Below are 57671 nucleotides of genomic sequence, written 5' to 3' on the forward strand. Positions count from 1 at the left end.
GGTGAGCACGGGGTTGCGCTTGTGCGGCATCGCCGACGAGCCCTTCTGGCCGGGCGAGAAGTATTCCTCGGCCTCCAGGACTTCGGTGCGCTGCAGGTGGCGCACTTCGACGGCAAGGCGCTCGATCGAGCTGGCGATGACGCCCAGCACCGCGAAGAACATCGCGTGGCGGTCACGCGGGATGACCTGCGTGGAAACCGGCTCGATCCCAAGGCCCAGCTGGTCGGCGACGTACTGTTCCACCGCCGGATCGGTGTTGGCGAAAGTGCCGACCGCGCCGGAGATCGCGCAAGTGGCGATTTCCTCACGCGCGAAGACCAGGCGCGTGCGGCAGCGGCTGAACTCGGCATAGGCTTCGGCGAGCTTGAGGCCGAAGGTGACCGGTTCGGCGTGGATGCCGTGGCTGCGGCCGATGGTCGGCGTGTACTTGTGCTCCTCGGCGCGGCGCTTGATCGCGGCGAGCAGGGCGTCGAGGTCTTCCAGCAGGATGTCGGCGGCCTTGACCAGCTGCACGTTCAGCGTGGTGTCGAGCACGTCGGAGCTGGTCATGCCCTGGTGCATGAAGCGCGCCTCGGGGCCGACCTGCTGGGCCACCCAGTCGAGGAAGGCGATGACGTCGTGCTTGGTCACGGCTTCGATCGCGTCGATCGCGGCGACGTCGATCTTGGGGTTGGTCGCCCACCAGTCCCACAGAGCCTTGCCGGCGGAGGCGGGGACGGTGCCCATCTCGCCCATCTTGACCGCGGCGTGCGCCTCGATCTCGAACCAGATGCGGTAGCGGGCTTCGGGTTCCCAGATCGCGGTCATCGCGGGGCGGGCGTAGCGGGGGACCATGTTCGACTCCTTGCAGCTGACGCGGGTAGCGGCCAATTCGTGCCGGTGCCGCTAGGCGGGGCGGGCGCGAAAGGCAAGGGGCGGCGCGGCAAAGGCAGCAACCATGCCCGAGCAAGTAAACTGCGCGGTAACCCCTAACTCAAGGCGGAATCTTAACCATTGCGGTGGCAAACGTTTGCACGAGAAGTTCGCACAGAGCCGTGCGCACGAGCGCCAGAGTATCGACGAGAGATGCCGCAGGTCCGTATCGCCATCGCGCCCTTGATGACGGGGCTCTTGTGCTTCGTCCTTTCGGCCGCGATGATCCGATACCTGAGCTTCGAGGGCAACCTTGCATCGGTCTGGCCGGCCAACGCAGTGGTGCTGGCGCAATTGCTGGGCCGCCCGCCGCGCGACTGGCCGCGGTTCCTGGTCGCCGGCTTCGTCGCGGTCGCGGCCGCCGGTTTCGCGACGCGGGGGGTTCTTTCCGGCCCTCTGGCCTTCGGTGTGTCCAACACGCTGGAGATCGGGCTGGCTGCCTGGCTGCTGCGAGCGACGACGACCGATACCGACGGACGGTTGCTGCATCACCATGCCTCGGTCGGGCGCTTCGTAGTCTGCGCGGGGCTGGTCGCTCCCGCCTGCGGGGCGCTGCTTGGCGCGGTGATCGCCTGGCTGGCGTTCGACCTGCCGATCGGCGTCTCGCTCGCGACCAAGTTCAGCGCCGACGCGCTGGGCCTGCTGATCTTCACGCCGTTCTTCTTCGGCCTGTTCCATGGCGACTACATCGCGGCCCTGCGGTCGGCATCCTGGGCCGAGCGCAGGCGGCAGCTGCTGCTTTATGCCACCGTGCTCCTCGTCAGCCTGGGCGTGTTCGTTCAGGATCGCTTTCCGCTGCTGTTCCTGCCGATGGTGCCGCTGATGCTGGTCTCGTTCCGGCTCGGCTGGCAGGGGACGAGCCTGGGCGTGCTGCTGGTCGCGGTCATCGGCGGCGTAGCGACGTTCCACGCGCATGGTCCGGTCCATCTCTCGGGCGGGGACATGGCGGTGCAGATGGCGTTCCTGCAGTTCTACCTTGCCGTGGTGCTGGTGCTGATGCTGCCGGTCGCCGCCGCGCTCGCCGCGCGCCGCGATCTGATCGAGCGGCTGAGCGAGAGCGAGCATGCGCTCAAGCTGCTGGCCGACCGTTCCGCGATCGTGCTGCTGCGCTTCGGCGTGGACGGCGCCTGCACCCGCGCGGTCGGCGATGCGGCGGCGCTGGTGGGGCAGGATGCGCAGGCGCTGCCGGGCTCGCATGTCGCCGAGCTTGGGCCCCTGCTGGGCGAGGCGATGTTCGCCGCGCATCTGCGGGCCATCGCTCCGGGGGAAACCGGCGTCACGGTGGAGATCGAGCGCCCCGGCGGCTTGTGGATCGAGGCGACCTTCCGGGCCGAGCGGGACGATCAGGGCGTCGTCTCGGGAACGGTGGCCACGCTGGTGGACGTGACCGCCCGCAAGGCCCGCGAAGGCGAACTGACGCGCAAGGTCGAAACCGACGAACTGACCGGCCTCGCCAACCGCGCCGGATTCCTGCGCCGGTTCGAAAATGCCTTGGCTGGCGGGGATACGCTGAGCATCGCGCTGATCGACGTCGATCGCTTCAAGACGCTCAACGACGAACTGGGCCATGTCGCGGGAGACGCCGTGCTGGCCGAGATCGCCCGGCGGCTGTCGCAGGCGGTGCGCGCCACCGACCTCGTCGCGCGGCTGGGCGGGGATGAATTCGTGGTGCTGCTCGGCCATGCCGAGCCCGAGGTCGCGCGTGAGATCTGCCGCCGCATCGTCGATGGCGTATCGGCCGTGCCGATCGAGTTGCCGCTGGGCGGGCAGACCGAGGCGCGGATCAGTTGCGGGCTCGTCCACCGCGCGCCGGGGCAGGGCGGCATCGACTTGCTCAACCGGGCCGACATGGCCCTTTACGAAGCCAAGCGCGGCGGTCGCAACCGGCTCATCGCGGCGTGAGCTGCCGTCAGTTCCACGCGAATGGAATGCGCACTTCCCCGGTGACGGTGCCGGCCGCGTCGAAGCTGCGCTCGGCGATCAGGCCGCGTCCTTCGCGGTCCACCGCCAATACGGTGCTGCACCGCGTTCCATAGACCGCATCATGGATGAAGACGGGGGCGAAGCGGGGCTCCGGCCCCAGTTCGGGCCGCTCCGGCGCTTCGGCGGGCGCCTGGTCGCGCAGCGCGGCGAGCAGCGGTTCGAAATCCGTCTTACCGGTCTGGAGCCAGGTTGCGATCGCGCGTTCCGTCCGCACGGTCTTGGGCCACGGCACGTCGAAGCCGCCGTTCGAAAGACCGTGGATGCCGCATGCCAGCGGGCGGATCTCGACCTCGGGATGGTTGGTCACGAACACCGCCCGTGCCTTGTCGGCAAGGATGAGGTTGAACGGGTTCATCCCCGCCATCGCCCCGTCGAGGCTCTGCGGCGGCGTTCCCCTGAGCAGGTCGGTGACCAGCTTCCCGCGCGAGGGTCGCCCCGGCTGCGGCCCTTCGGGTACGCGGTAATTGGTGACGAGGGCGAACCGCCCCGGCTCCTGCACACCGACCTTTTCCGTCACGCCCAGCCATGTCCCGCCCTCGGTCAGGTCGGTGCCGGCGATCACGCCGTCGGCGCGCCGTGCCAGCGGGGCGGCGGGACGGGCGTGATATTCGTCGCGGTTGCCGGCGACGACGAGCAGCCAGTCGGGATGCACGTCCCAGGCGATCGCGGCGACGCACATGGTCTCAGATCAGTCCCTTGGCGCGCAGCGAGACGTGGCCCTCGCGTCCGATCACGACATGGTCGTGGACGGTGACGCCGAGCAGGCGGCCCGCTTCGGCGATGCGGTTGGTGATCTCGATGTCGGCGCGGCTGGGCTGGGGGGAGCCGCTGGGGTGGTTGTGGACCAGGATCAGCGCCGTCGCGCCGAGGTCCAGCGCCCGGCGGATCACCTCGCGCGGGTGGATCGCGGCCTCGTCGATCGAGCCTTCGCCGACCAGTTCGTCGAGGATCAGCATGTTGCGGGCATTGAGGTAGAGCACGCGCACGCGCTCTACCGTCAGGTGCGCCATGTCGATCGTCAGGTAGTCGATCAGCGCGTGCCATGACGAGAGCACGGGGGCCTCGCGCACTTTCTGGCGGGCCATGCGGGTGGCGGCGACGGTGACCACGCGCAGCGCGGCGGCGGTCGCCTCGCCCATGCCGGGGTGGCCGGCGAGCGCCCGCGGCTCGGCCTGCAGCACGGCGGCGAGCGAGCCGAAGCGCTGGATCAGGCTGCGTGCCAGCGGCTTCATGTCGCGGCGCGGAACGGCCTGCATCAACAGGAGTTCAATCACCTCATGATCGGCCAGAGCTTCCGCCCCGCCATCAAGCAACCGCTTGCGCAAGCGCCCCCGGTGGCCGCTCGAATCGGTCCCGAAGTCGGCTCGGGCATCGGCGACACCGCTGCGGCCCGCAGGCGCGCGTTCTTCGAAGAGGGGTGGTTGTTCTGGCATGGTACGTACAAACAATTGCCTTTCCCGCCCGCCCGGCGCAAGTGAACGATCGGATGTCGCAAGATCAGGACCAGCCCCCCATTCCCGACCAGCCTGACATCGATGAGGATGCCGCCGTTCGCCCGCGTCGTCGTCGCTGGTCCCGGATCGGCAGGGGCCCCGTGCTCGTCGTCGGCGGCCTTCTGGTCGCCGCGCTGGGCGCGACCTGGCTGGCGCGCGAGGAGATCGCCGACGACATCATCGAGGGCCAGCTCGAATCGCTCGGCCTGCCCGCCCGTTACGAGATCGTCAGCATCGGCCCCTCCGAGCAGGTGATCCGCAACCTGGTGATCGGCGATCCGCGCCGTCCCGACCTGACCGTGGCCGAACTGCGCATCGCCACGCGATTGTCCTGGGGCTTGCCCGGCATCGGCCGAATCACCGTCGTCAGGCCCAGGCTCTACGGCAGCTATCGCGGCGGCAAGGTCAGTTTCGGCAGTCTCGACAAGGCGCTGTTCACCGGCAAGCCCGGCCCCTTCGAGATGCCCGACCTCGACGTCGCCGTCGTCGATGGGCGCGCGCTGATCGACAGCGACCATGGCCGCCTCGGCGTCAAGCTGGCGGGCGCGGGCGCCTTGCGCGGGGGCTTTTCCGGCGAACTGGCGGCGGTCTCGCCGGGGCTGGAACTCGATGGCTGCCGCACCGGACGCGGCACGCTCTACGGCAAGCTGACCACGTCCGCCGCCAGGCCGCGATTCGTCGGGCCGGTGCGGGTGGACGCGCTGTCCTGCAAGGCCCGCGACCTGACCCTCGCGCAGGCGGGGCTGCAACTCGACGTCACGCTCGACGAGGCGCTCGACGGGGCCGAAGGCAAGCTGGGCCTTGCCGCCCGAAGCCTGCGGCAAGGCGTGCAGAAGCTGGCGACGCTGAGCGCGGGCGGGCGCTTCAGCTATCGCGACCGGGCGCTCAGCGGGACGTACCGCGTCACCGGGCGCGGGCTGGAGACGCCGCAGGCCCGGCTGGGAGAAGTGGTCTTCGAAGGCCGCGCCCGTTCGACCGGCGGCCTCGCGCGGTTCGACCTCGACGGCGACCTGACCGGCAAGGCGCTGGCGATCGGCGATAGCCTCGACCGGTCGCTGCAATCGGCGCAAGCGGCGGCGCAAGGCACGCTGGGGGCGCCGATCGCGGCGCAAGTACGCCGGGCACTGGCACGCGAGATGCGCGGCAGTTCGCTGGGCGGCAGCCTCGTCGTGCGCAATTCCGAAGACGGGCTGAGTCTCGTCGTCACGCGCGGTTCGCTGCGCGGGGGCAGCGGTGCGTCGCTGTTGGCGCTGTCGCGCGTACAGGCGCTGTTCGGCAAGGGCGCGCCGCGTGTCAGCGGCAATTTCAACACCGGCGGGCAAGGGCTGCCGCAAGTCTGGGGCCGGATGGAGACGGACGAGCACGGGCACCTCGCCATGCGCGTCTCGATGCCGGACTACCGCGCCGGTTCGGCGATGGTCGGGGTGCCGCGCCTCGCGCTCGAACAGGCCTCCGACGGAGCGCTCTCGTTCACCGGGCAAGTGCTCATGAGCGGCGATCTGCCGGGGGGAAGCACCCGCAACCTGCAATTGCCGCTGGATGGCCGCTGGGGCGCCGACGGCAGGCTCGCGGTGTGGCGCGGCTGCACCGACCTGGCCTTCGATGCGCTGAGCTTCTCCAGTCTCGCCATCGACAAGCGCAAGCTGACGCTGTGTCCCGCACGCGGCGGCGCCATCGTCGAGGGGCGGCCCGAAGACCTGCATATCGCCGCTGGCGCGACCTCGCTCGACGTATCGGGGCGGCTGGGCGAGACGCCGATCCGCATCGCCAGTGGCCCGCTCGGTTTCGCCATGGGCGGCGGAAGACCCGGCGTGCTCAAGGCGAGCGCGATCAAGGTCGCGCTGGGGGCTGCGGACACCGCCTCGCAATTCACCGTCAGCCGCCTCGACGCCGAGATCGGCAAGGATATCGCCGGTACGTTCGACGAGGCCGACATCCGCCTCGCCGCGGTTCCGCTCGACATGAAGCAGGCTTCGGGCCGCTGGCGCTATGCGGGCGGGGTGGCCTCTATCGAGGATGCGCATTTCACGCTGGTGGACCGCCAGCCGGTGGCGCGGTTCCAGCCGATGACGGCGCGCGGCGCGACGCTTCGGCTGGTCGACAACCGCATCACCGCGCAGGCCTTGCTGCGCGAACCGGTGAGCGACCGCGAGGTGGTCCGCGCCGATATCGTCCACGACCTGTCGAGCGCGCGCGGCCGGGCGGACCTGAGCGTCGGCGGCCTCGTCTTCGACGACAAGCTGCAGCCCGACGCGCTTTCGCGGCTGGTGCTGGGCGTGGTCTCCGACCTCAAGGGCCTCGTGCGCGGGACCGGGCGCATCGACTGGAACGAGAAGGGCGTCACCAGCCACGGCCGTTTCGCCACCGACGGCGTGGACTTCGCCGCCGCCTTCGGCCCGGTCCATGGCCTTTCGGGCGAGGTGGTCTTCACCGACCTGCTCGGCATGGTCACCGCGCCCAACCAGAGCGTGCGCATCGCCTCGATGAACCCCGGCATCGAAGTGACCGACGGCACGCTCTCCTACGAATTGCGGCCCGGCTACAACCTCATCGTCCATGGCGGGCAATGGCCGTTCATGAGCGGCACGCTGACGCTCGATCCGGCGAAGATGCAGATCGGCGCGGCGGAGACGCGGTACTACACGCTGCGGGTGAAGGGGCTCGACGCCGCTGACTTCGTGCAGCACCTCGAACTCACCAACATGAACGCGAGCGGCGTGTTCGACGGCGAGATGCCGTTGGTGTTCGACGAGAACGGCGGGCGCATCGAGAACGGCTTCCTGCGCTCGCGCGAGCCGGGCGGCAACGTCTCCTATGTCGGGGCGCTGACGTACAAGGACTTGTCGGCGATGGGCAACTTCGCCTTCTCGGCGCTCAAGTCGGTGAACTACAAGCAGATGGAGATCGGGCTGGGCGGCTCGCTCTCGGGCGAGATCCTGACGCGGATCAGCTTCGACGGCCTCAGCCAGGGGCAGGGGGCAAGCCGGAACTTCCTGACCAAGCAGGTCGCCAAGCTGCCGATCCGCTTCATCGTCAACGTCAAGGCGCCGTTCTTCAGCCTGTTCGGCTCGATGCGCTCGCTCTACGATCCGGCCTATGTCACCGATCCGCGCGTGCTGGGCCTGGTCAACGGCGACGGCAGCCGTTCGAATGTCGATGCGACGCTCAATCCGGCGCCTCCCGCCGCTTCCCCGCCGGGTAAAACTCCATCCGGCGCTATTCAGCCTCCAGTCAGCGAGAAAAAGCCATGATGCCCTCGGAATTGACCGGAAGCCCTCCGGCTGCGACAAGCCCGGCGATGATCGACGGGTATTCGACAGAGCAGATGGGCACACGGTCCGGCAGGCGCGCCGTTCGCGCCGCAATGATGGCCGCGACGGTGATGGCGGTCGCGCTCGGCCTCGGAGGCTGCATTCAGGTTGCAGCGCCCGACAAGCCGATCGTGATCGAACTCAACATCAACATCCGGCAGGAAGTGGTCTACCGCCTCGCGGCCGACGCGGCCAAGACGGTGGAACAGAACGAGGGCATTTTCTGATGACGGGCATTCGTTTCATCGCCGCCGCAGCCGCCACGGTTCTTGGCGCCACGGTTCTCGCCGTCGCCGGTGCGTCCACGGCTTATGCGCAGCGCTCGCCGGAATACGTCGCGGCGCGCAGCGCCGGCCAGGTCGGCGAACAGCGCGACGGCTATCTCGGTGTTATCAGCGGCGGTGGGGACATCTCCGCCATGGTCCGCGACATCAACAACAAGCGTCGCTCGGTCTACACCACTGCCGCCCAGGGCAAGAGCACGATCGAGGAATACGCCTTCACCACCGGCTGCAAGCTCATCCGCGACACCAAGCCCGGCGAGAAGTACCAGGGCCTGGACGGCTCGTGGAAGACGCGCGGCTCGGGCGCGCCGGAACTCGATCCGCGCTGCCCCTGATGCGGTGAAATGGCGCGATGGCCAAAAGTACTAGGCGGGCGGCGCCAAAAAATTCCGCACCCTATTGACGAATCAAGAAAAGGCCGGAAGCGGGGACGCTTTTCCGGCCTTTTTCGTCGGCGCCACGGGCCTATCGCCGTTGCGGTATTGGCTGCGTTGCCGCAGTTGTTCTTCGAACCGCGCGCCTGTTGGGATCGTTCGCTGTCAACAACGCGCCCGATGCGGCCGCTGCCCCGGTTGACTCGGGATAAGCCCCACCCTAAGGGGGCGGCGCTCTTGGCGGGTTACCGTCGTTTGTGTGTAACGTTCCTGTCATCGTGAGGAGGACGTGACATGACCGACGAACAACCCGCACGAGACCCTGTTGGCGAGGATGCGCGCATCGATTCGCTCGACGAAAGGCTCAAGGCCCTTCGCGAGCGGGAAGAGGAACGTAACCGACCGAAAGCCGGCGCGGAAACCGATGCGAGCTATCGCATGGGCAACCGGGTGCTTTCGGAACTGCTCGGCGGGGTTGCGGGCGGTCTGTTCCTGGGGTGGCTCATCGGCCATTTCAGCGGATATATGGCCTTGAGTCTGATGGTGATGCTGTTCGTGGGAATAGGTATTGCCTTCAGGAACATATTAAGGATTACGAACCAGCGTTCCGACTGACCCGAGATTTGGGGAAGGGGGCGTTGCAGTTCAATAGGCGACAGGGGTAACGCGTGGCAGCCGAAGCGAAGCTCGATCCGATGCACCAGTTCCAGCTCGAGAAGCTGGCGGGCGCGGACTGGAACATTGCCGGTTACAACATCGCCTTCACCAACAGTGCGCTGTGGATGGCCATCGCCACCCTCGCGCTGATCGTGTTCGTGGCGGGCGGCATGAAGCGCCAGCTGGTGCCCGGTCGCTGGCAGATGGCGGTGGAGACCTTCACCGGTTTCATCGACGGGATGCTCGCCGCCAACGTCGGCAAGAACGGCAAGAAGTATGTTCCGTACATCTTCTCGCTGTTCATGTTCATCCTCTTCGCGAACTTCCTCGGCCTGATGCCGCTGGGCGTGCTGGGCGTTCACGCCTTCACCTTCACCAGCCACTTCTCGGCCACGGGCGTTCTTGCGGTGCTGTCGTTCTCGATCGTGCTGATCGTCGGCTTCGCCAAGCACAAGCTGCACTTCTTCTCGCTTTTCGTGCCGCACGGTACGCCGGCGCTGATGATCCCGATCATCTTCGTGGTCGAGCTGATCTCGTTCCTGGTGCGTCCGTTCAGCCTCGGTCTGCGACTGTTCGTCGCGATGATGGCCGGCCACGTCCTGCTCGAAGTGCTTTCCAGCTTCGTGATCTCGGGCGGCAACAATGGTCCGATCATGTTCGCGATCGCCGGCATTCCCAGCTTCGTGCTGATGGTCGGCATCTGCGCGCTGGAACTGCTGGTCGCCGGCATCCAGGCTTACGTCTTCGCTCTTCTCACCTGCGTCTATCTCAACGACGCCGAGAATCTTCACTGAGATCTCACCTTCACTGATCTTTTTTCGCCTCACTTGCGGGCACACCAAAGGGAGTTTTTGATATGGACGCAGAAGCTGCAAAGCTGCTCGGAGCCGGTTTCGCTGCAATCGGCGCCGGCCTCGCCTCGATCGGCGTGGGCAACGTTTTCGCCAAGTTCCTCGAAGGCGCGCTGCGCAACCCGGGCGCCGCTGACGCCCAGCAGGGTCGTCTGTTCATCGGCTTCGCCGGTGCAGAGCTTCTCGGCCTGCTTTCGTTCGTCATTGCCGCGCTGCTGATCTTCGCCTGATCGCTCGCGTTTGACCGGATTTCCGGCCGCCCTGACCCTTTGGTGAGGCGGCCGGGATTTCCGGCAAGATTTTTTCCGGCTTCCTTCGAGACAGGGCTGAACCCATGCCTCAGATCGCTCAGCTAGGCGAGTTCTACTCCAGCCAGATCTTCTGGCTGTTGATCTTCTTCGGTGTCACCTTCTTCGTCGTTGGACGGGGCATGGTGCCGAAGGTGATGGACACCGTCGCCAGCCGTGACAACCAGATCGCCGCAGACCTCAAGGCAGCCGAAGCCGCTCGTGCCCAGGCCGATGCCGAAGAGGCTTCCTGGCGCACCCGCGAGAACGCCGCCCGCGCCGAAGCGCAGGGCTCGATCGCCGAAGCCCGTGCCAAGGCCGCAGCCGCTGCCGAGCAGCGCCTCGCCGTCGCCCAGGCTTCGATCGACGCCACCCTGGCCGGTGCGGAAACCCGCATCGCCGATGCGCGCCGTGCCGCCGCCGACGATATCGAGACCGTTGCCGCCGAGGCGACCCGCGATATCCTCAGCCGCATCGCCGGCCTGTCGCTCGACGACACCGCCGTGCGCGGCGCCGTGAAGGAGAACCTGGTCCATGGCTGACGCTACCGCTGCAGTCGAGCACGGTCTCGACCATGAAGCCGCCGAAGTGACGGGCGCGGAAGCGACCCACGCTTCGACCGAGCATCACGCCGAACCTCTGTTCCTCGGCTTCGCGCCGCCGGTCGCGGTCGTCAGCAGCTCGATGATCGTGCTGCTCGCGATCCTGGCCTGGAAGGGCGTGCCGAAGATGATCGGCAAGGGCCTCGACTCCAAGATCGCCGAGATCAAGTCGCAGCTGGCCGAAGCCAAGTCCCTGCGCGCCGAGGCGGAAGCCCTTCGCAAGGAGTACGCGGACAAGATCGCGAACGCCGAGAAGGACGCCGCCGCGATGCTCGACCATGCCCGTCACGAAGCCGAGGCGATCGTCGCCAAGGCCGAGGCGGACACTACCGAGACCATCGCCCGCCGCGAGAAGATGGCGCAGGACAAGATCACCGCAGCCGAATTCTCGGCCGTGACGCAGCTGCGCAACCAGGCGGCCGCCGCCGCTGCCGCCGCCGCGAAGGGCCTGATCGCCGCCAACCACTCGGCCTCGGCCGACAAGGCGCTGGTCGACCAGGCGATCGCCGGGATCTGACACTCTCTCCTTTGTGGACGAGTTCAAGAAGCCTCCGTCCTTGGACGGGGGCTTTTTTGTTGCGCAAGGTGATAGGGTTTACACAGGTTACACGGTCCAGGGGGAAATGGTGTCACCTTGGCCCGGGAAGTGTCACCTTGGGGCTGTAAGGTGACACATTTTGCGGGCGATGTGTCACCTTGTGAGGCCGATGTGTCACCTTGTGGTGTAACCTTGGGGAGTGGAAGAGAAGGGCGCCGGGCATGGGAGCAGGGTACCGGCCGGCGTGTGCTGTAGGAAAGCGGACTTTCTGCGGTTTCGCTCGCGAAGCGGACTTTGCGCGAACTGCTTTGAAGAACGAAGAAATGGTTCACGCGAAGGCGCGAAGGCGCAAAGGTGTCGCTTTGAGCCGCAGGCTCATTCCCTGTTCGACCTTGCGTAAACCACACCCCCGAAAGCAAGAGCGGCTTCGCCGCAGGCGCTGATCTTCCGCGTCTCCGCACCTCTGCACGCCGACGGGAACTGGTGCGCCAGATCATTCTTGCAAGACAACGCCCGTCACGCGCGGGCCATCGACGTTGTACGGGGTGCAGGGGTGGTAAAACCCCTGCATGTTCCTTTGAACCTGAAACAGGGATTTCCGGAATTCCAAACGACAAACGCCGCGCGTGATCCGAAGATCGCGCGCGGCGCCTGTCATTGCGTCCGGCTGGAGCGCCGGGTTCGGCGGTTACTCGCCGAAGGTGCGCTGCCACCAGCCACGGCGCGGGCCCGACGTGGTTTCCGCTTCCGCCGGAGCGGCTTCAGCGGGAGCTTCGGGCGCGGCTGCGGGAGCCTCGACGACAGCTTCGACCTCGACGTCAGCCTTCTTGCGACGGGTGCGCTTGGGCTTTGCGGGTGCTTCCTCGGCCACCGGTTCGGAGGCCACGGGCGCTTCGACGACGGCTTCGGCCTCGACGTCAGCCTTCTTGCGGCGGGTGCGCTTGGGCTTTGCCGGGGCTTCCTCGGCCACCGGTTCAGGAGCCACGGGCGCCTCGACGACGGCTTCGGCCTCGACGTCAGCCTTCTTGCGACGGGTGCGCTTGGGCTTTGCGGGCGCTTCCTCGGCCACCGGTTCGGCGTCGGCGGGGACGACCGGTTCGGCACCGATGCCGCCATCGGCGACCGGCAGCGCAGCGTCTTCGGCGGCGAGTTCGAGGCCTTCGGCACCGATCACGGCGTCATCGCCCTCGGCACCGTTTTCCGCCTCGCCTTCACCACGGCGACCACCGCGACGGCGACGGCCACCGCGACGACGACGCTTCTTGGGCGCATTGGTGTCGTCACCCTCGGCTTCGGCGACGGTCTCGCCTTCGTCTTCGGCTTCTTCGGCTTCGTCCGAAGTATCGGCAGCTTCGACCGCGCCTTCGACTTCCGCCGTCTCGGCAGTGTCCTCGCGGCGATCGCGGTTGCGGCCACGGCGGCGCTTGCGGCGCTTGCTGCGGCGGCCTTCACCGTCCTCGGACGCTTCGGTGCGCTCGGCAGCCTCTTCGGCTTCCAGCTCTTCGTCCTCGTACTCTTCCTCGACGAAGTCGTCCTCGACGTCCTCGGCGATGGGCTCGAAGCGGGGCACGAACTCGTTGCGCGGACCCGACGACATGACGCGCATCTTGGCGCCTTCGTTCTCACCCTCGGGGATGACTTCGACGGTGACGCCGTAGCGCTCCTCGATGTCGGCGAGGTCGGTGCGCTTGGCGTTGAGCATGTAGACCGCCGCCTCGGTGGAGGCGAACAGCGAGACCACGATGCCCTTGCCCTTGGCCGCTTCGTCCTCGATCAGACGCAGCGCCGAGAGGCCCGCCGAGCTGGCGGTACGCACGAGGCCGGTACCGTCGCAGTGCGGGCACGAACGCGTGGTCGCTTCCAGAACGCCGGTGCGCAGGCGCTGGCGGCTCATTTCCATCAGCCCGAAGCTGGAGATGCGACCGACCTGGATGCGCGCACGGTCGTTCTTGAGCGCTTCCTTCATCGCCTTCTCGACCTTGCGGACGTTGGAGCCGTACTCCATGTCGATGAAGTCGATCACGACGAGGCCGGCCATGTCGCGCAGGCGCAGCTGGCGGGCGATTTCGGCAGCGGCTTCGAGGTTGGTGGCAACCGCCGTCTGCTCGATCCCGTGCTCCTTGGTGGCGCGGCCCGAATTGATGTCGATCGAAACCAGTGCTTCGGTCGGGTTGATGACGATGTAGCCGCCCGAACGCAGCTGCACGACGGGGTCGTACATCGCGGTCAGCTGGTCCTCGGCGCCGAAGCGCTGGAACAGCGGGACGGGATCGGCGTAAGGCTTAACCTTGCGGCCGTGGCTGGGCATCAGGAGCTTCATGAAGTCCTTGGCGGCGTGGTAGCCGGCCTCGCCCTCGACGATCACTTCCTCGATGTCGCGGTTGTAGATGTCGCGGATGGCGCGCTTGATGAGGTCGCTGTCCGAGTGGATCAGCGCCGGAGCGGCCGAGCGCATGGTCTGTTCGCGCAGCTCGTCCCACAGGCGGGCGAGGTAGTCGAAGTCGCGCTTGATCTCGGTCTTGGTGCGCTGGAGGCCCGCCGTGCGGACGATGCAGCCCATCGAGCGGGGCAGGTCCATCTCGGCGATGATCGACTTCAGGCGCTTGCGGTCCGAGGCCGAGCTGATCTTGCGGCTGATGCCGCCGCCGTGGCTCGAATTCGGCATGAGCACGCAGTAGCGGCCCGCGAGGCTGAGGTAGGTGGTGAGAGCCGCGCCCTTGTTGCCGCGCTCTTCCTTGACGACCTGGACGAGCAGCACCTGGCGGCGCTGGATGACGTCCTGGATCTTGTAGCGGCGGCGCAGCGCCATGCGCTTGGCGCGCAAGTCGTCGGCTTCCTTCGAGCGGCCCGAGGGACGGCCACCCTGGCGGCGACGGCCACGGCCGCGACGGTTATTGCCTTCGGACTCTTCGTCGCCGTGCTCGCCTTCGTCGTCGGCGTGGAACGGGTTCTCGACCGCGCCGTCCTCGATCGTGGCGACGTGGTCCTTCTCGGAGGTGTCGACCTCGGTGAGGCCGCCATCGTCGTTGTAGTCGCCGTCTTCGTCCTCGTCGTCACCTTCGGTGGCGCGCAGGGCGGCTTCTTCCTCGGCATGGGCGGCTTCTTCCGCCAGCAGGGCCTCGCGGTCCTCCTTGGGGATCTGGTAATAGTCCGGGTGGATTTCGCTGAAGGCGAGGAAGCCGTGGCGGTTGCCGCCGAAGTCCACGAACGCGGCCTGGAGCGAAGGCTCCACGCGCGTCACCTTCGCGAGGTAGATGTTACCCTTGATCTGCTTGCGTTCGGTCGACTCGAAGTCGAACTCTTCAATGCGGTTTCCCTTGACGACCGCCACCCGCGTTTCTTCCGGGTGGCGCGCATCGATCAGCATGCGGGTTGCCATTTGGTATTCTCCGTGCGCGTCGACGCCGGGCCGGATCAGCCTGGCGGATGCGCGTATGTTCACTGTAGGCGAATGCGCCCCGCAGAATCACGACGCGGCCACTTGGGGCGGCGTTCCAAACTGAGGGGGCGAGTTTTGGCGCAATGGTGGAGCAATCCAGCGCTCCATGCGCGGCGAAAGTAGTGGCTGCCCCAGTAGCATGTGCGGCAGCATGTGCGTCTGCGAGCGAAGACACGCGCGGCGTATTAGAACGCGCGGAAAGTTGCGACCACGCCGCCCGCGCCCTTTCGGGCGTCGAATGGCAAGGCGGCAACTGGCTTCTCATGGCTCACTTCAACCTGATAAGGCACTCCGGAAAAAGGATTATTTCCGGCTCCCTGGACCGAGGCTTGCGTCTGGCTCTGCCGGTCCTGTCCGGCGCCATATGGTTATGGTATTGCCGGATTGCGAGGACCGACGCGCATTCCTCGCCTCGGTTCTGCTGGCGTAGCATTCATGACGCAAGACGGCAAGTTGCTTGGACCGTTGGAATTTAGGGGCGATCAGGCTGTGGGAAAGCCCGCATGGCGAGGATTGCGGGGCGGGCGATGCCGCCTTAGTCCTTGCCCTCGATGTCGCGCACCTTGCAGTTGATCCTGGTCTTCGCCGTACCGCTGGCGCTGCTTGCCGCAGCGTTCGCGGCGAGCGGGGCATTTCCGGCACGGGCAGGGGGCTACGACTATGTCGTGCGCTTCGACCTGCCGGGGGTCGATGCGCCAGTGGACTTGCCGCGCGTGGACGGCCCCCCCGATGCCAGTCGGCCGCTGGTGGTGATCGATGCCGGGCACGGTGGCTTCGATCCCGGCGCCGGGCAGGGCGAACTCAGGGAGAAGGCCGTGGCGCTGCGCATCGCGCTGGCGCTGCGTGACAAGCTGCTGGAAGACGGCGGCCTGCGCGTGGCGCTCACGCGGGACACCGACCGCTTCATCGCGCTGGCCGATCGGCCCGACATCGCGCGGCGGCTGAACGCGGACCTGTTCGTCTCGGTCCATGCCGACAGTGCCGAAGCCGACTCGGCACGCGGCGCGAGTGTCTACGTGCTCTCCGAAAAGGGATCGAGCCAGGCGGCGGAGCGCTTTGCCGAGCGCGAGAATGGTGCCGACCGCGTCAACGGAGTGGCCCTGTCGAAGACCAGCGCGCAAGTCGGGGCGATCCTGCTCGACCTCTCGCAGCGGGGCGCGCAGTCGCGCTCGACCCAGGTGGCGAGCCTGCTGCTGCGCGAACTGGGCGATGCCGGGCTGGGCCTCCATCGCGACCGGCCGGAGGCGGCGGCATTAGCGGTGCTCAAGGCCCCCGACATGCCCTCGATCCTGTTCGAGACGGGCTATATCAACAATCCGCAGGATGCGCGGGTGCTGGGTTCACGGGAGGGCCAGCAGGCGCTCGCCGAGGCCGGCGCCAAGGCGATCCGCGCCTATTTCGCGAGGAACGCGGGTGCCTGATCGCAACCTCTCTGGCCTTGCGCGGAAACCCCGTGCTAGAGGGCGCAGGCAATGACCGACGCGATTGATCCCGGCGACCAGCCGCCCGCAGACGCCACGTACCGCATCCGCCGCGAGGGCGCAGGACGCCTTGCCGCGCTGCGCAAGGCCTGGCGCGAGCGCAAGTGGATGCGCCGGTTCGGCTATCTGTGCATGGCGGGATTCGCCGGTATCGCCGCGTTCTGGGCGTTCCTGTCCTACGACCTGCCGGACGCCAACAAGCTGCTGGAATACCAGCCGCCGCTGCCGACGATGGTGCGCGGGATGGACGGCGAGATCGTCTATTCCTACGCCCGCGAACGCCGCGTGCAACTGCGCTTCGTCGATTTCCCCCGGCCGCTGGTCAACGCCTTCCTCTCGGCCGAGGACCGCACGTTCTGGACGCATGGCGGCGTCGACATCGGCGGTCTTGCGGGCGCGGTGGTCGACTATGTCACCAAGTACGGCTCGGGCGTGCGCGCCAAGGGCGGATCGACGATCACCCAGCAGGTCGCCAAGAACATCCTGATCGGCGACGAGTATTCCGTGACGCGCAAGCTCAAGGAAATGATCGTCGCCCGCCGCATCGAGGGCGTGCTGACCAAGCAGCAGATCCTTGAACTCTACCTCAACGAGATCCCGCTCGGCCGCCGTTCGTTCGGCGTGCAGGCGGCCTCTCGCGCCTATTTCGACAAGGACGTCGAGGATCTGACGCTCAGCCAGGCCGCATTCCTCGCGATCCTGCCGCGCGCGCCCGAGGTCTACGGCCGCAAGAAGAACGAGGACCGCGCGATCGAGCGTCGCAACTGGGTGCTCGACCAGATGGTGCGCAACGGCTGGGCCACGCCCGAGGCCGCCGCCGCCGCCAAGGCCGAGCCGCTCGGCCTGGTCACCCAGCGCACCAGCACGTACGAGGCGTCGAACGGCTACTTCCTGGAAGAAGTGCGCCGACGGCTGATCGGCCAGTACGGCGAGAAGGCCGAGGACGGCCCGAACAGCGTCTATGCCGGCGGCCTGTGGGTGCGCACTTCGCTTGATCCGCAGATGCAGGTCGCGGTGCGCGACGCGCTGCGCAAGGGGCTGCTTCTCTACCACGGCAATCGCGGTTTCGTGCATGCGATCGCGCACCTCAATGACCTCGAGAACTGGCAGAGCCAGCTGGTCGTCGCCAACAAGACGATCGACTACAAGGACTGGCGCGTCGGCGTCATTCTCGACGCATCGGGCAGCACCGGCCGCATCGGCTTTTCCGACGGCAACGTCGCCACGCTGACGGGGATCTCGGACAAGGCCCGGGTCGGTGACCTCGTCGCCGCGCAGCCGGTCGGCGGCGGCACCTGGGCGCTTCGCGGGATTCCCGAGGTCTCGGGCGGCATGATCATCGAGCAACCCGGCTCGGGCCGCGTGGTGGCGATGCAGGGCGGCTTCGACGCCGGCCTCGACAGCTTCAACCGCGCCGTCCAGGCCGAGCGTCAACCGGGCTCGACGATCAAGCCCTTCGTCTACGCCACCGCGCTGCAGAACGGCATGACGCCCGCCACTCAGGTGCTCGATGGCACCTTCTGCGTGTTCCAGGGCGCGGGGCTGGGCAACAAGTGCTTCCGCAACTTCGGCGGCGAGGGCGGTTCGGGCAGCCACACCATGCGCTGGGGCCTCGAACAGTCGCGCAACCTGATGACGGTGCGCATCGCCAACGACGTGGGCATGGCCAAGGTCACGCGCACCTTTCACAACATGGGCATCGGCGATTACCAGAAGTACCTCAGCTTCGCGCTCGGCGCGGGCGAGACGACGGTGGCGCGCATGATCAACGCCTATGCGGCGCTGGCGAACAACGGCGTGCAGTTCTCCGGCTCGGTGATCGACTACGTGCAGGACCGCAATGGCAAGGTCATCTGGCGCGCCGACAAGGGCGCCTGCAACACCTGCAACATGGCGCAGTGGGACGGCAAGCCGATGCCGCGCGTGCAGCGCGTGGGCAAGCAGGTGATGGATGCGCCGACCGCCTATCAGGTCGTCCACATGCTCGAAGGCGTCGTCACGCGCGGCACCGCCGAGCGTCTGCGTTCGCTCAACCTGCCACTGTTCGGCAAGACCGGCACCACCAACGGCCCGACCGACGTGTGGTTCATGGGCGGCAACCAGGACTACGTCGGCGGCGTCTACATCGGCTATGACAATCCGCGCTCGCTGGGCGGTTACGCGCAGGGCGGCCGCATCGCCGCGCCGATCTTCAAGGACGTGGTGCTGGCGACGCCGGAGCGCTGGTCGCATCAGCCATTCGTGGCGCCGCAGGGCATCCGCATGGTTCGCATAGATCGCGTCACCGGCAAGCGGGTCATGGGCGTCGAGCCTTCCGACGAGATCAAGGCGGCGGTCATCTGGGAAGCCTTCAAGCCCGACACCGAACCGCGCCAGTACACGGCGGAGGACGAGTTCAGCCGTCGCCGCGACGCGCTGGTCTCCTCGATCCGCAGCGCCCGCGACGCACGTGAAGCGGGGGCCGCCGCGGCCGCCGGCGACATGGGCAACTTCGCCGAGCAGCAGGGCGGCGTATACTGATCGTGGTGGCGGGGATCCGAATTCCCGCCATCCCGGACTTGATCCCGGCCCACGGCCGGTCTCTACCTTTCTGCGCGCGTAGGGCCTTCGTCTTCGGGATGGGCGCCGCAGCGCGGTAGAGGAGAGGACAGTCCATGAGGAAGTCGAGCAAAGCGCCCGTCCTTCGCAGCCTGCTGGCATTCGGTACGGCATTCGCCGCGCTGGGCGGGGCTCCCGTCGCCGGAGAGGCGCCAGCCGATACCCCGGCAGCCAAAGTTCAGGCAGGCCAAGCTCCGGCAGCCGAACCTTACGTGCGGCCGGACGTGGCGGCCTATCTCAAGGCCTATTACGCCAAGCCCAACCCGCCTTTCACGCGCGAACTGCTGATGCAGATCCACAAGCTGCCGCCCGCTGCGCTGGCGGCGATGGCGCAGCAGGATCTGCCGATCGGGAACGTTACCACGAAGGACGTGACGATGCCCGGGCCCGGCGGGCCGATGGCTCTGCGCCTGTTCGATCCGCGCCCCGAGCGCGGTCCCGGCCCCGTCGTGGTGTTCTATCACGGCGGCGGCTACGTGCTCGGCAGCATCGATACCCACGCCGGCCTTGCGGCGGAGATCGCGCGGCAACTGGACCTGCCAGTGGTGTCGGTCGAGTACCGCCTCGCGCCCGAGAACCCTTGGCCCGCCGCGCCGGACGACGGCGAGGCGGCGGCGCGCTGGGTGGCGGCCAACGGCAAGGCATTCGGGCGCGCGTTCACCGGCCTTATCCTCAGCGGCGACAGCGCGGGAGGCAATCTCACGCTCGTCACTGCCGCGGCGCTGCGTGACAAGCCTGCGGCCGTGCCGGTAGTGATGCAGATCCCGATCTATCCGGCGACCGATTTCGGCAAGCTCTATCCTTCGTCGAAGCTGTTCGCCGAGGGCTACATGCTCGACGCGAAGAGCATGGCGAGCTTTACCGAGCACTATGCGGCCGATCCGAAGAGCCCACGCACCTCGCCGATCCTCGGTGATCTGGCGGGCCTGCCGCCGACGGTGCTGGTGACGGCGGGGCTCGATCCGCTGCGCGACCAGGGCCGTGCCTATGCCGCCAAACTGGTCGAGGCCGGAGTGCCGACCGCCTATTTCGAGGGCAAGGGTCTGATCCACGGCTTCGCGACGTTCCGCAAGGCGATCCCTTCGGCCCAGACCGACACGGCGGCGTTCCTCCATGTCGCCCGGGCGATGCTTGACGAGGCCGCGCCTCCAAAGAAATGACACGATCGTGTCAACATGACACCCCGTTTCCATGGAAACGGGAGTATCTGAGTCGCGTCATCCGCTGGTAGGGCTGGTCGATGAGACCATCCGCCTGAACGGCCGCCTGCGCAGCGTCTTCGGCGAGGCGCGGGCGGGATGCGCGCTCAACGACAGCGAGCACATGGTGCTCACCGCGGTGGTGGAGGCGCAAGACGCCCCCACCGTCGCGCAGATCGGCCGCTCGATGGGCCATGCGCGCCAGCTGGTGCAGCGCGCCGCCAATGCCCTGCGCGATGCCGGGCTGGTCGAGACGTTCGAAAATCCCGCACACAAGCGCGCCATGCTGCTCCGCCCGACCGCACGAGGCGCGGCGCTCAAGCGCGAGATCGACGCGCGCGCCGATGCACTGGCCGCGCGGCTGGTGCTCGATTCCGAGGAAGTCGCGGCCGCGACGGCCGCGCTGCGCGCGGTGCGCAGGCAGATAGAGGCGCATTTCCGCGCTCGCTGAGGAGAGGATGATGGACGCCGATCTCGACCGGCTGGCCCCAGTCGGGCCGCTGACCGAATGGCTGGACGCCTTCGTGCCCGAACTGGGCAAGGGGCCGCTGCGCACGGCGGTGCTCTCGGGGGGCACGTCGAACGTGGTGCTGACGATCGACCGGGGCGAGAAGCCGATGGTCATGCGCCGCCCACCCGCCGTGCCGCCGCCGGGAGCGGAGAAGGGCGTGCTGCGCGAGGCGCGCATACTGACGGCACTCAAAGGCACTCAGGTGCCCCATCCGGTGTGTTACGGGTCCTGTTCCGACGACAGCGTGGTCGGCGCGCCGTTCTACGTCATGGAGAAAGTCGAGGGCTGGGCACCGAACTTGCGCGGCGAGAAGATTCACAACGAGCCGCCCTTCGATACGATGCCTTGCGAATACGGCATCCCCTTCGCCATCGTCGACGGGCTGATCGCGCTCGCCAACGTCGATCACGAGGCGATCGGGCTGGGGGACTACGGCAAGCCGGGCCGGTTCCTGGAACGGCAGGTCGATCGCTGGGCGGGCCAGCTGGCGTCCTACAAGGAGCGCTACGGCTACGAGGGCCGCGTGCTCGAAGGCTATGCCGAAACCGAGGACTGGCTGCGGCACGCGCGGATGCCGGAGGAAGTGCGCGGGATCATCCACGGCGACGTCGGCACCCCCAACATGATGTTCCGCCACGGCCCTCCGGCGCGGCTGGCGGCGATGATCGACTGGGAGCTTTCCACCATCGGCGATCCGATGATCGACATGGGCTGGTTCACCGGCGGCATGCGCGACGAGGACGATCCGGACCGGGAGTTCCCGACCGCGCTCAACAACCCGGCCAACTTCCCGACCAAGCAGGAACTGGCGCGCTATTACTGCGCGGGCACCGGGCGCGACATTCGCGACTTCGAATGGTTCTCGGTCCTCTCGAAATTCAAGTCCGCGTGCCTGCTCGAATACAAGGTGGCGCAGGCGGAGGCGGGGATATTGCCGAAGGAGACGGGGCGCTTCTTCGCGCGCATCGTCGAGCAGTGCTTCCGCGATACCGCCGCGCAAGTGGCGAGAATGCAGTAAATTCCTCCCCGCCGGGGGAGGAATGGGAGAGAACGATGATCGATTTTTCGACGGACCCGGAATTCCAGGCCAGGCTCGACTGGATGGACCGTTTCGTGCGCGACGAGTGCGAGACGATGGACCTGCTGTTTCCCGAACAGGGCGCGCAGTTCGATCCGTCCTACGCGGCGGCGCGGCGGCACCTGAAGCCGCTGCAGGAGCAGGTGAAGGCGCAGGGGCTCTGGGCCTGTCACCTTGGTCCGCATCTGGGTGGGCCGGGCTATGGTCAGGTCAGGCTGGCGCTGATGAACGAGATCATCGGCCGCTCCACCTGGGCGCCGACCGTGTTCGGCACCGCCGCGCCCGATACCGGCAATGCCGAAATCCTCGCCCTGTTCGGCACCGCGGAGCAGAAGCAGAAGTACCTCGGCCCGCTGATGGCGGGCGAGATCGTCTCGTGCTTCTCGATGACCGAGCCGCAGGGCGGCGCCGACCCCGACGTCTTCACCTGCCGCGCCGCGCAGGAGGGTGACGAATGGGTGATCGAGGGCGAGAAGTGGTTCTCCTCCAACGCCCGGTTCGCCAGCTTCCTGCTGGTCATCGCCGTGACCGACCCGGACGCGCCGCTGACCGATCGGATGAGCATGTTCGTCGTCCCCGCCGACACGCCGGGGATCGAGATCCTGCGCAACGTCGCCATCGCCGGGGACTTCGATCCCGAGAATGGGCACCACGCGCATATCCGCTACAACCGCGTGAAAGTGCCGCTCGATCATATGCTCGGGGGGCCGGGCGAAGGATTCAAGGTGGCGCAGGCGCGGCTGGGTGGGGGCCGCATCCACCATGCCATGCGCACGGTGGGCATGTGCAACCGCGCGCTCGACATGATGCTGGAACGCGCCGTCTCGCGCCGGACCAAGGGCAAGATCCTCGGCGATCACCAGCTGGTGCAGGCCAAGATCGCCGATACGGTGATCGAACTGGAGCAGTTCCGCCTGCTGGTGCTCAAGACCGCATGGCTGATCGACGAGATCGAGGCGGGCCGCCTGAAGCACGGCGCGGCGCGCAAGCACATCGGCATGTGCAAGGTGGCGATGGCCTCGGTCTATGCGAACGTCGTCGGGCGGGCGCTGGAGGTGCATGGGTCGCTGGGCATCTCGCTCGATATGCCGCTGGCCAAATGGTACGGCGGCAACATGGCGCTGGCCTTCGCCGACGGGCCGACCGACGCGCACCGCTCGCAACTGGCGCGCGCCTATCTCAAGCGGGTGCGGCCGGCGGAAGGGATGTTTCCGACCGAGCATATCCCGACGCGCACCGCGAAGGCGCTGGAGCGCTACCCGAACGCGAGAGATGCCTGAGATGGACCCGCTGTTCGACTTCACCGGCAAGGTCGCGCTCGTCACCGGCGGCTCGCGCGGGCTGGGTTACCAGATGGTCCGCGCTTTCGCCGAGCGCGGCGCCGACGTCATCGTCGCCAGCCGCAAGCTGGAAGCCTGCGAGGCGGTCTGCGAGGAAATGCGCGGTCTTGGCCGCAAGGCGATGGCGATCAGCGCCCACGTCGGCCGCTGGGACGAATGCGAGCGACTGGTCGAGGAGGCCTACGCCGCTTTCGGGGCTGTGGATATCCTTGTGAACAATGCGGGGATGAGCCCGCGCATGCCCAGCCACGAAGTCAGCGAGAAGTTGTTCGATTCCGTGCTCAACCTCAACTTCAAGGGGCCGTTCCGCCTTTCGACACTGGTGGGCAAGCGCATGTTCGACCGCGCCGAGGCGGGCGGCCCTGGAGGCTGCATCATCAACGTGACCTCGTCCGGCTCGATGATGCCGCTGCCGCAGGTGGTGACCTACGGCTCGTCCAAGGCGGCGCTCAATGCGATGAGCCGCTCGCTGGCGTGGGAATATGCGCCGCACGTGCGGGTCAACACGCTGTCGCCCGGCGCTTTCCGGACGGACATCGTCGAGGCCTGGCCCGACAAGGGGCAGGGGCCGATCGCGATCCCGCGCGGCCATGCGGCGGAGCCGGAGGAGATCGTCACCGCCGCGCTGTTCCTTGCCAGCCCCGCCTCGGTCAACGTCACCGGATCGCTGGTGCGCTGCGACGGGGGGCAGCATTGAGCGCGCGCGCCGTCATCGGCCGCGCCTTCGGGCCGCCGGAGAGCTATGCGCTCGAAGCGTTCGACCCCGGTGCTCCCGGCGAGGGTCAGGTGCGCGTCGGCATCAAGGCGGCGGGGGTGTCCTACGTCGATGTGCTGACGGCGATGGGGCACTACCAGTTCAAGCCGCCGATGCCCTTCATCCCCGGCAGCGAGGCGGCGGGCGTGGTCGAGGCGGTGGGGCCGGGCGTGACGCACCTCGCCCCCGGTGACCGCGTGTTCTGCGGCGGGCTCGGCGGGTTGTTTGCGGAGGCCAACCTGTTCAAGGCGGCGAACATGGCGAAAGTGCCCGAAGCGATGAGCTTCGAGCAGGCCGCCGTCTTCGCTGTGAACTACCAGACGGCGTACTATGCCCTTGCCGATCGCGGGCGGTCGCAGGCAGGCGAGACGCTGCTGGTGCTCGGCGCGGCGGGGGGGACCGGATACGCGGCGATCCAGGTCGGCAGGCACCTTGGCTTGCACGTCATCGCCTCAGCATCCAGTCCGGAGAAGCAGGCGGCGGCACTGGCGGGCGGGGCGCATGCGGTCGTCACCACCGGCGCGCAGGACTGGCGCGATCAGGTGATGGCGGCGAACGACGGCAAGCCCGTCGACATCGTCTTCGATCCCGTGGGCGGCGAGGCCAGCGAACCGGCCTTCCGCAATCTTGGCTACGACGGGCGCCATCTGGTGATCGGCTTCACGGCCGGGATCGCGGCGCTGCGCACGAACCTGCCGCTGCTCAAGAGCGCCAGCCTCGTGGGCGTGCAGATGCGCGATCACGCGCTGCGGCGTCCCACCGAGGCCGCCGCCCTGCGGCGTAAGGTGATGGAACTGGCCGGTGAGGGTGTGTTCTCCCCCGCGATCGCCGAACGCTATCCGCTTGAGCATCATGCGGAGGCGATGAACGCGGCCTTCTCGGGCAAGGCTGCTGGCCGGGTCGTGCTGGTAATGGAGTAACGCCCGGGCGATGCTGGCGGCCGTGTACGCAATGCCGGTCGATTTGCCGACAATGTCGGGTAGCATCCCGCGCAAGTGATACGAATGGTGGGGAGCACCGACGCCGATAGAAGCGCCTCGGTCCCGCCATCGGGAGAGAGCCATGGCGGAGACTCTGTTCACGTTCCAGATGCGCGAGCACCGCAATTGCCTGTTTCACGGCAGTCGCGGGCAGGAATACTGCCGGGGTGACATCTGGATCGCGGACGATGCGGCGACCGCCGACTTGCTTTCGGAGCGCAAGGCAGTCGGCGCGATCTCGATCATCCGGCGACGTTCGGCCGCCAATCTGTTCTTCCGCCGCTCGCGCCGTCATATTCGCGAGGATGCGACGGACCTCTCGATCCTGTGGTTCGTCAAGCGGGGGGAACTCGCCGTCGCCAACCAGTGCGGCGGCAAGGTGGCGAAACCCGGGGACTTCCTCATCACCCGCTCGATGTCGCCGTTCTGCGTGGAGTGCCGGATAGGCCAGGACGGGATGCACGAAGTGCTGAACCTCGCCGTGCCCACCCACATCCTGCGCGGCTTCGTGCGGCAGGAATTCAACAACGGCCTGTTCATGGCGATGGAGCGCGCCGAACTCGCGCTGGCCGAGACGCTGCTGGGCGAAGTGCTGGCCGACGAGGGGCGCATCGGCGAGGCGTCGGCGCGGCTTCTGGTCGATACCGCGCTCGGCCTGATCGGCAATGCGATCCGCGCGGGAGAAGACACCGCGCCCGCCCGCCTGTCGATCGCCGAGCGGCGGCTGGAGCAGGTGCTGCGGTTCATCGAAGTGCATCTGGCCGATCCCCTGCTGTCGACGGCGATGGTGGCGAAGGGGTGCGGCATCTCTCCGCGCTATCTCTCGTTCCTGCTGCGGATGCGCGACACCTCGTTCTCGGAACTGGTCTGGGAGCAGCGACTGGGCAAGGCGCGGGACTGGCTCATGGCTTCCGACCCGCGCGAGGTGTCGATCGGGGAGATCGCCTATGGCGTCGGTTTCAAGAGCCCCGCGCATTTCAGCCGCATGTTCAAGCGCGTCTTCGGCGCCAACCCGCGCGAGTATCGCGGAGAGAGCGGGGTGCAGGAGATGATCGCGGTGAGTGCGGAGGAGCCGTTCGGATCGTGTCCGGTGTTCGCCAGGGACGGCGGGGCGATGCTTTCGGCAACCGGATAGTGGCCGCTTGCATCGGTGTCGGGGCTGGCCAATCCTCGGCGGCAAGAACGTCTGGAAGAGAGGAATTGCCATGAAGATGAAGCTCGTCGCGCTCACTCGCCCGCAGCCCGGCCGCGAGGCCGAGTATCACGAATGGTACGACACCAAGCACTTGCCCGAACTGGTCAACACGTTCGGCATGGCAGGCGCCCAGCGCTACAAGCTGGCGGCGCGGCTGATGGGCGCGGATCCCAACGAATTCCTCGCGATCTACGACGTCGAGGCGGATGACCCGATGGCCTTCCTCGGCGCGCTGGGCGCGGCTTCGAAGTCGGGCGAACTGACGCAGAGCGACGCGCAGGACATGGGCACCTGCTACACCGCGCTGTTCACCGAGCACGGCGAGCGGGTGGTGCCGGGCTAACCCTTCCTCATCATTGCTACGCTGCGCTCGCAATGACGAAGTGAGGGGAGTCAGCGGCCCACGAACTTCGGCGGCCGCTTTTCCCTGAGGGCCTGAATGCCCTCCAGATGGTCCATGCTGCGCACCGAGACGCTTTCGTAGGCGATCCCCGCGTCCATCAGTGCCGTCGCCAATCGCTTGAGTTCGAGATTGGTGAGGATCTTGGTCGCCCGGATCGCCACCGTCGCGCCTGCCAGCAGCTTCGCGCAGAACGCATCCACCCTGGCGTCGAGTTCATCTGCCGGGACGCAATGGTTGATCAGCCCGATCTCCGCCGCCTTGCCGGCGGTAAGGAGGTCGCCGGTCAGCAGGTATTCCTTCGCCCGCGTCAGGCCGATGCGCTGCGCCCAGATCACCGCGCCGCCGTCCCCCGCGACGAGGCCGAGGCCGACGTGCGGGTCGCCGATCTTCGCGCCCTCGGCGGCGAAGATCACGTCGCACAGCAGCGCCAGCGTCGCGCCGAGGCCGACCGCGTGGCCGTTCATCCGGCACACCACGGGCTTGTCGATGTCGAGCAGGGTGGAGACGATGCGCTTGGCCACGCGCGTCTCGTGGTCGAAGAGGTGGGGGTTCCTCGCATTGTTCTCGATGTGGTCGAGGTCGCCGCCCGCCGAGAAGGCCCGGCCCGCGCCGGTCAGCACGACGACGTCCGATCCGGTATCGACCTGTGCGAACCACATCGCCTCGGCCAGATCGTCGTGAAGCTGCAGGTTTACCGCGTTCAGCGCCTCGGGCCGGTTGAGCGTGATGCGCAGCAGCCGTCCTTCGCGGGCCATTTCGATCGTGGCCAACTGCGGCAGGGCGGGCGCGATATCGGTCATTTCGGCAGGTCTCCTCTTCCCTCCAGCGTCATAGGCCGGGCGGTATCGAGGGCCATGCGAAAACGCGATTTTGCCCAAACCTTTCGCTCCGGCGAAACCTTTGCCCCTCGCGTTGCCAAAGCGGGCGAAGTTCGATCTACCGAGCTGAACGCATGCGCAGCAGCGCGGCTAGGCGGAGAGGTTACGGCACGATGACGCAGTTCGACGAGACTTTCGACTGGGTGGTCGTGGGCAGCGGCGCAGGCTCGATGGCTTCGGCATTGTTGATGAAGCAGGCGGGAAAGACCGTCGTGATCCTCGAGAAGGCGCAATGGATCGGCGGCACCACGGCGAAGTCCGGCGGGGTCATGTGGATACCCGGCAACCGCTTCATGGACCCCGGCGAGGACAGTCTGGAACGCGCCTGCCAGTACCTCGACGCGGTGGTGCCCGACGATGCGGAATCCCCCGGCACCAGCCCGGCGCGGCGCCGCACTTACGCGGTCGAGGCGCCGAAGATGCTGGACTTCATCGTCGCGCAAGGCGTGCGGATGGAGCGTGGCTCCCGCTTCTGGCCCGACTACTACGACGAACTCCCCGGCGGCATGAAGACCAGCCGCACCGTCACCGCGCTGCCCTTCGACAAGAACGAACTGGGCAAGGAGTGGGCAGCCAAGCTGCGCAAGGGCTTCCTCGAAGTGCCGGTGAAACTGGACGACGGGATGAAGCTGCCGTTCATGAAGCATTCGTGGGAACTCAAGCGCGTCTTCGTCAAGATCGCCTTCAAGTTCGTCGCCGGCAAGCTCACCGGCAAGCACTGGGTCACGGCGGGTGCGGCCCTGCAGGGGCGGATGCTGAAGGCCGTGCTGGACAAGCAGGCGGCCGACATCCGCGTGAATTCACCCGTCCGCGAAGTCATCATGGAAGGCGACAAGGCCGTCGGCGTCGTCACCGAGAAGGACGGCAGGCCCTGGCGCATCGGCGCGCGGCTGGGCATCCTGATGAACGCGGGCGGGTTCTCGATGAACCAGGCGATGCGCGACACCTACATGCCGGGCACGCAGTCGAAGTGGTCCAACGGCATCGAGACCGACACCGGCGACATGCACCGCGAACTCGCCGCGAAGGGGGCCGCGCTGGCGCAGATGGACCAGATGGTCGGCTTCCAGATGACCGATGCGCCCGGCTGGGACACCGACTACGTCAAGCCCGGCACCCAGAGCACTACCGCCAAGCCCCATGCGATCCAGGTCGACCAGTCGGGCCTGCGCTACATGAACGAGGGCGGCTCCTACGAGGCGTTCTGCGAGACCATGCTGGTGCGCAACCGCACCGTGCCCGCAGTGCCGAGCTGGGCGATCCTCGACCAGCAATACATGGATGAATACGCCGTCGCCGGTAAGGGCACCGCGAAGAAGAACATGGCCAAGTGGCTCGCCTCTGGCTGGATGCGCAAGGCCGAAACGGTAGGCGAACTGGCCGAGATCATCGGCGTCCCTCCCGGCGCTCTGGAAACCACGGTCGCGCGCTGGAACGGCTTCGTGCGCGGCGGCCGCGACGAAGACTTCCAGCGCGGCGAGCGGGCCTACGACAACTTCCTCGGCGATCCGTTCTTCAAGGACGGCCCGAACCAGACGATGGGCACGATCGACAAGGCGCCATTCTATGCCTTCCCGGTCTATCCGGGCGACGTCGGGACTTACGGCGGCGTCGTGTGCGACTGCGATTCGCGGGTGCTGCGCGAGGACGGCTCGGCGATCGAGGGGCTCTATGCCTGCGGCGTCACCACCGCCTCGCCGATGGGCCGCGTCTATCCCGGCGCAGGGGCGAGTGTCGGCCCGTCGATGACCTTCGGCTGGATCGCGGCCAAGCACGCGGCCGGCCTCGGCAACCAGGTGGGGTGATGCTCAGTCGCCGGGGAAGCTCTCGTGCCCCAGGTTCGGCCAGAGGAAATTCGTCGCCGTCATCATCACGCTGAAGTCGAGCGCGCGGACCTGGTGCCACCAGCCGATCGGGATGAACAGCATGTCGCCCGGCTCCAGCACGACGTCATAGACCGTCGCCTGCCGGACCAGCGGATGCGCATCGATCCGGGCCGGGTCGTCGAGATCGTGGACGGCGCTGAAGACGTGACGGTCGTTGTACATGTACTGCGTGTGCGCCGGGGGCACCAGCCGCAGGTGCTTGCGGCCCGTCACCTCGATCAGCATGTTGTTGGTGAGGTCGAAGTGCAGCGGCGTGAACGTGCCTGCCGGACCGATCCACAGCATGCCCGGCTCTGCGCCCAGATAAGCGTCGATCGGCCGCACGTCCGCCATCAGCGGGGCGAAGGCGGCGGTGTTGCGGTGGTTGTTGTAGGCGGTGATGTAGGCTTCGTTTCCCGGCGTATCGTTGCGGCCGACCAGCGCGATGAAGGCGTCGAACGGCATCGTGCGCGTGTGGCGGTCCTTGGCCAGTTCGAAGTCGGCGGCGCCGGAGCGGCCGCCCTGGTACTCGACCGGGGCGGAACCGACCTTTGCGGCGAGGTAGTCCGGCGTCCATCTGCCGAGCGCCGGCCAGTCGGCGATGGCGCCCTCGATCACGACCGGGCGGCCGGGCGCGTAGAAGTTGTCGAGGAACGCCTGCCCCGACAGACCCCGCGCCCGCATCAGCCCGCAGGCCTGCGCGGAAAGCTGGCGCTGGCGCTCCTGCACGCCGAGCAGCCAGTCCCGGCGGGCGGCGACGGTGCGCTCGGCCGGAGCCGGGGTGGGCGGCGGCGGGGGGGCCGGTACGCTGCGCGGACCGCCGGTGTATGGCCTGGCGGCATCCAGTCCGGCGAGGCCGATCGAGCGTAGCGCCGCATCCAGCCGGGCATTGCCGGGTTTGTCGGTCGTTCCTGCCATCCTCGTTCTTCGCTCCTGCGCGCGCGATCCGCACGAGGCTTACAGGGCGGCGGCGCAGGCGTCCAGCAGGGCCGGCGGCGCGATACCGCCCCGGCGGTTCGTCCGTTCTTGCCAGCGGGGCCTGCCCTGAACCAATGTTCAGCAATCCCTGCAGCCACGAGCTGTCCGAGAGAGGAACCATGAGCGAAACGCTACAGAACCGGGCGAGCCCCGACGCCGCCACGCAGCTCGACATCTACCGGCGGATGATCCGCATCGAGCGCAACGACGATCTCACCCGCCAGCAGATCCGCCGCGGGCGCATCACCGCGCCGTATTATTCGGCGCGCGGGCAGGAGTGCATTCCGTCCGCGATCTCGGTACTGCTCAACAACGACGACAAGATCTGCACGATCTATCGCGGCATTCACGACATGGTCGCCAAGGACATGCCGCTGCGGCCCCTGTGGGCGGAGATCTGCGGCCGCGTCGACGGCACCTGCAAGGGCAAGGGCGGCCCGATGCACCTCACTCACCCGGAGACCGGCGTGATGGTGACGACGGGCATCGTCGGCTCCTCGATGCCGATCGCCAACGGCTTCGGCTGGGCGGCGCTGCTCGACGGCACGAAGCAGGTGACGGTCGCCTATTTCGGTGACGGCGCCAGTAACATCGGCGCCTTCCACGAGGCGCTGAACCTCGCCTCGGTGTGGAAGCTGCCGGTGATCTTCGTGTGCCAGAACAACGGCTTCGCCGAGCACACCCGCTACGAGAACGGCACTTCGGTGGACTTCATCGCCAAGCGCGCGGCGGGCTATGGCATGCCGGGCTACACGGTGGACGGCAACGACCCGCTCGACGTCTATGCCCACGCCCACGCCGCCATCGAGCGCGCCCGTGCCGGGGAAGGCCCGACCTTGCTGGAGTGCAAGACCTTCCGCTTCATGGGCCACGTCTTCGGCGACAACGACGCCTACATGGCCAAGGAAGAAAAGGCCGCCGCGATCGAGGCCGATCCGCTGCCGCGCTTCCGCCAGAAGCTGATCGACGACGGCGTCGCCTCGGCCGAGGAACTCGATGCGCTGACCGCGAGGATCGAGGCCGAGGTCAACGACGCCATCGACTACGCAATGGCCTGTGAATTTCCGTCCGACGACGAACTGCGCCGCGACGTCTTTGCCGAGGAGATTCCGGCATGAGCACCGATACCCTCGAAGCCCCCGTCGTCGAGACGGTGAAGATGAACGGCCTGCAGGCCATCAACGCCGCGCTGAGCGAGGCGATGGAAGCCGATCCCAAGGTTCTCGTTCTGGGCGAGGACATCGCCGACAACGAGGGCGGCGGCGTCTGCGGCGTGACGCGCGGGCTGTCGACGAAGTTCGGCACCAGCCGCGTGCGCTCCACCCCGATCTCCGAACAGGCGATCATGGGCGCGGCGATCGGCGTGGCGATGGCCGGCTACAAGCCGGTGGCCGAGATCATGCTGATGAACTTCACGACCGTCGCCATGGACATGATCGTCAACCACGCGGCCAAGCTGCGCTTCATGTCCGGCGGCCAGAGCCAGGTGCCGCTGGTGATCCGCACCATGACCGGCGGCGGCAACCAGACCGCCGGGCAGCACGCTGACTTCTACGAGGCGTGGTTCGCGCATACCGCGGGCATCAAGGTGGTGATCCCCTGGACCCCGGGCGACATGAAGGGCCTCTATCTCTCGGCGATCCAGGACCCCGATCCGGTCATCATCATCGAAAGCGTCAAGACGCTGTTCGTGCCGATGGACACGCCGGTCAACCAGGGACCGATCCCGCTGGGCAAGGCCAACGTGGTCGTACCGGGCAGCGACATCACCATCGTCTCCTACGGGCAGATGATGTTCACGGTGATGCAGGCGGTCGAGGAACTGACGGCGGCGGGCGTCTCGGTCGAAGTGGTGGACCTGCGCACGATCTCGCCGTGGGACAAGGAAACGGTGCTGGCCTCGGCCGAAAAGACCGGACGCCTGCTGGTGGTCCATGAAGCGGGCCGCAACTTCGGTCCCGGCGCGGAGATCGCCGCGACGGCGCAGGAAGTGCTGTTCGGCAAGCTCAAGGCGCCGGTCGGTCGCCTCGGCGCGCCGTATTGCGCGGTGCCCTTCGCGAAGAAGCTGGAGGATGCCTATCTCGTGCAGCCGCCCGAGATCGTCGCGGAGGTCAAGCGGCTGATGGCGATCTGATACCCACCCCGTCCGGCTAGTTCGCTGCGCTCTCAAGCCTACCGGCCCTCCCGCACGCGGGAGGGCTAAGCGGTGGCCCTTCATTCCCCTCCCGCCTGCGGGAGGGGGCAGGGGTGGGCCTTACACAACCCAGCACCGCCTGCTCGCGCTTCTCGGGCCGGATGTAGATCGAGGTGATCTTCGGCGAGAGCGCCTTCATCCGCGCCTCCAGTTCCTCGATCAGCGTTTCCGCCTCGCCCATCGGCAGGTCGTCGGCAAAGTCCGCGCTGATCGCTACGAACACCGCGTCCGGTCCTGTGTGGACGGTGCGCACATGGTTGACCGAGGTGATGTGCGGGTTGCCTTCCATCACCCCGCGCAGCCCGGCAATCAGTGCCGGGTCGGCGGCCTCTCCGATCAGCAGGCCCTTGGACTCGCGCGCCAGCAGCGCTGCGACGGCCGCCAGCACCAGGCCGATCAGAACCGATGCCGCGCCGTCGAGCCTCGGCTCCGCGAAGTGGCCGCTAGCCCAGATGCCGAGCGCTGCGATGACGAGGCCGATCAGCGCTGCGCTGTCCTCGAACAGGACGATGAAGCCCGGCGGGTCCTTGGAGCGGCGGATTGCCTGCCACCAGCTTTGTCCGGCGCGGCCCGCGTTGAACTCCTTCACCGCGATGGCCCAGGATGCGCCCTCCATGAGGAAGGCGATGCCCAGCACGATGTAGCTGAGGGTCGGGTCCTCGACGGCGCGCGGCTCGCGGATATGGGCGATGCCCTCGTAGATCGAGATGCCCGCGCCGCCCGCGAAGATCAGGATCGCGACCACGAAGGCCCAGAAATACAGCTCGCGCCCGTAGCCGAAGGGATGGGCTGCGTCGGCTGCGCGCTTGCCCTGCTTCTGGCCGTAGAGCAGCAGGATCTGGTTACCGCTGTCGACAAGCGAATGGACACCCTCGGTCGCCATGGCGGAAGAGCCGCCGATACCTGCCGCCACGAACTTGGCGACGGCGATGCCCATGTTCGCCACCAGCGCGCCGTAGAGGACTATGTTGTCGCGGATGTGTCCGGAAGTCTTGGCCATGCCCGGCACAACGAGCGGCGGGGCAGGGCGTTGCTTACCGTCGTCCCGGACTTGATCCGGGACTGCTGCCCGTGAACAGCCTACCCGTCGCTTAGATAACTTGCCGCATGAACTGCGCCTAAAGACAACCACCGGTCCCGGATCAAGTCCGGGACGACGAATTGCTCCGGCCGATCTGTCAGCCCAGCGCCTTTCGCCCCGTCCGCTCGTTCCACAGGTCTGGCGATCCGCAAAGCTGCAGGTTCAGCATCGCGCGTTTCATGAAGCGGTGGATCGGGTGTTCCTCGGTCAGGCCGATGCCGCCGTGAAGCTGGATCGCCTCTTCGGTGACGAATGCGAAGGCCTCCGCCGCGAGCGTCTTCGCCGCGCCGCACTGGACGAGGGTTGCAGCATCGTCGCGCACCCGGTTCCACAGGAGCGCCTCGGCCACGGCAATGCGCGCCTTCATATCGGCGGCGCGGTGCTTGAGAGCCTGGAACATGGCGATGGGCCGGTCGAACTGGCGGCGCATCTTCATGTATTCGATGGTGAGTTCCAATGCCGCATTCGCGGCACCGAGGCAGTCGGCGGCGACGGCAAGGTGCGCTTCGGGCGCCAGCGCGTCGTGCAGCGCTGCAGCGCCGTCCGCATCGGTGAGCATGAGTGCCGGATCGGGCGCGTATCCATCAAGAACGATGTCGAACAGGCGCCGGCTGGGGTCCCAGATCGCGCGCTCCACGATAGAAACACTAGGCGCATCGGTCGGCACGAGGGCATAGCCGCCCGGCAGCTTCGCAACGACCGCCACCGCCATGTCCGCATCGAACACACCGCCGACTACGCCCGAAAGCGTGCCGTTCGGTGCCGCCTCCAGCTTCGCGGGGAGCAGGTGCAGGGGGGCGTATTCGCCCCCCGCCAACCTTTCCAGCCACTCGACCCGCGCCGCAATCTCGCTCGCCAGCACGGCCTGCAGGCCCAGTTGCGCCGGAATCAGCGGCGTTGTCGCCAACACGCGGCCCATCTCGAAATGGATCGCGGCGGAAGCCTCTCGATCAAGGCCGAGTCCGCCGTCTTCCTCGGGCAGGCGCACCATCAGCCAGCCCATCTCCGCCACCAGCCGCCAGCTTTCGTCGCGGCCGGGGGAGAGTGCATCGGCAGGAAACGCCTTCTGCGCGGCGTCGGTCAGTTCGTTCAGTTCGATCATGTCAGGCCACCCAGGCTTTCGGCTCGCGCGGCATGTCGAGCATGCGCTCGGCGATGATATTGCGCTGCACTTCCTCGCTGCCCCCGGCGATGGTCCAGGCGTAGGAGTTCATGAAGTCCGCCATCCAGTTGCCGGTGTTGAGGTCGCCGAAGGTGATCGGCGCTACGTATTGCTCCGCGATGCCGCCAAGCCGCAGGCCCAGCTTCGCATAGGCCCTGAGCGCCCGGCTGTAGCTGTTCTTGACGATCGAGGCGTCGCCGACCCGCTCAATGCCCTTGATGCGGTTGTCGAGGAACTGGTCGGCCACGGCGCACACGGCGTCCACTTGCGTCACCAGTTCGCCGAAATCGCGCAAGTACCCGCGATCCTCGCCGCGGCCGGTTTCGCGGATCAGATCGGCGATCCGGGTGAGGGCGCCGCGCATCCGGTAGGACAATTCCATCAACGTCAGTCCCCGCTCGGAAGCGAGCGTCGCTTGGGCCACGGCCCAGCCCTTGCCTTCCTCGCCGACGCGCTCGGAGACGGGGATTTCCACGTTGTCGAGGAAGATCTCGGCGAATTCCTCGTCGCCCTGGATCTGGTGGATCGGGCGGACAGAGACGCCGGGCGCTTTCATGTCCATCAGCAGGTACGTAATGCCCGCCTGCTTGGGACCATCGGATGAGGTGCGCACCAGCAGCAGGCACCGTTGCGCGAACTGCGCCATCGTCGACCAGACCTTCTGGCCGTTGACGACATAAACGTCGCCCTTGCGCTCCGCCCTGGTCTTGATGGCGGCGAGATCCGATCCGGCGCCGGGCTCGGAGAAGCCCTGACACCATGTCTCGCCCTCGAGGATGCGTGGGAGGTAGCGGTCCTGCTGCTCCCGGGTCGCACATTCGTGCAACGTTGCGAAAGCATGGTACGTCGAGACGAAGGAGAGCAGCAGGCGCGGGCAGTCTGCCTTCGCCAGTTCCTCGTAGATCACTTTCTGCTCGGCCAGGCTGCGGCCGCCGCCCGGGAACGCGGCAGGCCAGTGCGGGATGGCGTAGCCGCCTTTCACAAGCCGCGTAAACCAGTCGCGCTGGGTGCGGACGAAGTCGTCCTGCGTGCGGCTCGCGTCGCGCCAGCCGGTCGGCGCCTCGGCGGCTAGGAAGGCGCGCACTTCGCAGCGCAGCGCTTCGAGATTGGGCGTATCGGTCATGGCCACCGTCCAAGCACGGGGCACGGCGGCGCGTCCATAAGGGGCGGTACGCGCGGGCGATATCGGGAGGTTAGACCGCCACCTCGATCACGTCGCCCTCGATCCGCACCTCATAAGTATCGATCGGCATCGAGGCGGGCGGGTTTATCGGCTTGCCGGTCTCCAGATCGAAGCGTGCGCCGTGGACCGGGCAGGAAATCCACCCCGCGCGCACGCGGCCGCATTCCAGCGTTTCGTAGGCGTGGCTGCACAAGTTGCGCACCGCGTAGACCTGATCCCGCGCGCCGACGAGGAGCACGCTGATCCCGCCCACCTCGACCACTTTCTTGCCGCCCTGCGGAACTTCATCGAGTTTCGCCACCGCGACGAATGCCTTCTCGCTCACCCGTGTCCTTTCTTATCTCTTCGCTGTGTCCTTGCGGTACTCCGCAGGCGATTTCCAGCACAAGTGGTCGATGCGCAATCGCGCCAGCGATTCCGACGCCCCGGCGGTTGTGGGGCGAGGCTGCCTGTGCCTAACGAAAGGCTGAGAGGAGGGCGCCGCCCCGATGCAATTCGAATGGACCGCCAGGCAGGACGCCTTCCGGCACAAGATCCGGGGCTTCCTGCACGCCAACCTGCCCGAGGACTGGGAGAAATTCTCGGAACACGGCCCTGCGTCCCCGACGCTGACCGCCTTCGCGCGCGACTTCTGCGTCAAGCTGGCCGAGGCGGGCATCCTCTTCCCGCACTGGCCGGTCGAGATGGGCGGCGAGGGCCTGGGTCCGTGGGAACAGCAGATCCTGTCCGAAGAGATGTGGATCGCCGGCGAGCCGCGCGGCGGCCAGTACATGAACGTCAACTGGATCGGCCCGACGCTGGAGAAGTACGGCACGCCGGAGCAGAAGGCGCGCTATCTGGAGCCGATCACGCGCGGGGAATCGCTGTGGTGTCAGGGTTTTTCGGAACCTGACGCCGGGTCGGACCTAGCCTCGCTGCGGACGCGAGCCACGCTGAGCGATGGCAACTACGTCATCAACGGGCAGAAGATCTGGACCAGCTATGCGGGCCTTGCCGACACCTGTTTCCTGCTGACGCGCACCAGCGACGACCGCAAGAAGGGCATCACCATCATCCTCGTGCCGATGGACACGCCCGGCATCACCGTGCGCCAGATCCCCTCGCTGATCGGCGAGGGCGACATTCACGAAGTCTTCTTCGACGACGTGACCGTGCCCGAAACCGCCCGCTTCGGCGAGGAAGGGCAGGCTTGGGAGATCGTCGCCTATTCGCTGCGCAACGAGCGCCTCGGCATCCCGCGCTTCACGCTGGCGCGCGCGGCGCTCGACCGGGCCGTGGCGATGCTCAAGGAGCAGGGGCGCTTTACGCGCGAACATGTGAGGATCGAGGCGGCGCGTTGTGCCGCGCTGTGCGAGGCGGCGGGCACGGCGAACTACGCCGTCGTCCAGAAGCGCGTCGAGGGCCTCGCCATCGGTGCGGAGTCCAGTTCCGCGCGCTACGCCACCGTCATGGCCGAGCGCGCGGTGTGCGAATTCGTCGTCGAGTTCCTGCCCGAAGCGCTCGCGGGGGCCTCGCCGTATCTCAAGATGCACCACCAGCGCGGGATCGTCGCGGGCGTGGCGGCGGGATCGGCGGAAATCCAGCTCAACATCATCGCCAGTGACGTGCTGGAACTGCCCCGGGAGCCGCGCTGATGCACTTGTCCCTCAACGAGGACCAGCGGCAGGTCCTCGACTTCATCGACAGCCTCGCGCGGCCTTACGCGGGCGTTCCGCTGCACGATGCCGGCCTCACGCTCGAAAGCGCGGAACTTGACGCGGCGCTGGTCGAGAACGGGTTTCTCGACGTCCTGATGGTTGAGGAACTCGGCCCCGTCACCGCCGCGCTGGTGGTGGAGAAGCTGGCGCGGCTGCCCTTTGCACTAGAGGCGGCGGCCTCGTCCTTCGTGCGCCCGCTGATCGATCCGGACCTGCCGCGTCCGCTGTGTCTGGTCGAGGAGGGGCGCACGGCTGGTCCGGTGCGTTTCCTGCGGCCGGGGGCGAGCGTCGTGATCGTCGGGCCTTCGGGCGTGCGCAGCTTCAAGGCGGACGAGAGTGTGATCGCGGCGGCGCAGGAGGATGCGCTTTATGCCTATCCCGTGGCGTTCCTGACCGGTCTGCCGGATGCGATGACCGCGCATGAGGTCGATCCTGCCGAAGTGCTGCGGTCGTGGCGCGTGGGAATCGCGGCCGAAGCCGCGGGCCTGCTGGGCGCGGCGCTGGCGTCTACGGTGACTTACGTGTCAGAGCGCAAGCAGTTCGGCCGCCCGCTGGCCACCTTTCAGGGCATGCGGCATCGTCTGGCCGAGGATCAGGTCATGACCAATTCGGTCTACTGGCTCGCCCTGCGTGCAGCCGGGACCGGCGATCCCGGCGACGCCGCGCTGGCCTTGCTGCATGCGCAGGAGGCGGCGAAGCGTGTGTGCTACGACTACCACCAGTTCCTTGGCGGCATGGGCATGACGCTGGAACATCCGCTGCACTTGTGGACCTATCGCCTCAAGCTGCTGACCGCCGAACTGGGCGGGCGCGGCGAGCAGGGGCTGGCGGCGGCCGAGGCGCTGTGGGGGTGAACCACATAGCGCCGTCATTGCGAGCGTAGCGAAGCAATCCAGGGCGGTTTATGCGGCCCTGGATTGCTTCGCTTCGTTCGCAATGACGGTTGAACGGCTATCCCATCACCGCCACGCTGTCGCTGACCAGCCGCACCAGTTCCGCCTGCCCGCGCACGCCCAGCTTGGCGTAGAGGCGCTTGGAATAATTGCGCACCGTTTCCAGCGTCAGGCCCATGCTTTCGGCCGCCTCGGCGATAGACTGCCCCTCGTTCAGCGCGATCGCCAGCTGGGCCTCGCGCGGGGGCAGCTCGAACAGGCGGGCGAGGCGTTCCACGCTGGCCGGCGTTCTGGCATTGGGCAGGCGGCACAGCGCCAGCATCGAGGGGCGCGGCATGTCGCTGGTGGCCGTCAGCAGCGCTTCCAGTCGAGGGTCCTCATGCAGCATCACCGCACGCGGCGGGGGCGGCGTCGACGAGGCGAACAGCGCGGCTGCCCCGCCCAGTTCACGCTCCGCATGGACGCCGAGATCGCGCAGGCGCTCCCCCACGCGCGGCGTGTAGCCGAGATTCCCGCGCATCCATGCATCGAGGCGCGGGTCGATGGCCAATAGCCGGGCCTCGCGGTCGAACACCATCCACGCCGTAGCGCTGCGCGCCATGCCCTGCGCACTGACGCTGGCGCGGATGCGGTGGTGCTCCAGCGCGACATAGCTGCGCAGCGCCGCCTCCACGTAAGGCGCGAGCGAGGAGAGCAGGGCGCTGTCCGCCGCCTCGCAAGGTTTAGCGCGGGCGAGGATAAGCCATGCATCGGTCTCCGCGACACGCGGCAGGCGCACCACCCGCTCGTCGGCGATGCCGAGGCGCGCCATCTTGGCCAGGCGGTCGGCCCGGAAGACGGGATCGTGGTCCACGAACTCGCCGACGCTGTAGACGCGGCCCGGGCGCAGCTGGTCGTAGTGCAGGCGCTCCAGCGCATGCATCTCGAACGGATCGAGTTCGCGCGCCTCGCTGCGCAAGTCGCGTCCGGCGTGGAAGTCGGTGATCTGGGCATGCGGGCCGTCGCCCTGCTTCATCACGATGCTGACGTACTCGGCATCGCTCCGGCGACGCAGGCGCTCGAGAAACTCGGCAAACTGCGCCTTGTCGCCAATCCCCGCTATCAGCGGCAGCAGCAAATCTGTCTCGTCGTTGGATGTCAGAGCCATACCTACCTCCCATATGGGAGGTTCTGCGATTTGTCATCCTTGCAAAGAGCGATTCGAGCCCAACAAGAGGGCGACCCTGCGAAGGCCAAAGGACCAGAGATCCTGATGAAGACCCTGACGCACCTCGACAGACTCGAGGCCGAAGCCATCCATATCATCCGCGAAGTCGTCGCCGAGGCCGAGAAGCCGGTGATGCTCTATTCCGTGGGCAAGGACAGCGCGGTGATGCTGCACCTTGCGCGCAAGGCGTTCTATCCCTCGCCGCCGCCGTTCCCGCTGCTCCATGTCGACACCACGTGGAAATTCAAGGCGATGTACGAGCTGCGCGACAAGATGGCGCGTGACAGCGGCATGGAGCTGCTGGTCTACCAGAACCCGGAAGCGGCCGAGAAAGGCATCAATCCCTTCGACCACGGTGCGCTCCACACCGACATGTGGAAGACCGAAGGTCTGAAGCAGGCGCTCGACAAGCACGGCTTCGATGCGGCTTTCGGCGGCGCCCGCCGCGACGAGGAGAAGAGCCGCGCCAAGGAGCGCATCTTCTCGTTCCGCACCTCCTCGCACGGCTGGGACCCGAAGAACCAGCGGCCGGAGCTGTGGAACCTCTACAATGCCCGCAAGGCACGCGGGGAATCGATCCGCGTGTTCCCGATCTCCAACTGGACCGAGCTGGATATCTGGCAGTACATCCACCTCAACGACATCCCCATCGTCCCGCTCTATTTCGCGGACAAGCGCCCCACGGTGGAGCGCGACGGTATGCTGCTGATGGTCGATGACGAACGCTTCCCGCTCAAGGACGGCGAAGTGCCGGTCGAGCGCTCGATCCGCTTCCGCACGCTGGGCTGCTACCCGCTGACGGGTGCAGTGGAGAGCGAGGCGAAGACGCTGCCCGAGGTGATTCAGGAAACCCTGCTCACCACCACCAGCGAGCGACAGGGCCGCGCCATCGACAAGGACGCCGGCGGCGCCGGCATGGAAGTGAAGAAGCAGCAGGGGTATTTTTAAGCCGCTGCCTTCTCGTACTTTTCCCTCGTCACCCTGAACCTGTTTCAGGGTCCATTTCTCGTCGGAGACCATCGGCCTGATTGGCGCGATGGATGCTGAAACAAGTTCAGCATGACGGAGTGTGATACATGACTGACACTATCGAAACTGCCGAAGCCCGCTACGTCACCGACAGCCTGATCGCCGAGGACATCGACGCGTACCTCGTCCAGCACGAGCACAAGACGATGCTGCGCTTCATCACCTGCGGCAGCGTCGACGACGGCAAGTCCACCTTGATCGGGCGCCTGCTCTACGATTCGAAGATGATCTTCGAGGACCAGCTCGACGCGCTTACCGCCGACTCCAAGAAGGTCGGTACGCAGGGGCAGGAGATCGACTTCGCGCTCCTCGTCGACGGCCTCGCTGCCGAGCGCGAACAGGGCATCACCATCGACGTGGCCTACCGCTTCTTCAACACCGAGAAGCGCAAGTTCATCGTCGCCGACTGCCCGGGGCATGAACAGTACACCCGCAACATGGTGACCGGCGCCTCGACCGCCGACCTCGCGGTGATCCTGATCGATGCGCGCAAGGGCGTGCTGGTGCAGACGCGTCGCCATTCTTACTTGTGCCACCTGATCGGCATCAAGAACATCGTCCTGGCGGTGAACAAGATGGACCTCGTCGACTACGACCAGGCCGTGTTCGACGGTATCGTCAAGGACTACGCCGAGTTCGCCAGGTCGATCGGGATCGAGAGCTTTACCGCGATGCCGATCTCCGGCTTCAAGGGCGACAACATCACCACGGCTTCGGCCAATACGCCCTGGTACAAGGGGCCGACGCTGGTGGAGCACCTCGAAACCGTCGAGGTTCTCTCCTCGGTCGATGCCGACAAGCCGCTGCGCCTACCGGTGCAGTGGGTGAACCGTCCCAACCTCGACTTCCGCGGCTTCTCGGGTCTCATCGCGACGGGCAGCGTCAAGCCGGGCGACAAGATCCGCGTACTGCCCTCGGGCAAGACCAGCGCGATCACCCGCGTCGTTACCTATGACGGCGATCTCGACGAAGCCGTTGCGGGTCAGTCGGTTACGGTGTGCTTCGAAGACGAGATCGACTGCTCGCGCGGCTCGGTCATCTCGGTCGCCGACAATCCGCCGCAGACCGCCGACCAGTTCGAATCGACGATCGTGTGGCTCGCCGACGAGGCGCTGATCCCCGGCCGCGCCTACTGGCTCAAGCTGGGCACGCAGCAGGTCTCCGCGACCGTGGCCGAGCCCAAGTACACCGTCAACGTCAACACCATGGAGCACATGGCGGCCAAGACGCTGGACCTCAACGCCATCGGCGTGGCGGAACTGACCACCGACAAGCAGGTCGTCTTCGAGCCTTATGCCGACAACCGCACGCTCGGCGGCTTCATCCTGATCGACAAGATGACCAACGCCACCGTCGCGGCGGGCATGCTCAACTTCTCCTTGCGCCGTTCGCAGAACGTGCACTGGCAGGCTGTCGACATCGATCGCAAGCAGCACGCGGGGCTCAAGAACCAGAAGCCGGCCGTGCTGTGGTTCACCGGTCTTTCGGGCTCGGGCAAGTCCACGATCGCCAACATGGTCGAGAAGAAGCTGCACCGGATGAACCGGCACACCTTCCTGCTCGACGGGGACAACGTGCGCCACGGTCTGAACAAGGACCTGGGCTTCACCGAGGCCGACCGCATCGAGAACATCCGCCGCGTGGGCGAAGTCTCGAAGCTGATGACCGACGCGGGGCTGATCGTCATCACCGCGTTCATCTCGCCGTTCCAGGCGGACCGTGAGATGGTGCGCGCGATGCTGCCCGAGGGCGAGTTCATCGAGGTATTCATCGACACCCCGCTGAAGGTCGCCGAGGCGCGCGACGTCAAGGGTCTCTACAAGAAGGCGCGTTCCGGTGAACTGAAGAACTTCACCGGCATCGACAGCCCTTACGAAGCGCCGCGCAATCCCGAGGTGCGGATCGACACGACGGTGATCTCGCCGGAGGAAGCGGCCGAACTCATCGTCAACACCCTGCTGGGAGACGCCTGATGGCCTATACCGACGGCGATCTCGCGGCGAAGCTGGCGGACGAGGCGGGCAAGATCCTCCTCAGCGTGCGCGGCTCTGGCCTGTTCGGAGGGAAAGCACTGGGCAAGGCGGGCGACCAGACCGCCAACCAGTTCCTCTGCCACGCCCTGCGTGAGCAGCGTCCCGAGGACGGCCTACTCTCCGAGGAAGAGAAGGACAACGCCGAGCGCCTTTCCATGAGCCGGGTGTGGATCGTGGACCCCGTGGACGGCACGCGCGAATACGGCGAGGAGCGCGCCGACTGGGCGGTCCATGTCGGCCTTGCGGTGGACGGCGTGCCGGTGCTGGGCGCGGTGGCGCTACCGGGCGCCGACCTCGTGCTGCGCTCGGACCAGCCGGGCGAGGTTCCGCCCGCGCCGGAAAAGCTGCGCATGGTTGTCAGCCGCACCCGGCCCGCGAAAGAGGCCACCAGCGTGGCGGAGACGATCGGTGCTGAACTGGTGCCGATGGGCTCGGCCGGGGCCAAGGCCATGGCAATCCTGCTCGGGCAGGCGGACATCTACCTGCACTCGGGCGGGCAGTACGAGTGGGACAGCTGCGCGCCTGCGGCTGTCGCCCTCGGCTGGGGGCTGCATGTCTCGCGCATCGACGGTTCGCCTTTGGTCTACAACCGCGAGGACGTCTACATGCCCGACCTGCTGATCTGCCGGAAGGAGCACGCCGAGATGGTGCTGCGCGAGGTCGCGGCGTTGGTTTGAGCCACCACTCCTCGTCATTGCGAGCAAAGCGAAGCAACCCAGGGCAGCATCACGCCGCCCTGGGTTGCTTCGCTTCGCTCGCAATGACGAACTGAGGGCGGGGGGCGCCGGAATCGCCCCCACGGCATTTTGCTATCGATTGTGTATCACATCTCAGTCAACATTGCTGTTCAGTGACACCCTCGCTATAGCCGCCCCCTTTTACGGGTAATCGGGGGCAGACATGGAAGCGAGGACCAGGCGCAGGGTCAGGGATCCGATCGCGACGCGCGAGACGATCCTCGAGGCGGCCAGCAACCTGCTCGCAAAGGACGGGCTTGAGGGGGTCAGCCTGTCTGCGGTGGCGCATCTGGCGGCCGTCAACCGGGGTACGGCCTACCAGCACTTCGAAACGCGCGAGAAGCTGATCGAGGCGACGATCCAGTGGGTTTCGGACAAGCTGTTCCGCGCCGTGTTCGGCGATCCGGAGACGATCGGCGATCGCCGCGTCGAGGAAGTCGATACCGCCGCGCTCACCGACCGCCTTTGCGATTTCGCCATGGAGAACCCGGAAATCTGCCGCGTCTGGCTGCAGCAGGTGCTGGCCTCGCCGGACCCCAGCCAGGACCCGTTCTGGCGCGAGTATGCGGGATCGCTGCAGCGCTTTGCCGATACCAAGCTGGCGATGCCGGGGATCGATGCCGAGGTGTTCTCGGTGATGAACCTTGCCGGCGTGTTCTTCTGGCCGATCTTCGCGCGTGCGCACGCGGCGAACGAGGAGGAGCGCAATGCCCTCACCAAGCGCTTCAGCCACGAGATTTTGCGCCTCTCGATGTACGGCTCGATGAACGCCTCGCGCTTTCCCGAAGTGGCGGCGCGGCTGGCGGCGGAGGATGGGGCTGCGTAGTCTCGCGGTGAGGGGGCTTCGACAGGCCGTGCCTGACCCTTCGACAAGCTCAGGGTGAGCGGAAGTGGTGTAAACCTCACAGCCCCCGTTTGAAGCAGTGTAAACTTCCCAACCCCGCTCAGGCTGAGCTTGTCGAAGCCCCCTCGGCGAGCCACTTCCATTTCGCCTCCGCGATGCCATGTCCCGCCGGCATTGACGCATGGGGTCCGAACCCGTCAGCACGGCAGGCGAGTTCGACCCCGTATCGGGCCGAAGAGGGAGTTCGCCAGAGATGTTTTCCGCCATCGTCATCGACAAGACCGAACAGGGCCAGACCGTCGGCCTCCAGCAGCTGGACGAAAGCGCGCTGCCCGAAGGCGACGTGACCATCGACGTCGCCTACTCGACGCTCAACTTCAAGGACGGCCTCGCGATCACCGGCGCCTCGCCGGTCGTGCGCAAGTTCCCGATGGTGCCCGGCATCGACCTCGTCGGCACCGTGACCGAGAGCAGCCATGGCGACTGGAAAGCGGGCGACACCGTCGTCCTCAACGGCTGGGGCGTGGGCGAAGTCCACTGGGGCGGTCTCGCGCAGAGGGCGCGGCTCAAGGGCGACTGGCTGGTGCCGCTGCCTTCGGCCTTCACCCCGGCGCAGGCGATGGCGATCGGCACGGCGGGCTACACGGCGGCGCTGTGCGTCGATGCGCTGGTCGATTTCGGCGTGACCCCGGATCAGGGCGAGGTGCTCGTCACCGGCGCCACCGGCGGCGTCGGCTCGGTCGCCATCGCGATCCTCAAGAAGCTGGGCTATTCGGTCGCCGCGCTGACCGGCAAGCCGGGCGAGGCGGACTATCTCAAGGCGCTCGGCGCCGAAACCATCATCGACCGCGCCGAACTGGCCGAGAAGGGCAAGCCGCTGCAGAAGGAGCGCTGGGCGGGTGTCGTCGATACGGCTGGCAGCTTCACCCTCGCCAATGCCTGCGCGCAGACGAAGTACGGCGGCGCGGTGGCGGCCTGCGGTCTGGCGCAGGGTGCGGACCTTCCGGCGACGGTGATGCCGTTCATCCTGCGCGGCGTGGCACTGCTCGGCATTGACAGCGTCATGGCGCCGAAGGCCAAGCGTCTGAAGGCATGGGACCGTCTGGCGAAGGATCTCGATCCCGCCGCGCTCGACACCATCGGCCAGACCATCGGCCTTGGTGATGCGGTGGAGGCCGCGAAGAAGTTCATGTCGGGCGAGGTCAAGGGCCGCTTCATCGTCGACGTGAACGCCTGACGTAAGCATAGCGAAGAGGACGGCATGACGGCTTCGGTCAAGGTGGTGGACGGCCTTTCGGTCGTCCACGGCATTCCTCTCGGCGAGGAACAGGGCATCGGCGCGCTGACGCTGGGCGGCTACGTGCGCGAGGTCACTGCGCACTACGGCCCGCGAGAGGCTGCGGTGATCCACCTGAATGGGGAGGTCGTGCGCTGGACGTACGACGATCTCTACGCCCGCTCGCTGGAGGTCGCGAAGTCGCTGTTGGCGCTCGGCACCGGCAAGGGCACGCGCGTGGGCGTGCTGATGACCAACCGCCCCGAATTCCTTGCCGCCGTGTTCGGTGCAGCGCTGGCCGGGTGCGTGGCGACGCCGATCAGCACCTTCTTCACGCCGACCGAACTGGAAGTGGTGCTCAAGGCCTCGGGCGTCTCGGTGCTGCTGCTCGAGCGCTCGGTGCTGAAGAAGGACTTCGCCGAAATGCTGGCGGGGCTGGAGCCCGAAGTCTTGACCGCCAAGCCCGGCGCGCTCGCCTCGCGCACGTTCCCGTTCCTGCGCTATGCGGCGATGGTCGACAGTGACGAGCCGCTGGGCATGATCGAGGGGCAGGGCGCCTTCCTCGCGCGCGGCCGCGATGTGGCCGAAGACCTCGTGCTCGCCGCGAGCGACGCGGTCTCGCCCGCCGATCCCGGCATCCTGCTGTTCTCCTCGGGCTCGACCGGCAAGGCCAAGGGTATTCTCAGCGCGCACCGCGGGGTGTGCCTGCAGCTCTGGCGCTGGCCGCAGTGGTACGCGATTTCCGATGATCTTCCCGCCCGGACGTGGTCGGCGAACGGCTTCTTCTGGTCGGGCAACTTCGCCTGCGCGCTGGGCGGCACGCTCTCGCGCGGGGGGACGCTGGTGCTGCAACGTTGGTTCGATGCCGCCGAGGCGCTCGACCTGATGACGGCCGAGCGGGCCAACATGGCGCTCGCCTGGCCGCACCAGTGGCCGCAGCTTGAGGCCGCGCCGAACTACGCCGACGTCGACCTGTCGTCACTGGTCTATGTTGATGCGAACATGCCGATCGCGCGCCAGCCCACCGTCTCGACCACTTGGCGCGAGCCGGGGCAGGCTTATGGCAATACCGAGACCTTCACCCTCATCACCGTCTATCCGTCCGGCACGCCCGAGGCGGTCGCGGGCAAGTCTCACGGCATTCCGACCGCTGGCTCCACGATCAAGATCGTCGATCCGCTGACCGGCGCGACGATGCCGCTGGGTGAGCGCGGCGAAGTCGCGGTGAAGGGGGCGACGGTGATGCTCGGTTACCTCGGCATTCCGCTGAGCGATTCGACCGACGACGACGGCTTCCTGCGCACCGCCGACGGCGGCTATGTGGACGCCGAGGGCCGCCTGTTCTGGGAAGGCCGCCTCAACGACATCATCAAGACCGGCGGCGCCAACGTCTCCCCGCTGGAGATCGACGAGGTCATCCGCGCGCACCCGGAAGTGAAAGTCTCGCAGACGGTGGGCGTGCCCGACGAGCTGCTCGGAGAACTCGTCGTCTCGTGCATAGTCCCTGTGGAGGGCACCGCACCCAGCGCCGAGGCGATCCGCGATTTTGCCAAGGAAAAGCTGGCCAGCTACAAGCTGCCGCGCCGCATCCTCTTCGTGGCGGAGGGTGATCTCGAAACCACCGGCAGCGCCAAGATCAAGACCGCCGAACTGCGCAAGCTGGCGGCGGAGCGGCTGGCTGGCTGAGGTCATCGCCCCGGCGCGTTGTCCAGCGATAGGCGGCGCCCAACCAAGCCGCTATGGTGTGTGACAAGCAGCCGACCCCCATGCAGCGGGCGGCAAGGGAGCGGAGGAAGCGTGGGCAAGACCATCGTTATCACAGGCGCCGGATCGGGGCTGGGCAAGGCTCTGGCGCAGCGTTTCGCAAGCGAGGGCGAGACGGTGATCCTGCTCGGCCGTACGTTGTCGAAGGTGCAGGCGCTGGCGGACGAACTGGGGGCGCCTGCGCTCGGTGTGCAATGCGACGTCGCCGATGCCGCGTCCGTTCGCGCTGCTTTCGCGCAGATTGCCGCGGTCCATCCGAAGATCGATGTGCTCATCAACAATGCCGGTATCTACGAGCCGTTCACCGTGGCGGAAGCCACCGACGAGCAGATCGACGGCATCCTGAATACCAACCTCAGAGGCCCGATCTACTGCTGCCGCGCGGCGATTCCGATGATGGAGAGTGGCGGCCTTGTCATCAACGTCGGCAGCGAGTCCGTCGCGGTGCCGTTCGTTATGCTGTCGCTCTATCAGGCGAGCAAGGCGGGGCTGGAGATGTTCACCACCGCGCTGGAAGCCGAATTGGAGGAAAGTGGTATCCGCGTCGCCCTGCTGCGTGCGGGGCCGATGTACGATGAGGGCAAGTCCTCGCCGAACTGGGACCGCGACGCCGCCATGCGCTTCCATACGGGCTGCGCGAAGAACGGGCTGGACCTGCGGGAGCGGCCGGTCTCGCACTCCGCATCTCCGACGGGCATTTTCCGCGCGGTGATCGACCTGCCTGCGGACGTGCGCATCAGCCACGTCTCGATCGGCGCGCGCAAGATCTGACCCAAGATCTGACATCGAACACTCTTTCGGCAAGGACAACGCCATGACCACTCTTCCCGACGCCCGGCTCTACATCGACGGCAAGCTGCGCGATGCCACCGGCGGCGCCACGTTCGACGTCATCAGCCCCTGGACCGGCGCGCCCGTCGGCAAGGCCGCCGACGCCACCGCCGCCGACGTGAACGAGGCGATCGCCGCCGCCCGCCGCGCCTTCGACGACACTGACTGGGCCACCAACGTCGAGAAGCGCGTCGCCCTTGTGAAAAAGTACCGCGAACTGTTCGAACGCGAACGCCCCCGTCTCGGCCAGCTGGCGATCCACGAAGCCGGCGCGGCGCAGGGTGCGGTGGGCCGTGCCCATGTCGGCATGGCGATCGACGGCTGGGACGATTACATGGCCGTGTTCGACAAGCTCGAATGGGAGAAGGACTACGGCGAGAAACCGGCCTTCGGCATGATCCACAAGCGTGTCGGCGTGCGCGAGCCGGTGGGCGTCGTCGGCGCCATCACGCCGTGGAACGTGCCGCTCTACGTCAACATCGGCAAGGTCGTGGCGGCGCTGCTGGCCGGCTGCACGGTGATCCTCAAGCCGGCGCCGGACACTCCGGGCATGGGCGCGATCTTCGGCGAGCTGGCGGCCGAGGCGGGCTTCCCCGATGGCGTCATCAACGTCGTCTTCGGCGCGGACCCCGCGCTGGCGGGCGAGATGCTCGTCACTGACCCGCGCGTCGACCTGATCTCGTTCACCGGGTCCACCGGCGTCGGCAAGCGCATCATGGAACAGGGCGCCCCGACGCTGAAGCGCGTATTCCTCGAACTGGGCGGCAAGTCGGCCAAGATCGTGCTCGACGATGCGCCGAACTTCGCCATGGATGTGGCGATGAGCATGCTGGTGTTCCATGCCGGGCAGGGCTGCGCGGTCCACTCGCGTCTGCTGGTGCCGCAGAGCCGCTACGAGGAGGCCAAGGCCGTTCTCAAGGGCGCCTATGGCAATTTCGGCGACAACTGGGGCGATATCGACAATCCGGCGCACATCATGGGGCCGGTCGTATCGAAGCGGCAGATGGAGCGGGTGAAAAGCTACATCGACCTCGGCCAGCAGGAAGGTGCAACGCTGCTTGCAGGCGGCAACATCCGTCCCGACAAGGGCGGCGGATATTTCGTGGAGCCGACCTGCTTCGCGGACGTTACCAATTCCATGCGCATTGCCCAGGAAGAGATCTTCGGCCCGGTCCTGGTGGTCATTCCCTATGCGGATGACGAGGATGCCATCCGCATCGCCAACGAAAGTTCCTACGGCCTTTCGGGCGGCGTATCGGGTAGCCATGATCGCGCGATCACCATCGCGCGCAAGGTCCGTACCGGCTCGATGAGCGTGAACAACGGCATGTGCATCGCCGGCGACATTCCTTTCGGCGGTTTCAAGGCCAGCGGCATGGGCCGCGAATGGGGCCTTGAGGGGATCGAGGAATTCACCGACGTCAAGTTGCTCGCCTGGCCGGTCGGCCAGGTGGAAGCCGCCTGAGGCGCGATGCCCGGGAAGGAGAGCGAGACCGACCACTTCGCGGGCCTGTCCCAGCCGCTGGCGGCCGCGGTGGCAACGGCCTGCGCGGCCGTCAGCCACAACCTGAGCGGGCAGCGGCTGGGCCGCAAGGGCAGGATTACGCGAGAGCGCATCCTTGCGGCGGCGATCGAGCTGATCGAGGATTCGGAGGAACCTGTGACGCTCGCCCGCGTGGCGCGGGGGGCGTCGCTGGGGATGACCTCGGTGTACAACTACTTCACCGACATGACCGAACTGCTGCTGGCGGTGCTTGACCCGGTGATGGCCACGGCCGAGGACGATTATCTCTCGCTGGTGCGCGAGCGTTGGCCGGACGAGGATCTCTATGCGCGCTGCTATGGTTTCGTCCGGGCCTACCACGGGTTCTGGGCACGGCATTCGCGGCTGCTCCACTTGCGCAATGCACTGGCGGACCAGCAGGACGCGCGCATGATGGCGCACCGCATCCGCAGCAGCCGCCCGATCATCGCGCTGCTCGTGCAGCAGATGAGCGATGAGGCCGTAGGGCTGGGGCCGCATACCTCGATGGCGACGATGGTGATGATCGGCATCGAGCGTTCAGTGACACTGGTGACCGACAAGGAACTGCGCAAGCTGGTGGGCATCGAGCCGGAACTGAGCGAGGACCGCTATCTGGTGCCGGGCGCGAGGCTGATGGAATTCGCGATCAGCGACGCGAGGCAGTAATTCCTCCCCAAGTGTGTCTCGGGGAGGTGGCAGCCCGTCAGGGCTGATGGAGGGGAATTGTTCGAACGCTTCCCCTCCACCACCGCTTCGCGGCGGTCCCCCTCCCCGAGACAAGCTCGGGGAGGAACTCGGCCCTACTTCGTCTTGCCGCCTACGCCCTTCAGGTAGGCCTCCATGCCTTTGATATAGTCCGGGTTCAGCATCAGGGCGCTGTTGCCCATGCGCTCGACATGCCGCCCGGAGTCGCGGCCCAGCTCGGCGCAGAGTTCGATCGCCACCTTTGCCGCGCCCATCTGCTCGCCGTTCTGCTTCGCGAGATGACGGCAGAAGTCCATCACCTCGGCCTCGAACGTTTCGTCCTCGTAGACCTGGTGGACCAGCCCCATGGTCAGGGCCATGTCGGCGCTGGCGGGCTTGTTGGCCATGATGAGCCAACGCGCCCAGTGCGGCCCGCAAATCCGCGTCAACCGCGAGACGCCGCCGGAGGCCGGCAGCACCCCGAACAGCCCCTCCGGGAAGGCATAGGCCGCGCTTTTCGCCGCGAGGCGGAAGTCGCACGACAGACTCATCTCCAGCCCGCCGCCCACGCATATCGCATGATGCGCGGCGACGATGGGCTTCTCGACATGCTCCATCTCGTCCCAGAGTTGCTGCATGGTGTTGAGGTTGAGGCGATGGTTCTCGCGGATCTTGCTGGCGGAGTTGGCGGCGACGTTGGCTTCGGACTGGATGTTGCGGTTGCCGCCGCGAAGGTCCGCGCCCGAACTGAAGTAGCGCCCGGCGGAGCGGATCAGCATGACCTTGAGGTCCGCCCGCTCGCGCAGGCGCAGCACGGCTTCGGAGAGGAGGTCCATCATTTCGCGGCTGATGGCGTTGAGCTTGTCCGGCCGGTTGAGCGTGGCGACGAGAATGCCGTCTGTTTCCTCGGTCAGCAGGTGCGGTGCGTCTTCAGTCACTTGTGCATTACTCCCAAGCCAGCGGCCCATGTCTTCCATAACCCAAATTCGTCATTGCGAGCGCAGCGCAGCAATCCAGAGCGGCGCAAGACTGCCCTGGATTGCTTCGCTGCGCTCGCAATGACGAATTGAGATAACTCACCCCCGCGTTCGCGGCAGGCCGAGCCCGCGTTCGGCGACCATCGAGCGGTGCACCTCGCTGGTGCCGCCGTAGATCGTCGTGCCCGCCGCATGACGGTAACACTGGTTGAGCAGCGCGACTGCCCCCTCGCGCTTGGAGAGCGAGAGCGGCGCGGTCAGGTCCAGCAGGTCGCGGCTGTCGCTGAGGAACTTCTCGGAGGAGTACATCTTCGACATCGGCCCGAAGGCGTGGTTCGGCTTCTTTTCGATGCTGGACCACTGCGCGCGGTACGTCAGCATGTCCGAGATCCACAAGTGCGCCACGCTGCGCGCCAGGCGGCACCGGGTGCGCACCTCGCCGTCGATGCCGAGTTCGCGGGTCACTTCCTCGGCCGCCTCGATCATCGCCTTCATGACCTTGGAGAAACCGCCGCCGTGCTCCAGTTCCAGCGCGGCGCTCATCGTCTTCGTGCCGCCGTCGATCTCGCCCAGGCGCCAGGAATCCGGGATCACCACGCCGTCGTAGAAGGTGATGTTGGTTCGCTCGTCCTGGAAGGTGTGGACGGCCTGAACCGTCACGCCTTCGGTCTTGAGGGGGACGATGAACATCGTCAGCCCCTTGTGCTTCGCCACGTCGGGGTTGGTGCGCGTGAGCATCAGTACGTAGCTCGAAAGGTTGGCGCCGCTGGTCCACATCTTGGTGCCGTCGATGCGCCAGGAGCCGTCCTCCAGCTGCGTCGCCTTGCACTGTGCGGCGAAGACGTCCGAGCCACATGAAGGCTCCGAATAGCCGAGCGAGCACAGCACATCGCCGCCGACGATCTTCGGCAGCACTTCGGCCTTGAGTTCGTCCGAACCGTACTTGTCGATCATCATCGCGACCATCGCCGCGACGTTGGCGCCCGGCGTGTTGTAGCCCTGCCGCTCCATCTCGCCCATCGCCGCGATGCGGGCGTAAGGGGTTATCTTGCGGCCGGACAGATGCTCGGGCAGGCCGGGGAACAGCAGGCTGTGCTCCGCCAGCATCTTGTGGACTTCGGGGACGTAGCCTTCCCAGGAATAGTGGAACCTGGCCTTCTGCTCGGCCGTGACTTTCGTCGCGAAGAGTTCGGCGATCTCGGCGCAGACCTGACGGGCTTCGTCGCCAAGGTCGAAATCCAGAGGCACTTCGCCCGAAGCGGGCAGGGCTACCGTTTCGCCGGCGTAGAGGCGGCGTCCGGCTTCTTCCAGAGCGAGCGCAGGGTCGCCGGCCATCAAGGGCCAGGCTTTCGCCCGCAGATTGTAGAGGTGGACGTCGTACTCGTTCGACAGCCCGTAGCCGCCGAAGGTGTGGAGGCCTTGCGCCACCGATCGCGCCGCAGCATCGCAGGCGTACCAATAGGCGAGCGAGATCGTCGCGGCGGCCTCTTCGGCGTTATCGTGGATGTTCCGGATCGCCTTCCATGCGAGGAACTTGGCGCCGTCGACGTCGCACAGGAGGTCGGCGAGAGGGTGCGAGATGCCCTGGAAAGTGCCGATCAACTGCCCGAACGCCTTGCGCTCGCCCGCGTAGACGGCGGCCATCTGCAGCGCCTGCCGCCCGATTCCGGACAGCGCGACCGCCATGTAGAGCTTCCACTCCTCCAGCGCGGCGGCGAACAGGGCGAGCGCCTTCTCGCCCGAACCGAGCACGAGGCTATCGCCCGCAGCAAGGTCGATCTGGGCCATGGGCGTGGCGGCGAGGTTGGCCTCGGCTTTGCCATCGAAGCCGGTGATGAGCACCACGTCCGATCCGCGCCGCGAAATGATGGCCTTTGCTACCGCACCGCCCGCGATCCACTGCCGCGATTGCTGCGCAGCATCGTGCATGGCGATGGTCACGATCGCCTCGCCGCCGATCGCGGCCTCCAGCAATGCGTCCCGTCCACCGAACTGGCCGAGCAGCCGCGCCGCTACCAGCGCCTCGGGAAGCGGCCCGGAGACGAGTGTGCGCCCGGCCTCCTCCATCAGCAGCGCCGCATCGAACAGGCCAAGGTCCATGCCGCCCGCATCCTCGGGCACGCGCATGGCGAAGGCCCCGAGTTCGGCAAGGCCGCTCCACAGCGCCGGATCTAACCCGTCCGTCTCTTGCGCCTTGCGGACGCGTGACATGCTGGAATGCTCGTCGAGAAAGCGCGCGAAGGTATCGCGCATCATTTCCTGTTCGTCGGTGAGATCGAAGTTCATGGCAGGCTTTCCCGGGGCTTATCGTTGTCCTTCACCACGGTCCTGAACACAGGTCCGAAGGGCGTTCAATCCGGCTCCGGCGGCAATCGCGGGCACGATGGCGATGCGCGGGGCCGATGCGCGCGGGCGCTGAAAGACGGCAAGGAAAAAGGCCCCGCGAGCATGCCCGCGAGGCCCTTTCCCGTTGGAATGTATAAATCAGGCCGCGTGCGAGAACTGCTCGACGCTCGACTGGGGGTGGTGGGCCACCGGGTCGGGCAGGCAGGCACGCATGGCGTCGCTCAGGCACTGGAACAGCGCTTCGGGGTTCACCTTGTCGTCCTTGCCGTAGACGATGCTGACGACCAGGGGATGGCCCTCGGGCTGGCGCGGGACGAGGCCGCTCAGCGCATCGGCGCCGGTGGCGAAGCCCGCGGGGCCGAACAGGTGGCGCGGGTCGCGGCAGGCGTCGATGCGGGCCATCATCTCGGAAAAGGCGAACTTGTCCTGCTCGGCCGCTTCGGCGTTGAGGCGGCGCACCATCCCCTCGCAGCGCTGGCGCCCGACGGTCGAGAGCATCAGCCAGCCCGGCGCGCTGCGGGCCAGCGGTTCCTTGACGCCGCCCGCCAGTTCGCGGGTGGCAGCCGGGGCGCGCGGGCCATGGCGCCAGTTGACGATCTGGGCATCGAGCCCGACCATCGAGTGCAGCGCCACCGATAGCCCGGTCTGCGCGACGAGGCGGTCCATCAGCCGCACGATGCGGCCGTCACGGACCAGTTCAGGCTGGCCCGAAGTACCGATCAGCGCCGCGCGCGGGGTCAGGCTGTAGGCGCGCGAGTAGGGATCCTTGTGCAGCAACCCCAGTTCGACGAGGCTCGAAAGCAGTTCGGATGTGCTCGACTGCGGCCGGTTGTACCGGCGCACGATGTCCATGACGGTCGCTTCGCGGTGCGCGTCGTCGAAGTACTCCAGTACCTCGATCACGCGACGTGCGATCTTTGCCTTGTTCGATGACGTTGCCTTGCCAGCCATGGGGTCTCTCCTCCCTCCGATTGGTTGATGAACTCGATCGTATAGCGCCGAGTGCTGCCTCAATCCCGAGTCGCTGCCCAGATAACTGAGTCATTCTCGTTTTTTGCTGACTTTGGTTAGCATCAACAACGGTGTTCATCAAGCGGGTAATTTGTATACGATCGGAATGACGGATCGAGAGGGCAATGCGCCGGGAATGCGGCTTTCCGGCAGTGTTCCTGCGGCTGGGCGCGATCGTGGCGGCTGGTCAACCGGGACCGGCTGGTCCATGCACGGCAGCACGGACGAGAATCATCCTGGGATGCCATGAAAACCCCGGAACTTCAGAGATTGACGGTAGTATCGGAGGATCTGGCTCGGGACGGATTCGCGTGGCCCGAACCCCTTGCCTTCGTCGATCTCGATAGCGCGCCGCACCATCTGGACGACCTGCGACTGCCGCCATGGCCGGTCGTCGGAACGGGAAACCCGCTGCACCCTTTGGCTTCCCGGTTGGATACGCATGTCGAAAAGGGATTCGATGCAGTGCAACTCGTCCGGGCGGTGCAGGCGTCGCCGATCGCGGCTGCGACTCTGATACAGCTCCTGCGGTTGCTGCCTGCGCTGTCGGTGCCGGACGGCCTCGTCGCAGAGTCGCTGGCCTATGCGACGCTGCAGGGCGCAGAGGCGCACCGGTCATGGATCGCGGGGCACCGGGCGCGGCAGCCGGCCCCCGCCCCGACCCCGACACCGGGCGCGGTGACGCTCACGCGGGAAGGCGATGCGGTGTCGGCGGTGCTGGCGCGGCCGGAGGTGGGCAATGCGATCGATCGCGCCATGCGCGATGCGCTGTCTGAGGCCTTCGCGCTCCTCAACATGGACTCCTCGATCGCCTCGATCACGCTGGAAGGTTCCGGCAAGGCGTTCAGTCTCGGGGCTGATCTCGACGAATTCGGGACCACGCGCGATCCGGCCGTGGCGCATGCCATCCGCTGCCGAACGCTTCCCGCGCACGAGGCCGCGCGCTGCGCCGATCGGTTCCACGCCCGGATCGATGGCGCCTGCGTCGGATCGGGCCTCGAACTGGCTGCATTCGCCGCGCGGATCACCGCGACACGGCGGTCGTGGTTCCAGCTTCCCGAACTGGCGATGGGGATCATTCCGGGCGCCGGCGGCTGCGTTTCGCTGACACGCCGGATAGGCCGCCAGCGTACCGCGCTCCTGGTGCTGTCAGGCCGCCGTATCAGCGCGCAGCGGGCGCTCGAATGGGGGCTCGTCGACGCGCTGGTGGACTAGCGCGCCGCCGGCGATCACCAGTCGCACGTCGTTGCCGAGCAGCCGGGCGCGCGCTTCCCGCCACGGGCGATCCAGCAGGCACAAGTCGGCGGGCGCGCCCGGCACGATCCGGCGCTGCCGAGCAAGGTCGAGCGGATCGGCGAGGTAGAGCGCTAGCGCGTCCTCGGGGGACAGCGCTTCGTCCGCTCCGATGACGATGCCGTTCGGGGCCCGGCGGCTGACGGCGGCGGCCATCGACTTCCACGGGTCGGGTTCGCCATAAGGCGCATCGCTGCCGCCGCAGAGCACGACGCCGGCATCGCGAAGGCTGCGCAGGCGGTAGAGGTCGCCATGGTGGCGCGGCTCCACTTCGGCGAGATAGCGGTCGCCGCGCTGGGCGATGAAGTGCGGCTGGACGCAGACCGCGAGCCCCAGCGCGCGCATGCGCACCACCATGTCGGCGGAGGCGATCGAGGCGTGCTCGATCCGGTCTCCCGGCATGGCGCCCGCCGCTTCGAGAAGGGCGACCGTGAAGACAAGCTCGACTTCGGTGACGCAATGGACCGCGACGCAGCGCTCCTGCGTGCGGGCGGCGCGGACCAGCGCCAGTGCCTCGTCGAAGTCGGGCAGGGCGCTTTCGTGCAGGTGCAGCTTGACGGGGCCGAGCTGCCAGCCTTTCGGATCGGCCCCAGCCAGGTCCGGGCTGCCGGCGAGGACGATCGACTGCGGCAAGCGTCCGGCGGCGCGTTGCTGCGCGAAATGCCTGGCGATCGGCGCATCGTTCCCGGGCGACATGTCGGTCAGCCCGGTGACCCCGAGCCCGGCGAGCCGGGCGGCGACTTGCGCGAAATCGGGAGGCACGCTGCCGAGCGTGGTGCGCAGCCACGCGTCCTCGTCGAACAGCCGTCCGGTGAAACGGCCGCCTTCGCGCTCCAGGCCGGGGGGCGGCGGCGCCATGGCCAGCAGGGCATCGAGCGCCGGGGTGTTGAGCAGCCACATCCGGCCCGTACGATGCTGCAGGCGCAGCGGCCGCTGCGGCACGAGGCTGTCGAGCATGGCGGCATCGGGCAGGGCGCCGCCCAGCACGCTCTCGTGGAAATCGATGGCGCGCAGCCACCCGCTGCCCGGTACTTGCAGGGCCCGGGCCAGTTCGTCGGCGTCGCGCACCGCCGGAGGGCCGCAGGAGACCGAGGCCTGCCGCGCCGCGAGCCCGGCCAGATGGATGTGATGGTCGTGAAGGCCGGGCAGCAGCAGGCCGCCCTTGGCGTCGATCACCGTCTCGCCGGGGTGCGGCGCAAGTGTGCCGACGGCCGCGATCCGGGCGCCTTCGATGCGCAAGTCGCGCCCCGGCGAGTCCCGGATTTCGGCATTGCGGATCAGCATGGCGACGCTTGCAGGAGATAGCGCGCGGTATCGGCACCGATCGGGCTGACGGGGGCCTGCAGGGCGCGCAGGGGCACGGCGGCGAACGGCTGTCCTGCGGCGCGGCCCCAGGCGCGCAGGTCGGCGTCGATCGCGGCGCGGTCGTGGGCGCGTTCCTCTGCCAAGGCGGTGGCGGCGATGGCGCTCATCGACAGCCCGATGCGCTGGGCGAAGCCGCTGTGCCACGCCGCGAGGCCCTCGCGCGCGGCGACGATGCCGGTCAGCGGATCGGCGATCGCGTCGCCGACATAGCCGATGCCGCCGCCCGCCTCGGCCATGGCGCGGCTGAGACCGCCCGCGACGCCGCAGTCGTTGCCGATGCCGACCCAGTGCTGCGCCTCGCCGGTGGCGCCGTGGCCGGTGATCGAAAGCCAGACGAGCCCCGGCACTTCGCGCACCAGGGAATCTGCATCGATGCCGATCTGGCGCAGCGCACGCGGGCGCGCGGATTCGACGACCACGTCGGCCGTGCGGATCAATGCCACCAGTGCGGCCTTCTGGCCGGCATCGGCGAGATCGACGAGCAGGCTCGCCTTGCCCTGGTTGATACGCGCGAACGTCGCGGGATCGTCGCGGCGGATGAGGTCGGG

General features: G+C 67.2%; 50 protein-coding genes (2 of these 50 running past the window's edge). 34 read left to right on the plus strand and 16 right to left on the minus strand.

All coding sequences use genetic code 11. From position 1 onward, the window contains the following. Positions 1-834, minus strand: partial view of an adenylosuccinate lyase gene (purB, locus tag V2S85_RS13205; protein ID WP_330703316.1) — the 5' portion only. Its footprint begins 477 nt before the window's first position; only the first 834 of its 1311 coding nucleotides appear in the window; it begins with the start codon at positions 832-834; the stop codon falls past the left edge of the window. Positions 835-1065: 231 nt separating this feature from the next. On the opposite strand from purB, the gene V2S85_RS13210 reads away from it, so the two are divergent. Then, positions 1066-2814: a diguanylate cyclase domain-containing protein gene (locus V2S85_RS13210; protein WP_330703317.1), complete on the plus strand. Its 1749-nt coding sequence runs from the start codon at positions 1066-1068 to the stop codon at positions 2812-2814. 7 nt (positions 2815-2821) lie between these two features. Here V2S85_RS13210 and V2S85_RS13215 read toward each other — a convergent pair whose 3' ends face one another. Continuing rightward, positions 2822-3574, minus strand: coding sequence for an NRDE family protein (locus V2S85_RS13215; RefSeq protein ID WP_330703318.1), 753 nt, complete (start codon positions 3572-3574; stop codon positions 2822-2824). Positions 3575-3578: 4 nt separating this feature from the next. Beyond that, the gene (radC, locus tag V2S85_RS13220; RefSeq protein ID WP_330703319.1) at positions 3579-4328 is read right to left on the minus strand and encodes a RadC family protein; all 750 of its coding nucleotides are present in this window, start codon (positions 4326-4328) and stop codon (positions 3579-3581) included. Positions 4329-4381: 53 nt separating this feature from the next. On the opposite strand from radC, the gene V2S85_RS13225 reads away from it, so the two are divergent. The 8 genes from V2S85_RS13225 to V2S85_RS13260 all read left to right on the plus strand — a co-directional run bounded on the left by V2S85_RS13225 (position 4382) and on the right by V2S85_RS13260 (position 11271). After that, on the plus strand, positions 4382-7639 hold the full coding sequence (locus V2S85_RS13225) for a YdbH domain-containing protein (protein ID WP_330703320.1): 3258 nt from the start codon (positions 4382-4384) through the stop codon (positions 7637-7639). 47 nt (positions 7640-7686) lie between these two features. Further along, positions 7687-7926, plus strand: a complete 240-nt coding sequence (locus V2S85_RS13230; protein ID WP_330703321.1) for a YnbE family lipoprotein — start codon at positions 7687-7689, stop codon at positions 7924-7926. Next, entirely contained in the window at positions 7926-8318 is a 393-nt protein-coding gene (locus tag V2S85_RS13235; RefSeq protein WP_330703322.1) for a YdbL family protein, read from the plus strand. Before V2S85_RS13230 ends, V2S85_RS13235 begins: the two co-directional genes overlap by 1 nt. 333 nt (positions 8319-8651) lie before the next feature. Continuing rightward, positions 8652-8972 (plus strand): F0F1 ATP synthase assembly protein I, encoded by a 321-nt coding sequence (locus tag V2S85_RS13240; protein ID WP_330703323.1) that lies wholly within the window; start codon positions 8652-8654, stop codon positions 8970-8972. A 53-nt stretch (positions 8973-9025) separates the two neighbouring features. Beyond that, complete coding sequence (locus tag V2S85_RS13245; protein WP_008833284.1) at positions 9026-9808, plus strand: F0F1 ATP synthase subunit A; 783 nt, start codon at positions 9026-9028, stop codon at positions 9806-9808. 62 nt (positions 9809-9870) lie between these two features. Continuing rightward, positions 9871-10095, plus strand: a complete 225-nt coding sequence (locus V2S85_RS13250; protein WP_008833283.1) for a F0F1 ATP synthase subunit C — start codon at positions 9871-9873, stop codon at positions 10093-10095. Positions 10096-10199: 104 nt separating this feature from the next. Beyond that, positions 10200-10694, plus strand: coding sequence for an ATPase (locus tag V2S85_RS13255; RefSeq protein ID WP_330703324.1), 495 nt, complete (start codon positions 10200-10202; stop codon positions 10692-10694). Beyond that, the gene (locus tag V2S85_RS13260) at positions 10687-11271 is read left to right on the plus strand and encodes a hypothetical protein (protein WP_330703325.1); all 585 of its coding nucleotides are present in this window, start codon (positions 10687-10689) and stop codon (positions 11269-11271) included. Before V2S85_RS13255 ends, V2S85_RS13260 begins: the two co-directional genes overlap by 8 nt. A 709-nt stretch (positions 11272-11980) precedes the next feature. Here V2S85_RS13260 and V2S85_RS13265 read toward each other — a convergent pair. Then, positions 11981-14671, minus strand: a complete 2691-nt coding sequence (locus V2S85_RS13265) for an Rne/Rng family ribonuclease (RefSeq protein ID WP_330703326.1) — start codon at positions 14669-14671, stop codon at positions 11981-11983. A 611-nt stretch (positions 14672-15282) separates the two neighbouring features. On the opposite strand from V2S85_RS13265, the gene V2S85_RS13270 reads away from it, so the two are divergent. From V2S85_RS13270 to V2S85_RS13315, 10 genes are all read left to right on the plus strand, one after another. After that, positions 15283-16152: an N-acetylmuramoyl-L-alanine amidase gene (locus tag V2S85_RS13270; protein ID WP_330703327.1), complete on the plus strand. Its 870-nt coding sequence runs from the start codon at positions 15283-15285 to the stop codon at positions 16150-16152. A 51-nt stretch (positions 16153-16203) separates the two neighbouring features. Continuing rightward, complete coding sequence (locus tag V2S85_RS13275) at positions 16204-18732, plus strand: penicillin-binding protein 1A (RefSeq protein WP_330703328.1); 2529 nt, start codon at positions 16204-16206, stop codon at positions 18730-18732. A 134-nt stretch (positions 18733-18866) separates the two neighbouring features. Then, a complete protein-coding gene (locus V2S85_RS13280) occupies positions 18867-19970 on the plus strand; it encodes an alpha/beta hydrolase (protein WP_330703329.1) in 1104 nt (367 codons plus the stop codon). A 31-nt stretch (positions 19971-20001) separates the two neighbouring features. Continuing rightward, positions 20002-20460, plus strand: coding sequence for a MarR family transcriptional regulator (locus tag V2S85_RS13285; protein WP_036524466.1), 459 nt, complete (start codon positions 20002-20004; stop codon positions 20458-20460). Between the two features lie 10 nt (positions 20461-20470). Beyond that, positions 20471-21538, plus strand: coding sequence for a phosphotransferase family protein (locus V2S85_RS13290; RefSeq protein ID WP_330703330.1), 1068 nt, complete (start codon positions 20471-20473; stop codon positions 21536-21538). A 35-nt stretch (positions 21539-21573) separates the two neighbouring features. Then, positions 21574-22878, plus strand: a complete 1305-nt coding sequence (locus V2S85_RS13295; protein ID WP_330703331.1) for an acyl-CoA dehydrogenase family protein — start codon at positions 21574-21576, stop codon at positions 22876-22878. Beyond that, positions 22871-23635, plus strand: a complete 765-nt coding sequence (locus tag V2S85_RS13300; protein WP_330703332.1) for an SDR family oxidoreductase — start codon at positions 22871-22873, stop codon at positions 23633-23635. Before V2S85_RS13295 ends, V2S85_RS13300 begins: the two co-directional genes overlap by 8 nt. Continuing rightward, positions 23632-24612 (plus strand): NADPH:quinone oxidoreductase family protein, encoded by a 981-nt coding sequence (locus V2S85_RS13305; RefSeq protein ID WP_330703333.1) that lies wholly within the window; start codon positions 23632-23634, stop codon positions 24610-24612. The genes V2S85_RS13300 and V2S85_RS13305 overlap by 4 nt, the downstream gene beginning before the upstream one ends. Positions 24613-24754: 142 nt before the next feature. Then, positions 24755-25807 carry an AraC family transcriptional regulator gene (locus tag V2S85_RS13310; RefSeq protein WP_330703334.1) on the plus strand — a complete coding sequence of 351 codons (1053 nt, stop codon included), beginning with the start codon at positions 24755-24757 and terminating at the stop codon, positions 25805-25807. A gap of 70 nt (positions 25808-25877) precedes the next feature. After that, positions 25878-26210, plus strand: a complete 333-nt coding sequence (locus tag V2S85_RS13315; protein ID WP_330703335.1) for a hypothetical protein — start codon at positions 25878-25880, stop codon at positions 26208-26210. A 50-nt stretch (positions 26211-26260) separates the two neighbouring features. Here V2S85_RS13315 and V2S85_RS13320 read toward each other — a convergent pair whose 3' ends face one another. Then, the gene (locus tag V2S85_RS13320; protein ID WP_330703336.1) at positions 26261-27070 is read right to left on the minus strand and encodes an enoyl-CoA hydratase/isomerase family protein; all 810 of its coding nucleotides are present in this window, start codon (positions 27068-27070) and stop codon (positions 26261-26263) included. A gap of 191 nt (positions 27071-27261) precedes the next feature. Between V2S85_RS13320 and V2S85_RS13325 the strand changes: the two genes are divergently transcribed. Further along, a complete protein-coding gene (locus V2S85_RS13325) occupies positions 27262-28953 on the plus strand; it encodes an FAD-binding protein (protein WP_330703337.1) in 1692 nt (563 codons plus the stop codon). 3 nt (positions 28954-28956) lie between these two features. Here the strand turns inward: V2S85_RS13325 and V2S85_RS13330 are convergent, their stop codons facing one another. After that, positions 28957-29931 carry a cupin-like domain-containing protein gene (locus V2S85_RS13330; RefSeq protein ID WP_330703338.1) on the minus strand — a complete coding sequence of 325 codons (975 nt, stop codon included), beginning with the start codon at positions 29929-29931 and terminating at the stop codon, positions 28957-28959. Positions 29932-30110: 179 nt separating this feature from the next. On the opposite strand from V2S85_RS13330, the gene V2S85_RS13335 reads away from it, so the two are divergent. Then, entirely contained in the window at positions 30111-31109 is a 999-nt protein-coding gene (locus V2S85_RS13335) for a thiamine pyrophosphate-dependent dehydrogenase E1 component subunit alpha (protein ID WP_330703339.1), read from the plus strand. After that, positions 31106-32125 (plus strand): alpha-ketoacid dehydrogenase subunit beta, encoded by a 1020-nt coding sequence (locus tag V2S85_RS13340; protein ID WP_330703340.1) that lies wholly within the window; start codon positions 31106-31108, stop codon positions 32123-32125. The genes V2S85_RS13335 and V2S85_RS13340 overlap by 4 nt, the downstream gene beginning before the upstream one ends. A 16-nt stretch (positions 32126-32141) precedes the next feature. Here V2S85_RS13340 and V2S85_RS13345 read toward each other — a convergent pair whose 3' ends face one another. The 4 genes from V2S85_RS13345 to V2S85_RS13360 all read right to left on the minus strand — a co-directional run bounded on the left by V2S85_RS13345 (position 32142) and on the right by V2S85_RS13360 (position 35936). Next, on the minus strand, positions 32142-33185 hold the full coding sequence (locus V2S85_RS13345; RefSeq protein WP_330703341.1) for a cation diffusion facilitator family transporter: 1044 nt from the start codon (positions 33183-33185) through the stop codon (positions 32142-32144). A 178-nt stretch (positions 33186-33363) separates the two neighbouring features. Further along, a complete protein-coding gene (locus V2S85_RS13350; RefSeq protein ID WP_330703342.1) occupies positions 33364-34368 on the minus strand; it encodes an acyl-CoA dehydrogenase family protein in 1005 nt (334 codons plus the stop codon). A gap of 1 nt (position 34369) precedes the next feature. Then, positions 34370-35551: an acyl-CoA dehydrogenase family protein gene (locus V2S85_RS13355; RefSeq protein ID WP_330703343.1), complete on the minus strand. Its 1182-nt coding sequence runs from the start codon at positions 35549-35551 to the stop codon at positions 34370-34372. A gap of 70 nt (positions 35552-35621) precedes the next feature. Continuing rightward, complete coding sequence (locus V2S85_RS13360) at positions 35622-35936, minus strand: Rieske (2Fe-2S) protein (RefSeq protein WP_008830325.1); 315 nt, start codon at positions 35934-35936, stop codon at positions 35622-35624. A gap of 163 nt (positions 35937-36099) precedes the next feature. Here V2S85_RS13360 and V2S85_RS13365 point away from each other — a divergent pair, with 163 nt between their 5' ends. Together V2S85_RS13365 and V2S85_RS13370 are read left to right on the plus strand one after the other, a co-directional pair. Further along, positions 36100-37245, plus strand: coding sequence for an acyl-CoA dehydrogenase family protein (locus V2S85_RS13365; protein WP_330703344.1), 1146 nt, complete (start codon positions 36100-36102; stop codon positions 37243-37245). After that, on the plus strand, positions 37245-38162 hold the full coding sequence (locus V2S85_RS13370) for an acyl-CoA dehydrogenase family protein (protein ID WP_330703345.1): 918 nt from the start codon (positions 37245-37247) through the stop codon (positions 38160-38162). The genes V2S85_RS13365 and V2S85_RS13370 overlap by 1 nt, the downstream gene beginning before the upstream one ends. A gap of 97 nt (positions 38163-38259) precedes the next feature. Here V2S85_RS13370 and V2S85_RS13375 read toward each other — a convergent pair whose 3' ends face one another. Beyond that, entirely contained in the window at positions 38260-39348 is a 1089-nt protein-coding gene (locus V2S85_RS13375) for a helix-turn-helix transcriptional regulator (protein ID WP_330703346.1), read from the minus strand. A gap of 105 nt (positions 39349-39453) precedes the next feature. Between V2S85_RS13375 and cysD the strand changes: the two genes are divergently transcribed. The 9 genes from cysD to V2S85_RS13420 all read left to right on the plus strand — a co-directional run bounded on the left by cysD (position 39454) and on the right by V2S85_RS13420 (position 50113). Beyond that, on the plus strand, positions 39454-40356 hold the full coding sequence (gene cysD / locus V2S85_RS13380) for a sulfate adenylyltransferase subunit CysD (protein WP_330703347.1): 903 nt from the start codon (positions 39454-39456) through the stop codon (positions 40354-40356). Between the two features lie 128 nt (positions 40357-40484). Further along, the gene (gene cysN / locus V2S85_RS13385) at positions 40485-42410 is read left to right on the plus strand and encodes a sulfate adenylyltransferase subunit CysN (protein ID WP_330703348.1); all 1926 of its coding nucleotides are present in this window, start codon (positions 40485-40487) and stop codon (positions 42408-42410) included. Continuing rightward, positions 42410-43147 carry a 3'(2'),5'-bisphosphate nucleotidase CysQ gene (locus V2S85_RS13390; protein WP_330703349.1) on the plus strand — a complete coding sequence of 246 codons (738 nt, stop codon included), beginning with the start codon at positions 42410-42412 and terminating at the stop codon, positions 43145-43147. The genes cysN and V2S85_RS13390 overlap by 1 nt, the downstream gene beginning before the upstream one ends. Positions 43148-43370: 223 nt before the next feature. Continuing rightward, a complete protein-coding gene (locus V2S85_RS13395; protein ID WP_008830318.1) occupies positions 43371-44033 on the plus strand; it encodes a TetR/AcrR family transcriptional regulator in 663 nt (220 codons plus the stop codon). A 271-nt stretch (positions 44034-44304) separates the two neighbouring features. Then, positions 44305-45288, plus strand: a complete 984-nt coding sequence (locus V2S85_RS13400) for an MDR family oxidoreductase (protein ID WP_330703350.1) — start codon at positions 44305-44307, stop codon at positions 45286-45288. A 24-nt stretch (positions 45289-45312) separates the two neighbouring features. Further along, positions 45313-47013 carry a class I adenylate-forming enzyme family protein gene (locus V2S85_RS13405; protein ID WP_330703351.1) on the plus strand — a complete coding sequence of 567 codons (1701 nt, stop codon included), beginning with the start codon at positions 45313-45315 and terminating at the stop codon, positions 47011-47013. A 111-nt stretch (positions 47014-47124) separates the two neighbouring features. Beyond that, entirely contained in the window at positions 47125-47862 is a 738-nt protein-coding gene (locus tag V2S85_RS13410) for an SDR family oxidoreductase (protein ID WP_330703352.1), read from the plus strand. Positions 47863-47905: 43 nt separating this feature from the next. Beyond that, positions 47906-49387 (plus strand): aldehyde dehydrogenase family protein, encoded by a 1482-nt coding sequence (locus V2S85_RS13415; protein ID WP_330703353.1) that lies wholly within the window; start codon positions 47906-47908, stop codon positions 49385-49387. A gap of 6 nt (positions 49388-49393) precedes the next feature. Further along, positions 49394-50113, plus strand: coding sequence for a TetR/AcrR family transcriptional regulator (locus V2S85_RS13420; RefSeq protein ID WP_330703354.1), 720 nt, complete (start codon positions 49394-49396; stop codon positions 50111-50113). Positions 50114-50247: 134 nt separating this feature from the next. Here V2S85_RS13420 and V2S85_RS13425 read toward each other — a convergent pair whose 3' ends face one another. From V2S85_RS13425 to V2S85_RS13435, 3 genes are all read right to left on the minus strand, one after another. Further along, the gene (locus V2S85_RS13425) at positions 50248-51069 is read right to left on the minus strand and encodes an enoyl-CoA hydratase/isomerase family protein (RefSeq protein WP_330703355.1); all 822 of its coding nucleotides are present in this window, start codon (positions 51067-51069) and stop codon (positions 50248-50250) included. Positions 51070-51207: 138 nt separating this feature from the next. Next, a complete protein-coding gene (locus V2S85_RS13430) occupies positions 51208-53394 on the minus strand; it encodes an acyl-CoA dehydrogenase (protein WP_330703356.1) in 2187 nt (728 codons plus the stop codon). 198 nt (positions 53395-53592) lie between these two features. Further along, entirely contained in the window at positions 53593-54405 is an 813-nt protein-coding gene (locus V2S85_RS13435) for a helix-turn-helix domain-containing protein (protein WP_330703357.1), read from the minus strand. Positions 54406-54735: 330 nt separating this feature from the next. Between V2S85_RS13435 and V2S85_RS13440 the strand changes: the two genes are divergently transcribed. Then, on the plus strand, positions 54736-55680 hold the full coding sequence (locus V2S85_RS13440) for an enoyl-CoA hydratase/isomerase family protein (RefSeq protein ID WP_330703358.1): 945 nt from the start codon (positions 54736-54738) through the stop codon (positions 55678-55680). Here V2S85_RS13440 and V2S85_RS13445 read toward each other — a convergent pair. Continuing rightward, on the minus strand, positions 55615-57042 hold the full coding sequence (locus V2S85_RS13445) for an amidohydrolase family protein (RefSeq protein WP_330703359.1): 1428 nt from the start codon (positions 57040-57042) through the stop codon (positions 55615-55617). The two genes, V2S85_RS13440 and V2S85_RS13445, sit on opposite strands and share 66 nt — an antisense overlap. Next, positions 57036-57671: the 3' portion of a CoA transferase gene (locus V2S85_RS13450; protein ID WP_330703360.1), read on the minus strand. Its footprint extends 492 nt past the window's final position; only the last 636 of its 1128 coding nucleotides appear in the window; its start codon lies beyond the right edge, outside the window — the gene reads right to left on this strand; its stop codon occupies positions 57036-57038. The genes V2S85_RS13445 and V2S85_RS13450 overlap by 7 nt, the downstream gene beginning before the upstream one ends.

The sequence above is a fragment of the Novosphingobium resinovorum genome (genome assembly GCF_036352595.1).
In the GTDB taxonomy this organism is placed as follows: Bacteria; Pseudomonadota; Alphaproteobacteria; order Sphingomonadales; family Sphingomonadaceae; genus Novosphingobium; species Novosphingobium resinovorum_B.

Coding starts and splice junctions, on each gene's coding strand:
- V2S85_RS13230 (WP_330703321.1), top strand. CDS start 7,687: ATGATCGACGGGTATTCGACAGAGCAGATGGGCACACGGTCCGGCAGG.
- V2S85_RS13355 (WP_330703343.1), bottom strand. CDS start 35,551: ATGACCGATACGCCCAATCTCGAAGCGCTGCGCTGCGAAGTGCGCGCC.
- V2S85_RS13395 (WP_008830318.1), top strand. CDS start 43,371: ATGGAAGCGAGGACCAGGCGCAGGGTCAGGGATCCGATCGCGACGCGC.
- V2S85_RS13350 (WP_330703342.1), bottom strand. CDS start 34,368: ATGATCGAACTGAACGAACTGACCGACGCCGCGCAGAAGGCGTTTCCT.
- V2S85_RS13340 (WP_330703340.1), top strand. CDS start 31,106: ATGAGCACCGATACCCTCGAAGCCCCCGTCGTCGAGACGGTGAAGATG.
- V2S85_RS13420 (WP_330703354.1), top strand. CDS start 49,394: ATGCCCGGGAAGGAGAGCGAGACCGACCACTTCGCGGGCCTGTCCCAG.
- V2S85_RS13445 (WP_330703359.1), bottom strand. CDS start 57,042: ATGCTGATCCGCAATGCCGAAATCCGGGACTCGCCGGGGCGCGACTTG.
- V2S85_RS13295 (WP_330703331.1), top strand. CDS start 21,574: ATGATCGATTTTTCGACGGACCCGGAATTCCAGGCCAGGCTCGACTGG.
- V2S85_RS13235 (WP_330703322.1), top strand. CDS start 7,926: ATGACGGGCATTCGTTTCATCGCCGCCGCAGCCGCCACGGTTCTTGGC.
- V2S85_RS13210 (WP_330703317.1), top strand. CDS start 1,066: ATGCCGCAGGTCCGTATCGCCATCGCGCCCTTGATGACGGGGCTCTTG.
- V2S85_RS13255 (WP_330703324.1), top strand. CDS start 10,200: ATGCCTCAGATCGCTCAGCTAGGCGAGTTCTACTCCAGCCAGATCTTC.
- V2S85_RS13345 (WP_330703341.1), bottom strand. CDS start 33,185: ATGGCCAAGACTTCCGGACACATCCGCGACAACATAGTCCTCTACGGC.
- V2S85_RS13320 (WP_330703336.1), bottom strand. CDS start 27,070: ATGACCGATATCGCGCCCGCCCTGCCGCAGTTGGCCACGATCGAAATG.
- V2S85_RS13435 (WP_330703357.1), bottom strand. CDS start 54,405: ATGGCTGGCAAGGCAACGTCATCGAACAAGGCAAAGATCGCACGTCGC.
- cysD (WP_330703347.1), top strand. CDS start 39,454: ATGAAGACCCTGACGCACCTCGACAGACTCGAGGCCGAAGCCATCCAT.
- V2S85_RS13375 (WP_330703346.1), bottom strand. CDS start 39,348: ATGGCTCTGACATCCAACGACGAGACAGATTTGCTGCTGCCGCTGATA.
- V2S85_RS13365 (WP_330703344.1), top strand. CDS start 36,100: ATGCAATTCGAATGGACCGCCAGGCAGGACGCCTTCCGGCACAAGATC.
- V2S85_RS13285 (WP_036524466.1), top strand. CDS start 20,002: ATGGAAACGGGAGTATCTGAGTCGCGTCATCCGCTGGTAGGGCTGGTC.
- V2S85_RS13300 (WP_330703332.1), top strand. CDS start 22,871: ATGCCTGAGATGGACCCGCTGTTCGACTTCACCGGCAAGGTCGCGCTC.
- V2S85_RS13215 (WP_330703318.1), bottom strand. CDS start 3,574: ATGTGCGTCGCCGCGATCGCCTGGGACGTGCATCCCGACTGGCTGCTC.
- V2S85_RS13265 (WP_330703326.1), bottom strand. CDS start 14,671: ATGGCAACCCGCATGCTGATCGATGCGCGCCACCCGGAAGAAACGCGG.
- V2S85_RS13405 (WP_330703351.1), top strand. CDS start 45,313: ATGACGGCTTCGGTCAAGGTGGTGGACGGCCTTTCGGTCGTCCACGGC.
- V2S85_RS13275 (WP_330703328.1), top strand. CDS start 16,204: ATGACCGACGCGATTGATCCCGGCGACCAGCCGCCCGCAGACGCCACG.
- radC (WP_330703319.1), bottom strand. CDS start 4,328: ATGCCAGAACAACCACCCCTCTTCGAAGAACGCGCGCCTGCGGGCCGC.
- V2S85_RS13280 (WP_330703329.1), top strand. CDS start 18,867: ATGAGGAAGTCGAGCAAAGCGCCCGTCCTTCGCAGCCTGCTGGCATTC.
- V2S85_RS13335 (WP_330703339.1), top strand. CDS start 30,111: ATGAGCGAAACGCTACAGAACCGGGCGAGCCCCGACGCCGCCACGCAG.
- V2S85_RS13250 (WP_008833283.1), top strand. CDS start 9,871: ATGGACGCAGAAGCTGCAAAGCTGCTCGGAGCCGGTTTCGCTGCAATC.
- V2S85_RS13310 (WP_330703334.1), top strand. CDS start 24,755: ATGGCGGAGACTCTGTTCACGTTCCAGATGCGCGAGCACCGCAATTGC.
- V2S85_RS13240 (WP_330703323.1), top strand. CDS start 8,652: ATGACCGACGAACAACCCGCACGAGACCCTGTTGGCGAGGATGCGCGC.
- cysN (WP_330703348.1), top strand. CDS start 40,485: ATGACTGACACTATCGAAACTGCCGAAGCCCGCTACGTCACCGACAGC.
- V2S85_RS13330 (WP_330703338.1), bottom strand. CDS start 29,931: ATGGCAGGAACGACCGACAAACCCGGCAATGCCCGGCTGGATGCGGCG.
- V2S85_RS13430 (WP_330703356.1), bottom strand. CDS start 53,394: ATGAACTTCGATCTCACCGACGAACAGGAAATGATGCGCGATACCTTC.
- V2S85_RS13260 (WP_330703325.1), top strand. CDS start 10,687: ATGGCTGACGCTACCGCTGCAGTCGAGCACGGTCTCGACCATGAAGCC.
- V2S85_RS13325 (WP_330703337.1), top strand. CDS start 27,262: ATGACGCAGTTCGACGAGACTTTCGACTGGGTGGTCGTGGGCAGCGGC.
- V2S85_RS13290 (WP_330703330.1), top strand. CDS start 20,471: ATGGACGCCGATCTCGACCGGCTGGCCCCAGTCGGGCCGCTGACCGAA.
- V2S85_RS13390 (WP_330703349.1), top strand. CDS start 42,410: ATGGCCTATACCGACGGCGATCTCGCGGCGAAGCTGGCGGACGAGGCG.
- V2S85_RS13270 (WP_330703327.1), top strand. CDS start 15,283: ATGTCGCGCACCTTGCAGTTGATCCTGGTCTTCGCCGTACCGCTGGCG.
- V2S85_RS13315 (WP_330703335.1), top strand. CDS start 25,878: ATGAAGATGAAGCTCGTCGCGCTCACTCGCCCGCAGCCCGGCCGCGAG.
- V2S85_RS13225 (WP_330703320.1), top strand. CDS start 4,382: ATGTCGCAAGATCAGGACCAGCCCCCCATTCCCGACCAGCCTGACATC.
- V2S85_RS13400 (WP_330703350.1), top strand. CDS start 44,305: ATGTTTTCCGCCATCGTCATCGACAAGACCGAACAGGGCCAGACCGTC.
- V2S85_RS13415 (WP_330703353.1), top strand. CDS start 47,906: ATGACCACTCTTCCCGACGCCCGGCTCTACATCGACGGCAAGCTGCGC.
- V2S85_RS13370 (WP_330703345.1), top strand. CDS start 37,245: ATGCACTTGTCCCTCAACGAGGACCAGCGGCAGGTCCTCGACTTCATC.